At 38.0% G+C, this 57,671-nt stretch carries 59 protein-coding genes and 1 other annotated feature (1 of these 60 running past the window's edge); of the genes, 44 read left to right on the forward strand and 15 right to left on the reverse strand.

Annotation, left to right across the window (positions count from 1 at the left end; translation table 11 throughout):
- Positions 1 to 374: 374 nt before the first annotated feature.
- The gene (locus TY15_RS11815; protein ID WP_040204509.1) at positions 375 to 1,511 is read left to right on the forward strand and encodes a TIGR04053 family radical SAM/SPASM domain-containing protein; all 1,137 of its coding nucleotides are present in this window, start codon (positions 375 to 377) and stop codon (positions 1,509 to 1,511) included.
- A 55-nt stretch (positions 1,512 to 1,566) separates the two neighbouring features.
- On the opposite strand, the gene TY15_RS11820 is transcribed toward TY15_RS11815, so the two are convergent.
- Positions 1,567 to 2,265: a Crp/Fnr family transcriptional regulator gene (locus tag TY15_RS11820; protein WP_040204511.1), complete on the reverse strand. Its 699-nt coding sequence runs from the start codon at positions 2,263 to 2,265 to the stop codon at positions 1,567 to 1,569.
- A 345-nt stretch (positions 2,266 to 2,610) separates the two neighbouring features.
- On the opposite strand from TY15_RS11820, the gene moaA reads away from it, so the two are divergent.
- The gene (gene moaA / locus TY15_RS11825) at positions 2,611 to 3,627 is read left to right on the forward strand and encodes a GTP 3',8-cyclase MoaA (protein ID WP_040204513.1); all 1,017 of its coding nucleotides are present in this window, start codon (positions 2,611 to 2,613) and stop codon (positions 3,625 to 3,627) included.
- 73 nt (positions 3,628 to 3,700) lie between these two features.
- Here moaA and ric read toward each other — a convergent pair whose 3' ends face one another.
- Positions 3,701 to 4,396, reverse strand: a complete 696-nt coding sequence (gene ric / locus TY15_RS11830; protein WP_040204515.1) for an iron-sulfur cluster repair di-iron protein — start codon at positions 4,394 to 4,396, stop codon at positions 3,701 to 3,703.
- 230 nt (positions 4,397 to 4,626) lie between these two features.
- Between ric and TY15_RS11835 the strand changes: the two genes are divergently transcribed.
- From TY15_RS11835 to TY15_RS11845, 3 genes are all read left to right on the forward strand, one after another.
- Positions 4,627 to 5,892: a molybdopterin molybdotransferase MoeA gene (locus TY15_RS11835; protein WP_040204581.1), complete on the forward strand. Its 1,266-nt coding sequence runs from the start codon at positions 4,627 to 4,629 to the stop codon at positions 5,890 to 5,892.
- The gene (mobB, locus tag TY15_RS11840; RefSeq protein WP_052353765.1) at positions 5,880 to 6,416 is read left to right on the forward strand and encodes a molybdopterin-guanine dinucleotide biosynthesis protein B; all 537 of its coding nucleotides are present in this window, start codon (positions 5,880 to 5,882) and stop codon (positions 6,414 to 6,416) included. Before TY15_RS11835 ends, mobB begins: the two co-directional genes overlap by 13 nt.
- A 119-nt stretch (positions 6,417 to 6,535) precedes the next feature.
- Positions 6,536 to 7,264: a YwiC-like family protein gene (locus tag TY15_RS11845; protein ID WP_040204517.1), complete on the forward strand. Its 729-nt coding sequence runs from the start codon at positions 6,536 to 6,538 to the stop codon at positions 7,262 to 7,264.
- A gap of 51 nt (positions 7,265 to 7,315) precedes the next feature.
- Here the strand turns inward: TY15_RS11845 and TY15_RS11850 are convergent, their stop codons facing one another.
- A complete protein-coding gene (locus TY15_RS11850) occupies positions 7,316 to 8,008 on the reverse strand; it encodes a Crp/Fnr family transcriptional regulator (protein WP_040204518.1) in 693 nt (230 codons plus the stop codon).
- Positions 8,009 to 8,279: 271 nt separating this feature from the next.
- Between TY15_RS11850 and TY15_RS11855 the strand changes: the two genes are divergently transcribed.
- Together TY15_RS11855 and clpB are read left to right on the forward strand one after the other, a co-directional pair.
- Positions 8,280 to 8,459, forward strand: a complete 180-nt coding sequence (locus TY15_RS11855) for a YjzC family protein (protein ID WP_040204520.1) — start codon at positions 8,280 to 8,282, stop codon at positions 8,457 to 8,459.
- Between the two features lie 124 nt (positions 8,460 to 8,583).
- Positions 8,584 to 11,178, forward strand: coding sequence for an ATP-dependent chaperone ClpB (clpB, locus tag TY15_RS11860; protein WP_040204522.1), 2,595 nt, complete (start codon positions 8,584 to 8,586; stop codon positions 11,176 to 11,178).
- A 117-nt stretch (positions 11,179 to 11,295) separates the two neighbouring features.
- Here the strand turns inward: clpB and TY15_RS11865 are convergent, their stop codons facing one another.
- The gene (locus tag TY15_RS11865; RefSeq protein ID WP_040204523.1) at positions 11,296 to 11,481 is read right to left on the reverse strand and encodes a YjzD family protein; all 186 of its coding nucleotides are present in this window, start codon (positions 11,479 to 11,481) and stop codon (positions 11,296 to 11,298) included.
- Between the two features lie 184 nt (positions 11,482 to 11,665).
- Here TY15_RS11865 and TY15_RS11870 point away from each other — a divergent pair, with 184 nt between their 5' ends.
- The 4 genes from TY15_RS11870 (at position 11,666) to TY15_RS11885 (ending at position 14,664) form a co-directional block, all read left to right on the forward strand.
- On the forward strand, positions 11,666 to 12,388 hold the full coding sequence (locus TY15_RS11870; RefSeq protein WP_040204524.1) for an alpha/beta fold hydrolase: 723 nt from the start codon (positions 11,666 to 11,668) through the stop codon (positions 12,386 to 12,388).
- Positions 12,389 to 12,469: 81 nt separating this feature from the next.
- On the forward strand, positions 12,470 to 13,321 hold the full coding sequence (locus tag TY15_RS11875) for a hypothetical protein (RefSeq protein ID WP_040204525.1): 852 nt from the start codon (positions 12,470 to 12,472) through the stop codon (positions 13,319 to 13,321).
- Between the two features lie 185 nt (positions 13,322 to 13,506).
- On the forward strand, positions 13,507 to 14,454 hold the full coding sequence (locus TY15_RS11880) for a BMP family ABC transporter substrate-binding protein (RefSeq protein WP_040204526.1): 948 nt from the start codon (positions 13,507 to 13,509) through the stop codon (positions 14,452 to 14,454).
- A gap of 18 nt (positions 14,455 to 14,472) precedes the next feature.
- The gene (locus tag TY15_RS11885) at positions 14,473 to 14,664 is read left to right on the forward strand and encodes a ComZ family protein (protein ID WP_040204527.1); all 192 of its coding nucleotides are present in this window, start codon (positions 14,473 to 14,475) and stop codon (positions 14,662 to 14,664) included.
- Between the two features lie 28 nt (positions 14,665 to 14,692).
- Here the strand turns inward: TY15_RS11885 and TY15_RS11890 are convergent, their stop codons facing one another.
- Positions 14,693 to 14,968, reverse strand: a complete 276-nt coding sequence (locus TY15_RS11890; protein ID WP_040204528.1) for a hypothetical protein — start codon at positions 14,966 to 14,968, stop codon at positions 14,693 to 14,695.
- A 202-nt stretch (positions 14,969 to 15,170) separates the two neighbouring features.
- Here TY15_RS11890 and TY15_RS11895 point away from each other — a divergent pair, with 202 nt between their 5' ends.
- From TY15_RS11895 to TY15_RS11905, 3 genes are all read left to right on the forward strand, one after another.
- Positions 15,171 to 16,103 carry a beta-ketoacyl-ACP synthase III gene (locus tag TY15_RS11895; protein ID WP_040204529.1) on the forward strand — a complete coding sequence of 311 codons (933 nt, stop codon included), beginning with the start codon at positions 15,171 to 15,173 and terminating at the stop codon, positions 16,101 to 16,103.
- A gap of 45 nt (positions 16,104 to 16,148) precedes the next feature.
- Positions 16,149 to 17,387 carry a beta-ketoacyl-ACP synthase II gene (gene fabF, locus TY15_RS11900; protein WP_040204530.1) on the forward strand — a complete coding sequence of 413 codons (1,239 nt, stop codon included), beginning with the start codon at positions 16,149 to 16,151 and terminating at the stop codon, positions 17,385 to 17,387.
- A 131-nt stretch (positions 17,388 to 17,518) separates the two neighbouring features.
- On the forward strand, positions 17,519 to 18,289 hold the full coding sequence (locus tag TY15_RS11905; protein ID WP_040204531.1) for a DUF2268 domain-containing putative Zn-dependent protease: 771 nt from the start codon (positions 17,519 to 17,521) through the stop codon (positions 18,287 to 18,289).
- Positions 18,290 to 18,446: 157 nt separating this feature from the next.
- Here the strand turns inward: TY15_RS11905 and TY15_RS11910 are convergent, their stop codons facing one another.
- On the reverse strand, positions 18,447 to 19,904 hold the full coding sequence (locus TY15_RS11910; protein ID WP_040204532.1) for an IS1182 family transposase: 1,458 nt from the start codon (positions 19,902 to 19,904) through the stop codon (positions 18,447 to 18,449).
- A gap of 443 nt (positions 19,905 to 20,347) precedes the next feature.
- Here TY15_RS11910 and TY15_RS11920 point away from each other — a divergent pair, with 443 nt between their 5' ends.
- The 6 genes from TY15_RS11920 (at position 20,348) to TY15_RS11945 (ending at position 27,155) form a co-directional block, all read left to right on the forward strand.
- Positions 20,348 to 21,370, forward strand: a complete 1,023-nt coding sequence (locus tag TY15_RS11920; protein ID WP_040204534.1) for an ABC transporter ATP-binding protein — start codon at positions 20,348 to 20,350, stop codon at positions 21,368 to 21,370.
- Positions 21,370 to 22,380 (forward strand): ABC transporter ATP-binding protein, encoded by a 1,011-nt coding sequence (locus TY15_RS11925; RefSeq protein WP_042374502.1) that lies wholly within the window; start codon positions 21,370 to 21,372, stop codon positions 22,378 to 22,380. The genes TY15_RS11920 and TY15_RS11925 overlap by 1 nt, the downstream gene beginning before the upstream one ends.
- 73 nt (positions 22,381 to 22,453) lie before the next feature.
- Positions 22,454 to 24,166, forward strand: a complete 1,713-nt coding sequence (gene opp4A / locus TY15_RS11930) for an oligopeptide ABC transporter substrate-binding protein (RefSeq protein ID WP_040204535.1) — start codon at positions 22,454 to 22,456, stop codon at positions 24,164 to 24,166.
- A gap of 174 nt (positions 24,167 to 24,340) precedes the next feature.
- Positions 24,341 to 25,306, forward strand: coding sequence for an oligopeptide ABC transporter permease (gene opp4B, locus TY15_RS11935; protein WP_040204536.1), 966 nt, complete (start codon positions 24,341 to 24,343; stop codon positions 25,304 to 25,306).
- An 11-nt stretch (positions 25,307 to 25,317) separates the two neighbouring features.
- Positions 25,318 to 26,229 (forward strand): oligopeptide ABC transporter permease, encoded by a 912-nt coding sequence (opp4C, locus tag TY15_RS11940; RefSeq protein WP_040204537.1) that lies wholly within the window; start codon positions 25,318 to 25,320, stop codon positions 26,227 to 26,229.
- A 179-nt stretch (positions 26,230 to 26,408) separates the two neighbouring features.
- Positions 26,409 to 27,155, forward strand: coding sequence for a YjbA family protein (locus TY15_RS11945; protein ID WP_040204538.1), 747 nt, complete (start codon positions 26,409 to 26,411; stop codon positions 27,153 to 27,155).
- 63 nt (positions 27,156 to 27,218) lie between these two features.
- Here the strand turns inward: TY15_RS11945 and trpS are convergent, their stop codons facing one another.
- Positions 27,219 to 28,211, reverse strand: a complete 993-nt coding sequence (trpS, locus tag TY15_RS11950) for a tryptophan--tRNA ligase (RefSeq protein WP_096911844.1) — start codon at positions 28,209 to 28,211, stop codon at positions 27,219 to 27,221.
- 46 nt (positions 28,212 to 28,257) lie between these two features.
- Positions 28,258 to 28,509 (reverse strand) — a binding site (T-box leader).
- 52 nt (positions 28,510 to 28,561) lie between these two features.
- Positions 28,562 to 28,924: a DUF3899 domain-containing protein gene (locus TY15_RS11955; protein WP_052353766.1), complete on the reverse strand. Its 363-nt coding sequence runs from the start codon at positions 28,922 to 28,924 to the stop codon at positions 28,562 to 28,564.
- 222 nt (positions 28,925 to 29,146) lie between these two features.
- Here TY15_RS11955 and TY15_RS11960 point away from each other — a divergent pair, with 222 nt between their 5' ends.
- From TY15_RS11960 to TY15_RS11980, 5 genes are all read left to right on the forward strand, one after another.
- Positions 29,147 to 30,838 (forward strand): peptide ABC transporter substrate-binding protein, encoded by a 1,692-nt coding sequence (locus tag TY15_RS11960; RefSeq protein ID WP_040204541.1) that lies wholly within the window; start codon positions 29,147 to 29,149, stop codon positions 30,836 to 30,838.
- Between the two features lie 113 nt (positions 30,839 to 30,951).
- Positions 30,952 to 31,884, forward strand: coding sequence for an oligopeptide ABC transporter permease (opp3b, locus tag TY15_RS11965; protein WP_040204542.1), 933 nt, complete (start codon positions 30,952 to 30,954; stop codon positions 31,882 to 31,884).
- Entirely contained in the window at positions 31,881 to 32,909 is a 1,029-nt protein-coding gene (gene opp3C / locus TY15_RS11970) for an oligopeptide ABC transporter permease (protein ID WP_042374505.1), read from the forward strand. The genes opp3b and opp3C overlap by 4 nt, the downstream gene beginning before the upstream one ends.
- A gap of 17 nt (positions 32,910 to 32,926) precedes the next feature.
- A complete protein-coding gene (locus tag TY15_RS11975) occupies positions 32,927 to 34,021 on the forward strand; it encodes an ABC transporter ATP-binding protein (protein ID WP_081799400.1) in 1,095 nt (364 codons plus the stop codon).
- A complete protein-coding gene (locus TY15_RS11980) occupies positions 34,022 to 34,963 on the forward strand; it encodes an ABC transporter ATP-binding protein (protein WP_040204543.1) in 942 nt (313 codons plus the stop codon).
- Positions 34,964 to 35,024: 61 nt separating this feature from the next.
- On the opposite strand, the gene TY15_RS11985 is transcribed toward TY15_RS11980, so the two are convergent.
- Entirely contained in the window at positions 35,025 to 35,210 is a 186-nt protein-coding gene (locus tag TY15_RS11985; protein WP_040204544.1) for a hypothetical protein, read from the reverse strand.
- A 530-nt stretch (positions 35,211 to 35,740) separates the two neighbouring features.
- Between TY15_RS11985 and spxA the strand changes: the two genes are divergently transcribed.
- From spxA to pepF, 5 genes are all read left to right on the forward strand, one after another.
- Positions 35,741 to 36,136, forward strand: coding sequence for a transcriptional regulator SpxA (gene spxA, locus TY15_RS11990; protein WP_040204545.1), 396 nt, complete (start codon positions 35,741 to 35,743; stop codon positions 36,134 to 36,136).
- 316 nt (positions 36,137 to 36,452) lie between these two features.
- A complete protein-coding gene (mecA, locus tag TY15_RS11995; protein ID WP_040204546.1) occupies positions 36,453 to 37,124 on the forward strand; it encodes an adaptor protein MecA in 672 nt (223 codons plus the stop codon).
- A gap of 75 nt (positions 37,125 to 37,199) precedes the next feature.
- Complete coding sequence (gene cls / locus TY15_RS12000) at positions 37,200 to 38,711, forward strand: cardiolipin synthase (protein WP_040204548.1); 1,512 nt, start codon at positions 37,200 to 37,202, stop codon at positions 38,709 to 38,711.
- 102 nt (positions 38,712 to 38,813) lie between these two features.
- A complete protein-coding gene (locus tag TY15_RS23185) occupies positions 38,814 to 40,010 on the forward strand; it encodes a competence protein CoiA (protein WP_052353767.1) in 1,197 nt (398 codons plus the stop codon).
- A gap of 133 nt (positions 40,011 to 40,143) precedes the next feature.
- Positions 40,144 to 41,964: an oligoendopeptidase F gene (pepF, locus tag TY15_RS12010; RefSeq protein ID WP_040204550.1), complete on the forward strand. Its 1,821-nt coding sequence runs from the start codon at positions 40,144 to 40,146 to the stop codon at positions 41,962 to 41,964.
- 536 nt (positions 41,965 to 42,500) lie between these two features.
- On the opposite strand, the gene TY15_RS12020 is transcribed toward pepF, so the two are convergent.
- From TY15_RS12020 to TY15_RS12030, 3 genes are all read right to left on the reverse strand, one after another.
- The gene (locus TY15_RS12020; RefSeq protein ID WP_042374512.1) at positions 42,501 to 43,343 is read right to left on the reverse strand and encodes a ClpXP adapter SpxH family protein; all 843 of its coding nucleotides are present in this window, start codon (positions 43,341 to 43,343) and stop codon (positions 42,501 to 42,503) included.
- Between the two features lie 19 nt (positions 43,344 to 43,362).
- Positions 43,363 to 43,773 (reverse strand): globin domain-containing protein, encoded by a 411-nt coding sequence (locus tag TY15_RS12025; RefSeq protein WP_040204551.1) that lies wholly within the window; start codon positions 43,771 to 43,773, stop codon positions 43,363 to 43,365.
- A gap of 158 nt (positions 43,774 to 43,931) precedes the next feature.
- Positions 43,932 to 44,522: a CYTH domain-containing protein gene (locus tag TY15_RS12030; protein WP_040204552.1), complete on the reverse strand. Its 591-nt coding sequence runs from the start codon at positions 44,520 to 44,522 to the stop codon at positions 43,932 to 43,934.
- Between the two features lie 157 nt (positions 44,523 to 44,679).
- Between TY15_RS12030 and TY15_RS12035 the strand changes: the two genes are divergently transcribed.
- The 4 genes from TY15_RS12035 to TY15_RS12050 are packed head-to-tail and all read left to right on the forward strand — an operon-like array spanning position 44,680 to position 47,489.
- Positions 44,680 to 45,042, forward strand: a complete 363-nt coding sequence (locus tag TY15_RS12035) for a UPF0738 family protein (RefSeq protein ID WP_040204553.1) — start codon at positions 44,680 to 44,682, stop codon at positions 45,040 to 45,042.
- A 45-nt stretch (positions 45,043 to 45,087) separates the two neighbouring features.
- A complete protein-coding gene (gene yjbM / locus TY15_RS12040; protein WP_040204554.1) occupies positions 45,088 to 45,726 on the forward strand; it encodes a GTP diphosphokinase in 639 nt (212 codons plus the stop codon).
- A gap of 48 nt (positions 45,727 to 45,774) precedes the next feature.
- Positions 45,775 to 46,569: an NAD kinase gene (locus TY15_RS12045; protein ID WP_040204555.1), complete on the forward strand. Its 795-nt coding sequence runs from the start codon at positions 45,775 to 45,777 to the stop codon at positions 46,567 to 46,569.
- Positions 46,570 to 46,583: 14 nt separating this feature from the next.
- Positions 46,584 to 47,489, forward strand: coding sequence for an RluA family pseudouridine synthase (locus tag TY15_RS12050; protein ID WP_040204556.1), 906 nt, complete (start codon positions 46,584 to 46,586; stop codon positions 47,487 to 47,489).
- Between the two features lie 46 nt (positions 47,490 to 47,535).
- On the opposite strand, the gene prpE is transcribed toward TY15_RS12050, so the two are convergent.
- Complete coding sequence (gene prpE, locus TY15_RS12055) at positions 47,536 to 48,276, reverse strand: bis(5'-nucleosyl)-tetraphosphatase PrpE (RefSeq protein ID WP_040204557.1); 741 nt, start codon at positions 48,274 to 48,276, stop codon at positions 47,536 to 47,538.
- Between the two features lie 87 nt (positions 48,277 to 48,363).
- Between prpE and TY15_RS12060 the strand changes: the two genes are divergently transcribed.
- The 3 genes from TY15_RS12060 to TY15_RS12070 all read left to right on the forward strand — a co-directional run bounded on the left by TY15_RS12060 (position 48,364) and on the right by TY15_RS12070 (position 51,783).
- On the forward strand, positions 48,364 to 50,223 hold the full coding sequence (locus TY15_RS12060) for a monovalent cation:proton antiporter family protein (protein ID WP_040204558.1): 1,860 nt from the start codon (positions 48,364 to 48,366) through the stop codon (positions 50,221 to 50,223).
- A gap of 110 nt (positions 50,224 to 50,333) precedes the next feature.
- Positions 50,334 to 51,104, forward strand: a complete 771-nt coding sequence (fabI, locus tag TY15_RS12065; protein ID WP_040204559.1) for an enoyl-ACP reductase FabI — start codon at positions 50,334 to 50,336, stop codon at positions 51,102 to 51,104.
- A 178-nt stretch (positions 51,105 to 51,282) separates the two neighbouring features.
- Positions 51,283 to 51,783 carry a CotO family spore coat protein gene (locus tag TY15_RS12070; RefSeq protein WP_040204560.1) on the forward strand — a complete coding sequence of 167 codons (501 nt, stop codon included), beginning with the start codon at positions 51,283 to 51,285 and terminating at the stop codon, positions 51,781 to 51,783.
- Positions 51,784 to 51,855: 72 nt separating this feature from the next.
- Here the strand turns inward: TY15_RS12070 and TY15_RS12075 are convergent, their stop codons facing one another.
- Positions 51,856 to 52,368: a CotY/CotZ family spore coat protein gene (locus tag TY15_RS12075; protein WP_040204561.1), complete on the reverse strand. Its 513-nt coding sequence runs from the start codon at positions 52,366 to 52,368 to the stop codon at positions 51,856 to 51,858.
- Between the two features lie 137 nt (positions 52,369 to 52,505).
- Here TY15_RS12075 and TY15_RS12080 point away from each other — a divergent pair, with 137 nt between their 5' ends.
- The 7 genes from TY15_RS12080 to spoVIF all read left to right on the forward strand — a co-directional run bounded on the left by TY15_RS12080 (position 52,506) and on the right by spoVIF (position 56,227).
- The gene (locus TY15_RS12080; RefSeq protein ID WP_040204562.1) at positions 52,506 to 52,862 is read left to right on the forward strand and encodes a DUF1360 domain-containing protein; all 357 of its coding nucleotides are present in this window, start codon (positions 52,506 to 52,508) and stop codon (positions 52,860 to 52,862) included.
- Positions 52,863 to 53,271: 409 nt separating this feature from the next.
- Positions 53,272 to 53,739: a YhcN/YlaJ family sporulation lipoprotein gene (locus TY15_RS12085; RefSeq protein ID WP_040204564.1), complete on the forward strand. Its 468-nt coding sequence runs from the start codon at positions 53,272 to 53,274 to the stop codon at positions 53,737 to 53,739.
- A 15-nt stretch (positions 53,740 to 53,754) separates the two neighbouring features.
- Positions 53,755 to 54,231: a stage V sporulation protein AC gene (gene spoVAC / locus TY15_RS12090; protein WP_040204565.1), complete on the forward strand. Its 477-nt coding sequence runs from the start codon at positions 53,755 to 53,757 to the stop codon at positions 54,229 to 54,231.
- A complete protein-coding gene (spoVAD, locus tag TY15_RS12095; protein WP_040204567.1) occupies positions 54,232 to 55,257 on the forward strand; it encodes a stage V sporulation protein AD in 1,026 nt (341 codons plus the stop codon).
- A gap of 4 nt (positions 55,258 to 55,261) precedes the next feature.
- On the forward strand, positions 55,262 to 55,618 hold the full coding sequence (gene spoVAE, locus TY15_RS12100) for a stage V sporulation protein AE (protein ID WP_040204568.1): 357 nt from the start codon (positions 55,262 to 55,264) through the stop codon (positions 55,616 to 55,618).
- 107 nt (positions 55,619 to 55,725) lie between these two features.
- Positions 55,726 to 55,842 (forward strand): YjcZ family sporulation protein, encoded by a 117-nt coding sequence (locus tag TY15_RS23655; protein WP_074432806.1) that lies wholly within the window; start codon positions 55,726 to 55,728, stop codon positions 55,840 to 55,842.
- Between the two features lie 130 nt (positions 55,843 to 55,972).
- On the forward strand, positions 55,973 to 56,227 hold the full coding sequence (gene spoVIF, locus TY15_RS12105) for a sporulation-specific transcription regulator SpoVIF (protein ID WP_040204595.1): 255 nt from the start codon (positions 55,973 to 55,975) through the stop codon (positions 56,225 to 56,227).
- Positions 56,228 to 56,315: 88 nt separating this feature from the next.
- Here spoVIF and TY15_RS12110 read toward each other — a convergent pair whose 3' ends face one another.
- Positions 56,316 to 57,671: the 3' portion of a UvrD-helicase domain-containing protein gene (locus TY15_RS12110; RefSeq protein ID WP_040204569.1), read on the reverse strand. It continues 948 nt past the right edge of the window; the window shows 1,356 of its 2,304 coding nt (coding positions 949–2,304); the start codon falls outside the window, past its right edge; its stop codon occupies positions 56,316 to 56,318.

Genomic DNA, 57,671 nt, shown 5'->3' on the forward strand with positions numbered 1-57,671 from the left:
TTATCGGATATTCACATAACATTAAAGCTCAAGATTGATTTTTAACACTCTGTTGATTGGAGCGGAAGGTGCTTGACTCCTGGGGGATTAGCGTTACAGGCGAGACCCCGCAGGAGCTTGCGACGAGGAGGCTCGGCGAACGCCCCCCCGGAAAGCAAGCACCTGGAGCGGAAATCAACAGACTAGTTGACAGAGCCAAACCAAAAAGGACCGGGCGGTTTTTGCCCGGTTTTTCTTAATCTGAGTGTAATAATTTCGACATATTTCCCTTTTGATATGTGAGCAAGTTCACTTTTTTCAAACATAAACACCTTTATAATACAGATTAATAAGGCTGTTGAAGGATGGAATGGCCGTTTGGGGAGGCGTTTCAATTGTCTTTTAATCGAGATTTTAATAAAGATCCGTTTATTGTTATTTGGGAGCTTACACGTGCGTGCCAATTAAAATGTCTGCATTGCCGTGCAGATGCACAATACGCAAGAGATCCACGCGAATTATCGTTTGAAGAAGGTAAACATTTAATTGATCAAATATTTGATATGAATAATCCAATCCTCGTTTTTACTGGTGGGGACCCACTAATGAGGGAAGATATTTTTGATATTGCTAAATATGCAGTGGAAAAGGGCGTTCGCGTTTCAATGACCCCAAGTGCTACGCCAAATGTAACGAAAGAGGCGATGCAAAAAGCAAAAGAGGTAGGTCTATCTCGCTGGGCGTTTAGTATTGACGGACCTTCTGCAGAAATTCATGACCATTTCCGTGGAACAGCAGGATCCTTCGATTTGACCATGGAACGGATTAAATATTTGCATGAGTTGGAAATTCCTGTGCAGATTAATACGGTTATTTCTAGATATAATGTCGAATATCTGGAAGAGATGGCTAAGATGGTGGAGGATTTACAGTGTGTGCTGTGGAGCGTATTTTTCTTAGTTCCAACGGGAAGAGGACAGGTTTCGGATATGATCTCACCTGTTGAACATGAAAAGGTTTTACGATGGCTCTATGACCTTAGTAAGCGGGTTCCCTTTGATATTAAAACGACTGAGGCGATGCATTATCGACGCGTAGTGATCCAGCAAAAAATGCGTGAAGCAAAGGCACAGACTGATGAAATCGATTATTTAAGTGCCTTAACAGAAAAAGGTCTAACGGGTTCCATTGATGGACTTGGTCGTGCTCCAAAGGGCGTAAATGATGGGAATGGTTTTGTGTTCATTTCACATATAGGCGATGTCTATCCAAGCGGACTTTTACCCGTTAAGGCAGGGAATGTTCGGGAAACCCCATTGGCGGAAATTTATCGTGAATCCCATATCTTTAAAGCGTTAAGAACCCCTGATGAATTTAAAGGGAAATGTGGTGTCTGTGAATTCCGTTATGTATGTGGTGGTTCAAGGTCAAGAGCCTATGCCATGACGGGAGATTACCTTGAGAGTGAACCATTCTGTGTGTATATTCCTAAAGCATTAAGAGAAAGCAAGCCTAACAATATAAGATGGTAATAGCATCTAGGCTGCCTCAAAATGTAAGGCAGCCTTGTTAGTAAGAATTCCGATTCTATTCGATATTACAGTAGACGGCAGAGCAATTTTCACAGCCAATTTCATCTTTTAAGTATTGCAGATCCAAAATGGAAATCTTTCCTTTTTTCATTGTGATAATCTTATCACGTTTTAGGTCACTAAGGATGCGATTGGTACTTTCACGAGAAGTGCCACAGAAGTTTGCAAGTTCTTGATTGGTTAAGGGCAGGTCAATCAATATTTCATGATTTTTTTGAATTCCATAGCTATTTGACATTCGAATAAGTGTAGAAAATAGGGCACCGCGTTTTCCATTTAAGACAAGATCGCGGAATTTTGTTTGGGTTTTCCGAAAATGATCACTCATCCACTTCATGAATTCAAATGCTAACTTACTGTTTTGAAAAATCTCACTCTCAAGAATATCTTTTTTAATCGCGACTATTTCTCCTTCTTCGAGGACCTTGGCACTTAATAAATATCTGGGATTGTCGGTGAAAAGAGTTAGTTCTCCACAAATATCATTTGCTCCGCATATTCTTAAAGACAGTTCACGACCGTCTGAGGTAATTTTACTGATTTGAATTTTACCAGAAATGATAATGTAAAGTTCCTCTGCCACCATTCCTTCTTGAAATAAATAGGTTCCTCTTTCACTTCTGAATTTCCGATCTGCAAATTTAAGTAATTCTTTTATTTCAATGGAATGAGTTGATTTCATGGTTGCTGTCATCCGATTCACCTCTAAGTCTTTTTATAAACGATCCAACTTACCCTTTTGTCAGGTGTTAACACCATTTTAGCGCAAGAAAAGCCGAATGAACGAAGTAAACAATGACAATATAGTGAAAACATAAAAGGATTTTTTTACGTTACGAATATTCCCTTAATTATACTAGTCCTGATGGTAACTGGAAAATAATTTCCAAAATAAAGCGTTTATTCAAATGAAAACATCTGTTAAGATTGAAATGACACTAAAAAGTATATTAATAGTGAATAAAGTAACAGTTTTTTTTGCGAAATCCTGATACACTTATGAAAAATAGCTTCTTTTAAAATAATGGAGTTGATATTAATGGAAAAAACCATTATTAAAGATAAATTAAATAGACCATTGCATGACTTAAGAATTTCCGTTATAGATCGCTGTAATTTTCGGTGTCAGTACTGTATGCCAGCTGATCAATTTGGACCAGACTTTGAATTTCTTCCGAGAAGTGCTTTGCTCACCTACGAAGAAATTGAGCGTCTTGGGAAAATATTTGTTAGTTTAGGTGTGGAAAAAATTCGTTTAACGGGTGGAGAGCCTCTCCTGCGTAAAGATATGCCGCTGTTAGTAAAAAAACTGTCAGCTATTGAGGGATTAGCCGATATAGGGTTAACCACTAATGGTGTTCTCCTTCCCAAATTAGCGAAAGACTTAAAAGCCGCTGGTCTCAAGAGAGTGAATGTCAGTCTGGATACTCTAAACGATGAATTGTTTGGAAAAATTAATGGACGTGGTGTCGGTACTGGACCTGTGCTAGACGGGATTGAGGCAGCCAAGCAGGCCGGTCTCGGAGTGAAAATTAATATGGTGGTTAAAAAGGGCCTGAATGATTCAGAAATCATTCCAATGGCGGAATACTGTAAAAATAATGACTTAGAATTGCGCTATATTGAATTCATGGATGTTGGTTCCACAAATGGTTGGAAAATGGATGATGTTGTGACAAAGAAACAGATCTATCATATGTTAAAAGAACATTTTGAGCTTGAACCGGTCGATCCTGCCTATTATGGAGAAGTGGCGAAGCTTTATCGTTATAAAGATAAGGATGTTAATGTAGGGTTTATTACTTCCGTTTCTGAATCCTTCTGTTCTAGCTGTACTCGGTCACGCCTGTCAGCTAATGGTCAAATCTTTACCTGTTTATTCAATGGAAATGGTCATGATATCCGGAACTTCATGAGAAATGGGGCAACCGATGAGCAAATTGCTGAACGGATCACCACCATTTGGAATGGGCGGGATGACCGTTATTCGGACGAAAGAACCGCTGAAACCACTAAAAATCGTAAAAAAATTGAAATGTCTTATATTGGTGGTTAAAACTCTCTTATTGCAAGAGAGTTTTTTTCTGCAATAAAATAACCCACTTTTGTAAGTGGGCTATTTTAGATGATTACATATATCTTGGGAATAAAATATTATTTTCAAGATGAACATGCATAAAGGTTAATCCTTCTAAGGCTTCTAAACGAGCATAAACTAATCGATACGTACCGCAAGCATCAAGCGGAAGTTGGAAGTCAGAGGTTACCTCGCGGATTTGTCGTAAAATATCACCTGCATGATCATGTTCCTTTTCAAGCTCAACGATCATCGCAATGGCTTCTTCACGGTTAGCGACAGTTCCATCAGCAAGTTGCTTAATTAATGGGAATACAACTGCTTCTTCTTTTGCCATATGCTCAAGTAGTTCTTTTTTGAATTCATAGAAGAGCTCATTCATTTTTACAAGCTCTGGATGGTTGTCACCATGAACTCGTGATACTTTTGTAACATACGGGCTAAGCATCGTTAATTCTTCTTCAGATGCACGATGGTAATTGGTAATCACATGATCAATGATGGTAGTGGAATCAGATTCAGTCCAAACTTCAACATCTTTTTCCGTATTTTCATATCGATCAAATACCTCTTTTAATTCTGCTAATAATGAATCAAGGTTTAGTCCGTTTTGATCAACTGCTTGTGATAATGGGATGTTTCCACCACAGCAGAAATCAATCCGATTTTTTTTGAATACGTCACTTGTTTTAGGTAATTCGTTTACGATATCTTTAACTAATGAATTTGCTGTTATATGAAATGTCATGAATATGTCCTCCTTAAAGTGAGTAGAGTAATTAATTTCTGACCTAAGCATACTAGATAACTAAAAAAAATTTGGTGACCTGCATCACACCATCACTATGATTTTAAATTTTATCTAAATTTGTGACATTTGATATGTAAGTAAGGTTTCATTATGCTTATAATGAATATTAGCTTTTTAATTTACTACATAGGTGAAAAACTTACCGTATTTGGCAGGAGCTGATGATGTTGTTAGAAAGAAGAAAACCGATTCCGATTGGGGAAGCAGTCAAAAGAATAATGGAACATCAAATACAAGGTGTAACTGAACATGTATCGATAAATGAAAGCTACGGTCGTTTTTTATCAGAGGACTTAGTTGCAACGAGCAATGTGCCCCATTTTGATCGGGCACCGTATGATGGCTTTGCGATAAGATCGATCGATAGTCAAGGGGCCTCTCAAGCTAATCCTGTGGAATTTCAAGTAATTGATCACATTGGAGCAGGAATGGTTTCAACGAAAATGGTTGGTCCATATCAAACTGTAAGAATTATGACAGGTGCCATGATGCCTGAAGGAACAGATGCTGTGGTAATGTTTGAAGTCGCGCAAGACTTTGAAAAGGATGGCTTCCCTTATATGTCGATTAAGCGACGCTTTAACAAAGGTGAAAATGTCTCTTTTGCAGGTGAGGATGCTAAAAAGGGTGAAGTCTTAGTTGGAAAAGGAACTTTAATTAATCCAGGGATCCAAGCAATGCTTGCAACATTTGGTTATGAATATGTTCCAGTCGCCGAAAAACCAATTGTTGGCTTGTTTGCAACCGGAACAGAGCTTTTAGAAGTGGGGGAAGAATTAGTTCCTGGAAAAATTCGCAATAGTAATTCCCATATGATTGCGTCCCAAATTGTGAGAGCGGGGGGGACTGTTCAATACTTTGGAAAACTTCCAGACGAGTTTGATACCTGCTTTGAAGCTGTTAAGCAGGCATTAAATAAAGTAGATTTGTTAATTACAACGGGCGGTGTTTCTGTTGGGGACTTTGATTACCTTCCGGCTATTTATGAGAAACTTGGCGCAGAGGTTTTATTTAATAAGGTTGCGATGAGACCTGGTAGCGTGACAACAGTGGCACAGCACAATGGGAAGATCTTATTTGGACTTTCGGGCAATCCGTCAGCTTGTTATGTCGGTTTTGAATTGTTTGCCCGTCCGATTATCCGTACGATGCTGTTTTCCAAACAGCCACATTTAAGGAAAGAAACGGCTCTGCTTGAAGTTGACTTCCCAAAAGCCAATCCCTTCACAAGGTTCGTCCGCAGTTCCACGTTCATTCATCAGGGGAGGCTGAGGGCAACACCGAGCGGTTTGGATAAGTCCAATATTATTATGAGCCTTGCAGGGGCTAATTCCTTAGTAATTCTTCCTGGAGGGACTAGAGGCTTTGAAGCAGGAAATGAAGTGGAAGTCCTGTTATTGGAGGATCAATCGGGTAGTGAGTGGCCTTGGTAAAACCGTTTATTTTTCAGATAGTTGGATATCAAAATAGTGGGAAAACAACATTCACTACCAAGTTAATTGAAACTCTTACTGCAAGGGAATTGAAAATAGTCACCATCAAACATCATGGACATGGAGGAAAGCCGGATAGCTTATTGCAAAAGGATTCAGTTAAACATCTAGCATCTGGTGCTACTGCTTCCATTGTGGAAGGAGAGGGCAGGTTAATCCTTCAGGCCGACAATGGTCATTATAGTCTTGAGCATCAAATGGAATTATTGGAATTTTTCAATCCTGATGTTATTTTGATTGAAGGCTACAAGCAGGGAGCTTATCCTAAACTGCTCTTATTAAGAGAGGGTAAAGATGTTTCGTTACTTGATAAGGTTAGCCATCTGGCTGTCGTTGGCTACTGGAATGAAGAGATAAAGGATCTTGTTACGGCAAAGCTTACTGTGCCAATTTTTCCTATAAGTGATGAAAGATTGCTTAGTTGGATATCTGAATACATTCAAGAGCAAATTCATTCAAATTGAATCATATTTGACAATTTTAAGAAGGTGTAAACCTTCTTTTTCTAAATGTGATGTGTCTCACTTATTTTTCCGAAATGCTAGCTTATATTAGGGATAAGCAGGAAAAAGGAGTGAGAGAGATGAAGTTATTTTTACCGAAACAACATGGTGCTTGGGCAATGCTAATCATCCCATTTTTGCTCGGAATGATCGATGGAGGCCTTTTATGGCAGCATTTCCCGTTTTTTATCGGCTGGCTTTTCTTATATTTAGCTACTTATCCCATGCTCCTATTATTTAAAAGGAAAAAAATAAGCTTTTATACAAAGTGGACCATTATTTATATGGTTCCTGCTTTATTGTTGTTACTATTCCCACTCTTGGTAAGGCCAGCTATCGTTCTTTACGGACTGTTAATGCTTCCGTTTTTTATGATAAATGCATTTTATACAGCCAAAAATCAAGACAGGGCATTTATAAATGATATGAGCGCAATTATCGCGTTTTCCCTGGCAGGGTTGGCGAGTAGTTATCTAGGCCAGGGGTTTCTCACATTAGAGACGATTATTTTCATATTCGTTCCATCAGTCCTCTATTTTACCGGCTGTACGTTTTATGTGAAATCGATGATTAGGGAAAGGAAGAATTCAAAATTCAAGTGGATTTCTTGGGCTTATCATCTATTATTAGTTGCGGCTTGGTTTTTTAGTGGTTTTTGGATTGTTGCACTTGCCTATATTCCGAGTTTACTGCGAGCAATTTTATTTTATGGAAAAAAGTTAACTCCAAAACAAATTGGGATTTATGAAATTATCAATTCAGCTATATTCTTTATCATCACCACCATACAGATCATCTTCTTAAGATAAAAAAATCGGTCGTCATGACCGATTTTTTTATTAATGATCAGGTTGCCGCCTTTAATCCACCTTACATATTTCGATGGGACATTCCTCACAATCAATTTCTCTTTTTAGATACTCTAAATCATGAATGGTAATTGTACTTTTTTCGATTGAAATAATTCCTGACCTTCTTAGTTCACTTAGTAAACGATTGACGACCTCTCGTGATGTACCGCAAAAATTTGCTAATTCTTGATTCGTTAAGGGCAATTCAACTAAAACACCTTGATTTGTTTTAATCCCATAACTATTACTTATGCGGATTAAAGTGGAATACAAGGCCCCTTTTTTTCCATGAAGGACTAAGTCACGAAACTTAGTCTGTGTTTTTCGGAATTGTTGGCTCATCCATTTAATGAATTCAAATGAAAGCGCGAGATTTTGAGAAAGTTTTTCCTCTAATACATCCTTCATAATGACGGCAACTTCACCGCTTTCAACAACACGTGCGGTTAATAAATATCGAGAGGAAGGAGAAAATAAATTTAATTCACCAACAAAATCACCTTGGGAACACATTCTCAGTGTAAGTTCCCGTCCATCCGGAATGATTTTACTAATTTGAAGAATTCCGCTTTGAACGATATACATTTCATCTGCTTGCGAACCTTCCTGAAAAAGAAAAGTTCCTTTTTTGATTTTCTTTATATGGTGAACAGTATCAAAGAGATGGGACAATGTCACTGGCATTTCTTTTACTGACTGCATACTACTAACCACCTTTAAAGGTACGAATTGATATTAAAAAAATCACATGCAAGTCAAGGCTGGATATTCTAGATAATACTATAATTATATTGTTAACGAAGAATAATTAGCAATAATTGTGTAATAAGTTCATACAATCGTCAAAATTCCAAGCATGATTCGATTATTTCTTTGGAAATAATGTCGACTCATGGTGAATTTGAAAGATATTCCTATAATGACCAACTCAGAAAAGGAAATAATAAAAGTGAAGAAAAAAGGAGGGATAAGAATGGGGCAAAATCATCAATTTAAATCAGGTAAAAAAGCACCTAACAATGGTATCTATGTTGAGGTAGGTGACACAGGAAGTCCGGTCAACAACCCGAAAAAGATTCGGCTTAAAGCAGGGGATCCATTCCCTGAGACATCAAATGATGAACGCGTTTGGACATATCAACGAAAACCATAATAATGGATAAAAAAAGTCATCTTTTGATGGCTTTTCTTCTGTTCTAAATTTTACTTAAGTGTTCAGATTGATTTATAATAATAGTAAATAGGTCAAAGAAGGTCAAAGGAGGAGTGAAGAAAAAATGGACTTAAATCGAATGACCGAACGTTTACAAAAAGCGATAATGGATGCTCAGACCTTGGCGATAAAAGAAAATCATCAAGAGATAGATGAACCCCATTTATTCCTAGCATTAATCGAGCAAGAGGACAGTTTGATTGCAGCTATTTTAGAAAAAGCAGGCATGTCAGCTGAGAGCGTGAAGAAAAACCTTTATGGTATATTGACTAAAAAACCCCAGGTTACAGGAAGTGGTGCGGAACAAGGAAAACTTTATATTACCGCTAAGCTGCAAAAGTTATTAGTAAGTGCGGAGGAGTTTGCAGCTAAATTTTCCGATGAGTACATTTCAGTTGAACATGTGTTATTAGCTGCAGTGTATGCACGTGATGCAGAAATGAAAAAAATTATCCAATCATATGGGCGAACTCCGGAAAATATTTTGAATGCCATAAAAGAAATAAGGGGGAATCAAAGAGTGACATCACAAAATCCAGAAGCTGGGTATGATGCTCTTAAAAAATATGGGAGAGACCTGGTGGCGGAAGTGAAAGCAGGTAAAGTGGATCCGGTCATTGGACGGGATACAGAAATCCGCAATGTGATCCGGATATTATCGAGAAAGACAAAGAATAATCCCGTCCTAATTGGTGAACCTGGCGTTGGGAAAACGGCCATTGTCGAAGGACTGGCACAAAGGATTGTCAGGAAGGATGTCCCTGAAGGATTAAAGGACAAAACAGTGTTCTCGCTAGATATGAGTGCTTTAATTGCTGGGGCAAAATTTAGAGGCGAATTTGAAGAAAGACTTAAGGCTGTATTAAATGAAATAAAAAAAAGCAACGGGCAAATATTATTGTTCATTGATGAAATTCATACTATTGTTGGGGCAGGCAAAACTGAAGGTGCGATGGATGCGGGCAATATGTTAAAGCCAATGCTTGCACGTGGGGAACTACATTGTATTGGGGCGACAACACTTGATGAACATCGCAAATATATCGAAAAGGACCCTGCGCTTGAACGGAGATTTCAGCAGGTACTTGTCCAAGAGCCAACAGTTACTGATACGATTTCAATATTAAGGGGGCTAAAAGAACGATTTGAAGTATTTCATGGGGTGAAGATTCATGATCACGCATTAGTCGCAGCTGCTACTTTATCGGATCGGTATATTACAGATCGATTTTTACCCGATAAAGCGATTGATCTTGTGGATGAAGCATGTGCCATGATACGAACTGAGATTGATTCCATGCCTACTGAACTAGATGAAGTGACCAGAAGAGTCATGCAACTTGAAATTGAAGAAGCTGCCTTGAGAAAAGAAAGCGACGAAGGCAGTAAATTGCGTCTTCACGCACTTTTAAAAGAACTCGCAGATTTAAAAGAACAGGCGAATATAATGAAAGCTAAATGGCTTCAAGAGAAACAAAGCATACAGAAATTGCAGGAGAAAAGAGAACAGCTTGAAAAGCTTCGCCGCGAGCTTCAACAGGCGGAAGATCAATATGACTTAAACCGAGCTGCCGAACTACGACATGGACGAATTCCCATTGAGGAAAAGGAATTAAAAGAATTAGAAGAGCGTGCAGAAAAGGATGAGCGCCTGCTTCGCGAAGAGGTCACAGGAGAAGAAATTTCGAATATCGTTTCTAGATGGACTGGTATTCCACTCTCAAAACTAGTTGAGGGGGAAAGAGAGAAGCTATTAAGATTGGAATCCATTTTACACGAAAGAGTCATCGGACAAAATGAAGCAGTCAACTTGGTGGCAGATGCTGTACTTCGTGCACGGGCAGGTATAAAAGATCCTAACCGGCCGATTGGTTCCTTTCTATTTTTAGGACCAACAGGTGTAGGGAAGACAGAGCTGGCAAAAGCATTGGCGGAGTCATTGTTTGACAGTGAGGAACAGATTATTCGAATTGATATGTCTGAATATATGGAAAAACACGCCGTTTCCCGTTTAATTGGCGCACCCCCAGGCTATGTTGGCTATGAGGAAGGCGGGCAGCTTACGGAAGCAGTCAGAAGGAGACCTTATTCTGTTATTCTAATGGATGAAATCGAAAAGGCGCATCCAGAAGTGTTTAATATTCTTTTACAAGCTCTTGATGATGGGAGAATAACTGATTCACAAGGTCGAGTCGTCGACTTTAAAAACACAGTCATCATCATGACCTCTAACATTGGCTCCCAATTCTTATTAGAACGAAATGAGAATGAAATAGAGATATCTGAAGGAACAAGAGAAAAAGTCTTGAGCCAATTAAGAGCCCATTTCCGTCCGGAATTTTTAAATCGTATTGATGAAACGATCCTTTTTAAGTCGTTATCATTAGAGGAAATTAAAAATATCGTTGTTAAGATGATGCAAGAATTGCAACATCGACTTCAGCAGCAGCAAATTGCTATTACCATTAGCGAGGAGGCAAAGGAATTTATTTCAGTAAATGGATTTGATCCAATCTATGGGGCTAGACCGTTAAAACGGTATATTCAACGAAATATTGAAACGAAACTGGCTCGTGAGATCATTGCAGGTCGGGTCCATGATCAGTCGAGGGTCGATATAATCATAAAAGATGGTGAAGTGTCATTACAAGTACAGTAAACGATAAGAAATGCACAAGAAGGCTGCCTGGTGCTGTGCCATTCTCGAAGTCGAAACCTATAAATTCTGTATTATAAAAAAGGTCATCCATGTCTGGACGACCTTTTTTAGATAATATTAGTGTTTGCTAACTGGTTCATTAGGAATGACTGCCGAAGCAATGAAAATCAAAATGGTTACGCCCACAGAAACAATAGCACCAGGGATAAATTCAAATTCTGCGCCAGGAGTCATTGAACTAACAACATATGTAAGCATTTGCACTAAAAGAAATGACCAGAAAAAAGTCCAAAAGAATCGCACTATTTTTCACCTCTTAACTATTTTACATTAATTTTAATACTACCATACGGAGAAAAAAAAATATAGATAAAATCAATTTCTGATTTAAGTTTTCCTAGTTTAGCATAAAATGGGCAAACTCCCTTTCATCTATTGTGAAGTCGCATACAATAATTTGAGGAAATATGTAAAAGGAGATTTACCGATGGAAAATCGCAATTTTCAAATGGATACCCAATGGAATATCATTCATTACCCCGAAAAGCCTACAGGATTTGGAATCTTAATTATTGGCGATGAACGACATTTTGTCGATGAAAGTAAATGCTTTTGGACACAAAATGAAGGAAAGCTTGCCATTATCAACCAACTTAAAGCGGCAGGGTACACCATTTTTTCCTCAAATCTCTATGGGCGAAACTGGGGTAGTGAAAGTGCTATTGAGCTTGCTCAAAGGTTATATCATCATGTGATCCGTAGTGAAATCCTTAATAATAAAATTCATATCTTAGCTGAGGGAATGGGTGCACTAGTGGCATTAAGGTTAATGGATAAAATGAAGGATCGGATTAGGTCAGTCATTCTCTTAAATCCAATCCTTTCCATAAAACATCATCTTGAACAGGAAAAGGAACACAAATTCTTTTATAAAAAATTAATAAAGGAATTGTCATTAGCACATAAAATGGACCAAAAAACCATTGAAAGCACTATTTTTAGCATGAATGATTTTGTTCATCTTGAGTTCGACTGTCCAGTTAAAATCATTCAAGTCTTGTCCGGTGGAAAATCGTATACTCAATCAAAATTATACCAGCAAATCATCAAGCCCTCTGAAATTAATCCAACCTATATACTTCCAGAAAAAAAACCACAGCTTGGAAAAATATTTATTAAGTTTTTTAACAATCATGAAACACTCTTGTAAGGCTAGCTCCTCCCCATTAAGAAATAAATTCCTTGCAAACTGCATAGGATGCAATAAGTCTAGTTTGGGGAGGAATAAGCAATGGACAAGGCTATAATACTTGGAATATATGATTTTGTGAGTTTTCATCTCTGCAAAACGCTGCTAAATAAGGGGATAGAGGTCATTGGGGTTCATATAGATGGTCCCGATAACATTCCTTTTCTTGACGAAAAAAGACTGGAGATTGGCAGAAATGCCAACTTTAGCGAAAAATCTTTATCAGAATGGAGGGAATGTCAACTAGAGGAAAATACACATGAAAAGACAATCCTGTTTATTTCTATTTATGATTTATATGTGCAGTCGAAAGAAACTATATTATTACATGAAGCAGTTCCAAGTACAATTAATCAATATATGAAGGAGAATCATCATTCGAAAATCGTGCACATGCTTCCAATCCAAATGGTTAGATCCAACGACAACGAGAAGATTGATGCCTTTCTTGAACGTGCTAAAGAATGGGCCAAAAACAGTCAGTATTTTTATTTACCGGCTGTATATGGTCCTTGGCAACCCCCAACTTTTGCGTTCCAACAAGCTATACTGGCAAAATTTCAAAAGGGAGTCATCACTCAAACCGAGCGGGAATGGACGGGAGATGTACTTTTTGTTGAGGATGCTATTGAGACAGTGCTGGATACAATTGAAGCAAGGAATCCTGTGAATTCGAGCTCTTATCTACTAGAAAGTGGTGAAAATGATTATTGGAGGCAATGTGCGAATTATCTCCAAATTGAAGAAAATGTTGGTAGTGGTAATCATTATGCTGACTTGATGCCAAGTAGTCAGCAATTTCACAAGGTTTTAGTGAAAAGGCGAACGTCAATTGCGGAGTCAATCACAAAGCAGCTAGAGTTGGTGGAATGGTTGGAACAAAATAATAAGTAGTGAGGGTCCGCGTGCTAATTAATCATATACAAGTAAACGAGAAAGTAGTAATTCAAGATATTTGTCTTCCCAATTAATGGCCAAAAGGTTAGAATAATAGGGAAATAGAGGGGTTCTAGACGTTATAGGGATTATGATTAATGATCTATGGATAAAAATGCCTGCCGTACAAAGGAGTTGCAAAAATGCTTGGCCGATTCGGAATCATTCTACTATGTATTCTTTTACTTGGGGCTTGTGCGCAAACAAAATCTTCAGAGAAGCTACAGAAAGTTGGTTTGTTAGTTCCTGAAACAGTTAATGATCAAGTATGGGGAACAATGGGCTTTAAAGGTTTGTTAACAATACAGTCCCAAATGAAGGTTGATGTATTTTATAAAGAAGGAATGAATTCACAGGCAGTAGTAGAAAGTGCAGTGAAAGAATTTGCCCAAAAAGGAGTTAATTTAATTTTTGGTCATGGCTCAGAGTACGCAGAATATTTTAATACTATTTCTAAGGACTATCCTAAGATTCATTTTGTCAGTTTTAATGGTGATGCGAAGAACTCTAACACTACGAGCTTAAATTTTAAAGCGCATGCGATGGGATATTTCGGTGGAATGGTTGCTGCCCATATGTCAAAGACTAAGAAAGTCGGTGTTCTTGCGGCGTATGAATGGCAGCCGGAGATAGAAGGATTTTATCAAGGGGCGAAGCTGGAAAATAAAGATACTCAAGTCAGCATCGAATATGTTGGAAATTGGGATGATAAGACAAAGGCTATGCAGTTAGCAGATCAGATGATGGATAATGGGGTTGATGTAGTTTATCCAGCGGGCGATGGATTTAATGTGCCTGTTATTGAACGGGTTAAGGAGCGGGGTCTATTTGTGATTGGCTATGTGTCGGATCAATCGGACTTGGGTGAGTCAATGGTATTGACTAGTACGGTTCAACAAGTTGATAAACTGTATGAAAAGGTTGCAGATGAATACAATAGAGGAAAGCTTAACGGAGGAAATCTTTCTTTTGATTTTCAGGACAATGTGATCTCACTTGGTAAGTTTAGCCCATTAGTTCCGAAAGATTTTATTGGACAAATGAACCGCCAAATTGATATATATAAAGAATCGGGAAAATTACCTAAATAATTTTTAAAAGGAGTACATATGAACAGTCAAGATAAGTCATTACAATTTATGCAGATCGCAATGAAATATTTACCAGAGGCAAAAGAGCAATTAGATCAAGTAGGGGTAGAATTATCGATGGAGTTAATTGAACCCTTTATGAACTTATTTACAAAAGTTATGCAAGAGGCATATGAGTTAGGCAGAGAAGATGGACTTAATGAAAAGTAAAAAGAAATGAGCTGCCAGTAACGGCAGCTTATTTCTTTTTCAAAACTTGCTTAAGATATGGCTGGAATTTCTGTAATAAAGGTTTTAACCCTCGGACAGACTCCATGAGGATATCAATATTCATCATGAGTGCTTCATAATCAATTGTGGAGGGGGATTGAGTTTGAGTTTGTTCTTGATGGTCATGTAGGTTGCGGTGATCTCTCCTAGTGCCAAACATTAAACTTGTGAACGGATCGTGCTCTCGCTCTCCTTTCAACTCCACGTGAGTATCAGAGCTTTTCCACTCTTCTTGGTCTTCCATTTTATTTGTCGACTCCTTTTTGAAAATTCCTCTTAAAATAGAATATGACTAAACGAATAAAAGGAATGTATATTAGCGGAGTATAAACAGGAAGAAACAGTTGCTTAAATTGGGGTTGATTTGATAAAATTAGTACCAAGTCATAATAATTGATATTAAACCTTAGATATATAGGGTCCCAAAAGTTAAAGGAGATGGAACAATGAGAGCTGGTATTGTTGGAATGGGTAGGTTTTTACCAGAAAAGATTCTCACCAATCATGATTTAGAAAAAATGATGGATACCTCTGATGAATGGATTCGTACCATGACGGGAATTGAAGAAAGGAGAATTGCCTCAGACGATGTTAACACATCCGATATGGCATTTGCTGCTGCACAAAAGGCTATCGAAGATGCGGGTATTACCCCAGAACAAATTGATCTCATTTTAGTTGCCACGGTCACTCCTGATTCTCCTTTTCCCTCTGTTTCGTGTAGAATACAAGAGAGATTAGGGGCAACCAAAGCCGCCGCGATGGATATAAGTGCAGCCTGTGCCGGGTTCATGTATGGGATCGTAACAGCTAAACAATTTATTGAATCTCAGGTCTACAAATATGTTTTAGTCGTTGGGGTTGAAAAACTCTCTAAGATTACTGATTGGAATGATCGGAATACTGCCGTTTTATTTGGAGACGGTGCAGGAGCTGCGATTATTGGACCTGTGTCTGAAGATAGAGGGATTTTAGCATTCGAACTAGGTGCAGATGGTACGGGAGCAAAGCACCTTTACCAAGACGAATTTATCATTATGAATGGACGTGAAGTTTTTAAATTTGCAGTGCGGCAGATGGGTGAAAGCTGTATAAACGTCCTGAATAAAGCAGGATTATCTAAGGATGATGTTGATTTCTTAATCCCACATCAGGCCAATATTCGGATTATGGAAGCATCCAGACAAAGACTGGAGTTACCAATCGAAAAGATGTCCAAAACAGTGGATAAATACGGTAATACTTCAGCCGCATCGATTCCAATTTCTATCGTTGAGGAAGTGGAAAAAGGGAAAATTAAGGATGACGATCTCATTGTAATGGTTGGTTTTGGGGGCGGTTTAACCTGGGGCGCTATTGCTATTCGATGGGGAAAATAATGATTTATATAAAGAGGAAAAGTGTATTGAAAAGGAGCTGTCTAGATGGAAAAGCGTAGGGTTGTAGTAACAGGCGTTGGTGCAGTTACACCGCTTGGTAATGACGTAGAAACTACTTGGAAAGGAATTCTAGAAGGCAAATCTGGCGTTGGGCCAATGACAAGAGTAAATGCCGATGAATATCCCGCAAAAGTAGCAGCGGAAGTAAAAGACTTTAATCCAGAAGTCTTTATGGATAGAAAAGATGCACGGAAAATGGATCGGTTTACCCAATTTGCCGTTGCCTCTGCAATAATGGCAGTGAAAGATGCAAATTTAACGATTAATGAAGAAAACTCCCATCGTGTTGGTGTTTGGATAGGATCTGGAATAGGTGGAATGGAAACCTTTGAACAACAGTTTGAAATTTTCCAAAAAAGAGGCTACAAACGAGTTAGTCCATTTTTTGTTCCGATGTTAATTCCTGATATGGCTACTGGTCAAGTTTCCATCACGCTTGGTGCACGAGGATTTAACTCATGTACGGTGACTGCTTGTGCAACTGGAACAAATTCAATTGGAGATGCTTTTAAGGTTATCCAACGTGGGGATGCGGATGTTATGGTCAGTGGTGGTGCAGAAGCGCCTATTACCAAAATGTCAGTTGCTGGTTTCTGTGCCAACACGGCATTATCAACCAATCCAGATCCGCAAACAGCAAGCAGACCATTTGATAAAAACCGCGATGGTTTTGTCATTGGTGAAGGTGCAGGGATTGTTGTCTTGGAAGAATTAGAACATGCTCTTGCTCGAGGTGCAACGATCTATGCGGAAATCATTGGTTATGGCGCCACTGGTGATGCCTACCATATTACAGCACCTGCACCGGGGGGTGAAGGCGGCGCACGGGCAATGAAAATGGCTATTAATGATGGTGGCTTAAACCCTGAGGATATTGATTATGTAAATGCTCATGGAACCAGTACAGAATATAATGATAAATTTGAAACACTAGCTGTCAAAGAAGTTTTTGGAGAACATGCCTATAAATTAGCTATTAGTTCTACAAAGTCTATGACAGGCCATCTTTTAGGGGCAGCTGGTGGAGTGGAAGCCATCTTTACTGTTTTAGCAATGAAAGATAGCATGGTTCCACCAACGATCAATTATGAAACACCAGATCCAGAATGCGATTTGGATTATGTGGTAAATGGGGCACGTTCAAAAGAAATCAAAGCTGCAATGAGCAACTCACTTGGCTTTGGTGGTCATAATGCCACGATTGTCTTTAAAAAATATCAATAAAAAAATGGTCAGGCATATGTCATATGTCTGACCATTTTTTTTGAAGAAAAACAATTCTAGTCATGAAATCACTCCTTTGTATAAATTTCATACTATGTCAAGTAGATCACTTGATTTAGGAGGGGATTGTTTTGGGGGTCATTCGGACAGATCGATGGTTAGATGAAGAGTTTGACAAACCAATCAAAATCTGTGAAAAGCTTCGTCCCTATTTTAAGGGTCAAAGTGCAAATGAAATTTATCATGAGCTATTGAATTTTGGAATGTATCGACCATCTCGGTCCTCAAGAAAAAACGTACAGATGATGTTGGAGAAAAAGGTTTGGGAACAAGTGGATCGGCTATATTCTAAATATAAAAGTAAATGGAACGGACCGGATATTCCAATCTTTCTTTTTCCAGTCGCACAGACGGGGGACTTTTTTATGAGAGAGAAAAAAAGTAAAGCGGGTGTGTCTTACCCAGATAAGATGTTTCTTTTTCTCTCGTATTATGAAGACCCAAAAGAAATGGAAGCACTGTTAGTCCATGAGTATCACCATGTTTGCAGAATGAATAGGTTAGCTAAGAAAATAGATGACTATACACTACTTGATTCTATTATTATAGAAGGACTTGCAGAATATGCTGTATTAAAAAATTGTGGTCGGACTTATTTGGCAAATTGGTGCACACTCTATTCAGAAGACGAGATTTCAACATTCTGGACTAGATTTTTAAAAACACAGTTAGATACTAAAAAGAGTGAGAGAGAGCATGACGAGCTTTTATTTGGTGGAGGGAGTGTTCCTAAATTATTAGGTTATGCAGTAGGGTATCATCTCATTCGAAAATTTTATGAAAATCATCAATATTCTACAAGACTATCATTTACAAAACCTGCTTCTAGTTATATTGAGTAAAGAGGTGAAAAGACGCAAAAAAGCCTATTTAAACGAGGGCACTGAAAAACCTTCGGTTTTTCAAGAGCTTCTAAAGCACGACTAAAAAAGACGACTTTAAAATTCGCATATGTGAATTTTTAGTCGCCTTTTTTTATTCATTGGGGGTATTTTCCCCCTATATTTGATCTATTAGTTTTAATATTCTTTTTAAATTCACCGTAAATATAGCCATTGCACCTTGCAATTGCATGCCAACTAGACCCGAGGATTTTGCAACATTGTACCCGTGTCTGTGTTTTAATTCGCTATTTTTAGCTTCTATCTTATATCGTTCTTTCGATTTTCCCTTAAAATAGTCGCTTTCTTGAAATGTTTCCTGTTCTGTATGTATATTTGATTTGATAGTCACAGAATAAGTTTTACTTTTAGCTCCTTCTTTATAACAGCCATCCTTAAATGGGCAATTTTTACACTTTTCTACATCAAAATAATAAGTGTCAACTTGATTAGCAGCTACTCCTTTTTTACCTTGCCGAGCTTTCCTTATAGCCATATGACCAGCTTTACAAACGTACATTCCAGCATCTTTATTAAACTCAAATTCGTCTTCTTTTTTACGAAAACCTTGCGTTACAGAAGGGTTTAATTTGGCTACTAATTTTATTTCATTCTCTTTTGTATATTCGATATTCCCTTTTTCAGAATAGGCTGCATCACCAATAACAGTTTCAACTTCCATCCCGGCTTGAATACTTTTTTCAATCAGTGTTTCTAATTGCTTTCCATCATTTTTTTCTCCTGTCGTAACGGTTGCGGCTGTAATAATTCTTTCTTCGCTCATGGCGATGTGTGTCTTATATCCAAAAAATGATGAATCAGCAGTTTTATGACCTACTTTTGCGTCTTTATCCTCAGAGCTCTGCAATTGTTCTATATCGTCGGAAACTGTTTCTTTCAGAAGGTTTAACTGTTCCTTTACTTTAGGATACTGGATAAGTGTTTCATCTTTTTCAATCACATCAATGAGTTTCTGGCAATAACCGATTTCATCTTCCAAAACATCAGTTGTATTTTTGGCTGGGAACTTACTTTTCATAGATTCATCTATCTGATAAATAGCTTTTCTTAGCTTTTTAGATCGGTTTAATAGTATTTCTCTTGGTAACATCTGATTGTAACGGGATTTGGTATGGGTTGCATCTACGATAATGGATTTACTTTTAATGATTTCCTTTTCGATGGCAATCTCAACAGTCTTATTGATAAGCATGTCCAAAAGGTTTACATCTTTTAAACGAAGTTTTCGAAACTTGGTTAATGAGCTTGGCTCGATTACTGGCTCCTCCGGAGCCATAGTAAGAAAATACTTGAAAGACATATCGTATATTGAACGATCAACAATATCGACATCAGACAAGTCATAAATAGTCTTTAACAATAAATATTTGAACATGCGAATAGGATCGATAGCGTTTCGACCATTATCATGACAATATTTATCCTTGAGTTCATCATAAACAAAAGAGAAATCAACCAGATCGTTAAGTTTGCGTAAAAGATTATCCTTCAGAACAACTAAATCATAAATACCCATATAAGGACTGAAAATCATTGATTGTTGATTTGGAATCATAGTACCCACCCGTTTAAAATTGATACTATAATTATACAGCAAAAAAGGTATAATCCCCTTAAAAATGAGGAATTATACCTTATTAAAATTATACAGTGTTAGAGGAATCTGTTGATTGGAGCGGAAGGCACGAAGACTCCTGCGGGAGGACGGGGCTGGGGAGACCCCACAGGCGCTTGCGCCGAGGAGGCTCCCCGTGCCGCCCGCGGACGCGAAGTGCCTGGAGCGGAAATCAACCCCCCATTTCAATACAACCTAAATTCAAAGGACTTTTTCAGTGCCCTCATTTAAACAGGCTTTTTTTTTGGTACTATTTAACTGGAAATTACGAATTAGACAAAATAATCTTGCAATTACCATAATTCCGTAATAGAATTCTATTGAAATATATGGAATAAACAGAATAATTTAAAAATAATTCAAAGCGTGTAAGAAGGTGTACAATGAATCCCGAAAAAACACGAATCAAAGAGGTTCCACTGCTCGATGTAAGAAATTTAGAGACAGCCTTTGATATTGATGGGACAGACTATAATGCAGTAGATGATGTTTCCTTTCAGGTTAAACCACGGCAAATTGTCGGAATTGTAGGAGAATCTGGCTGTGGTAAATCGGTAATGAGTCTCTCGATCATGCAGCTGCTTCCAAAAGGAATTGGTAAAGTCAAATCAGGCCAAATTGTTTTTGATGGGATTAATCTTGAAAAAATGTCCGAATCGCAAATTAATAAACTTCGCGGAAATGATGTTTCAATGATCTTCCAGGAGCCAATGACCTCACTTAATCCAGTATTCACAATTGGCTATCAGCTCCAAGAAGTTTTTTTTAATCATACAATAATTTCGAGAAGAAATGCACGACTGAGGTCCATCGCTTTATTGAAGAGTGTGGGAATTTCCCGTCCTGAAAAAATTGTAGATGAATACCCACATCAATTATCAGGTGGGATGAGGCAGAGAGTGATGATTGCTATTGCTATTGCCTGTCAGCCGAAGTTATTAATTGCAGACGAGCCAACCACTGCCCTAGATGTAACGGTTCAAGCACAAATCTTAGAACTTTTAAAAGGAATTCAAGAAGTAAACGACATGTCCATTATTCTCATCACACATGATTTAGGTGTTGTAGCGGAAATGTGTGATGAAGTGATCGTGATGTATGCAGGAAAAATTGTTGAACGGACAGATGTTGATAGATTATTTCATAACCCTAAACATCCATATACCACATTACTTCTGGGGGCAATCCCAAAAATGGATGAACAGGAAGACCGCTTAAACTCCATACAAGGAATTGTTCCTTCCCTTATTAATATGCCGCAAGTTGGCTGCCGCTTTGCAAACCGTTGCCCAAAAGCAATGCCTGAATGTACAACCATTACCCCCTTACTTGAAAATGTCGAACAAGGTCACGAGGTTGCTTGTTTGTTGTTTGATACTAGTAAACCAAAAGAAGAGATGAGGTAATGAGTACTGTTTCCCTACATGAAAATGAGAGAAAATCCTCGTCGCAAGCTGAAAATCTATTGGAAATTCAAAATCTTAAAACCTATTATCCCGTAAAGGGAGGATTTTTCAAACGAACGATTGGAAATGTAAAGGCAGTGGATAATCTTTCTTTTGAGATAAGGAGAGGTGAAACACTAGGATTAGTTGGGGAATCGGGGTGTGGGAAATCTACAGCAGGTCGCACCATTTTGCGATTATTAAAACCAACAGACGGTAAGATCCTCTTTGATGGAAAAGATATAACGAAAATTTCTGGTAAATCACTTCGTGACATTCGCAAAGATATGCAAATGGTATTCCAGGACCCCTATGCTTCCCTAAATCCGATGCAAATGGTGGGGGATATTATTGCCGAGCCAATCTATAATTTTTCCAAAAAAGCGAATGCTGAATTAAAGAAAGAAGTCATGGATTTATTAGATAAAGTAGGCCTATCACAGGATGCTTATTATCAATATGCTCACGAGTTTTCTGGTGGACAACGCCAAAGAATTGGAATTGCCCGTTCACTGGCCCTAAGGCCAAAATTAATTATTGCTGATGAACCAGTCTCTGCGCTGGATGTCTCTGTTCAATCCCAAGTGTTAAATCTATTAAAAGATTTACAACAGGAATTTGAATTAACATTTTTATTTATTGCACATGATTTAAGTGTGGTTAAACACATGAGTGATCGAATTGGGGTCATGTACTTAGGAAATATGGTTGAGATGGCCGACAAGAACCTTCTTTATGTAAAACCTCTCCACCCTTATACGCAGGCTTTGATTTCGGCGATTCCATCACCAGATCCAAGGTTAAAGAAGGAAAGAATGATCTTAAGAGGAGATGTTCCGAGTCCGATTAATCCGCCAGCGGGCTGTCCGTTCCATCCGCGCTGTCCAATGGCAAGGGAGGAATGTACTAAGACGAAGCCTCTATTAAAGGAGGTGAAGCCTTCTCATCGAGTTGCTTGCCACCTTTACTAAAAAGCGGGTACTTCCTGCGGAGAGGTTGACAGTCCTCTCCGAACATTACAACCAAATGAATAGGGGGAAATAAATGAAGATACGAAGTATATTTATGCTAGTTGCATTAATACTTGTGTTATCAGCCTTTTTAGCTGCATGCAGTGGTGGGGAGAAAACAGGGAGTAAAGAGGAGAATGGTGAGAAGTCTAGTGAATCAGCTGGTCAACCACAGGATGGCGGGACATTAGTCTATGCCCTCGATTCCGCACCAGAAGGGAAGTTTAACTATTCATTTTACGGCAATGCTACGGATGCTTATGTCATAAATTTCTTTGATGAAAATTTAATTGATTACGATGAAAACCTAAAAGCGAAGCCACATATTGCTTCTTGGAAAACAGAAGACAATAAAGTATTTGATTTTGAAATTAAACAAGGTGTGAAATGGCAAAACGATGATGAACTATCAGTGAAAGACTGGGAATTCGCACTAATGGTTGTTGCGGACAAAGATTATGAAGGGCCACGTTTTGATAACGTTAGAAATATTGAAGGTGCACAAGACTATCATGATGGAAAAGCAACGGAGATCTCTGGTATCAAAGTTGTCGATGATTATCACATCCAAATTACATTCGATAAAGCACGTGTAAACAACTTGGAAAATCTTTGGACCTATCCACTGAACCGGACAGAATTTAAAGGTATGGCTGTTAAAGACATGATGAGTTCTAAACAAGTTCGTACGAAGCCAGTTGGTTTAGGACCGTTTAAAGTAACAAAAATTGTTCCAGGCGAATCAGTTGAAATGGAGCGTTTTGACGATTATTTTGGCGGCAAGCCACATATTGAAAAAGTGGTGATAAAAGTAATTGATCCATCACTTTCTGTCGGTGAACTGAAAAACGGCACACTTGATATGACTTCATTTCATCCAAGTATAATTGATCAGGTGAAGGCACTTGATAATGTAAACACGATCACATATCCTGGCGTCAGCTACTATTATGTTGGATTTAAATTAGGAAATTGGGATGGCAAGAAAAACGTCATGGATGAACCAAAATATCAAGAGAAGAAATTACGTGAAGCGATGTACTATGCCATTAATCGTGAAGAATGGGTGAAAGCTTTCTTCAATGGCGTTGGAAAACCAGTTAACCGACCAATCCCTTCAAATCACTGGATTGCTGCCGATAATAAAGACCTTGAACAATACGAATATGATCCTGAAAAAGCCAAAAAATTATTAGATGAAGCGGGTTATAAAGATGTTAATGGCGATGGTTTCCGTGAAGATCCAAAAGGTAAAAAATTCGTGATAAACTTCAGTCATTATTCTACTTCAAATCCAACATTTGAATCACGCGCGAAAGCATTAACCCAATATTGGGAAGAAGTAGGTTTGAGATCAAAATTAACGATGACTGATGTAAATCTATATTATGAAATGCTTGAAAAAGCTGATAAATCAATAGAGGTATTCTTCGCTGGTTGGGAAACTGGTGCTGATCCGGATCCAACTCCACTTTGGGGCTCTGAAGCACTTTGGAACTACCCTCGCTGGGTAAATGCTGACAGCGATAAATTACTTGACGAAGCACTTGATATCAGCATAGTTGGAACGGATAGCGAAAAGCGTAAAGATCTTTATGTAAAGTGGCAAAAGTTATTTATGAAAGAACTTCCTGTTTTGCCAATCGCAGAACTTGAAGAAACCATGGCAGTAAGTAAGCGAGTTCACGAAGTTACATTCGATGTTTCAGGTATGAATCGCCCAAATGAATGGTGGATTCAACAATAAACACAATTAATAAATATGAAATAGACTATGTTCAGTTCCGAATAAAGATCAATAAACTCAAGGTGTTCATATGGTGTGGTTGGGCACTTGATTTCATTAATGCCTCCCATTTGAACAAATTGAGGTACATACAGGGACCGTGTTTATCAAAGTTTATTGAAAAGGAGAATGCACATGCTTAAGTATGCTTTTCGAAGAATTTTGGGCATGATTCCGATGCTGTTTCTTACCTCTATTGTTGTTTTTTCCTTAGCAAAATTGATGCCAGGTGACTCTCTTAGCGGGGAAATCGATCCAAGGAATACAGATCCCAAATATATTGCTGATATGAGAGAAAAATTAGGTTACAACGATCCATTACCACAGCAGTATTTCCACTGGATTGGAAACTTTGTGCAAGGGGATTTTGGAAAATCAACTCGTTTTAAAATTCCGGCAGCAGAGGTTATTGGAGAACGTATTCCCAACACATTATTACTAGGTTTATCTTCCATCTTAATCACCTATATCTTAGCATTTCTAATGGGGTCTTATTCTGGACGAAAGCCATACACGCTCGGGGATAATATAATAGGTGGATTAAATTATTTAGGATTGTCGATCCCGTCCTTTGTTGCTGGGGTGTTTGCTATCTTCCTTTTTTCCTTTACTCTAGGATGGTTTCCATCAAATGGATCAATTGATATTGGGGTTACAGAGGGTACACTTGACTATTGGCTAAGCAGGCTGCACCATGTATTTTTACCCGCTGTTGTCCTTGGGTTATTAAGTACCGCAAGTTATACTCAATTCTTACGGAATGATATTATTGAAAATAGCCGCAAGGACTTTGTTCGGACTGCACGAGCAAAAGGGACACCTGAAAGAAAGATTTACAATGTTCATATTTTAAGGAACTCGATGATCCCTCTTATTACTTTTTTAGGTTTTGATTTAGTGGCAATCATCAGTGGAGCTATCATAACAGAAACAATTTTCACCTACCCAGGCCTGGGACAACTATTTCTAGATTCTGTTGGCACAAGGGATTATCCAGTTTTAATGACATTAACGATGTTATTTTCATTCTTAACATTAATTGGCAATCTTGTAGCAGATGTATTTTATGGTATTGTTGATCCCAGAATTAGGCTAGAGTAGGGGGCGAAAAGATGGAAATAGTTACGGAAAAGGATCCGAAAATTTTTCGAGCACTCCCCAAAAAAAGTTTATCTCCATGGGCGATGGCACGTAAAAAGTTTAAAAAGAATAAACTCGCTATGGCTAGTTTATTCTTTTTAATAGCCGTTGCGATTCTTTCATTCTTAGCCCCCTATATTACAACTGCAGATGTTTCAAGAATTAATATCGGTGAAATGTCTCTAGAACCATCGAGTAAGCATTGGCTGGGGACCGACAGGGCGGGGCGTGATGTGTTTACAAGATTGCTTTATGGGGGACGAATCTCCTTGTTAGTTGGAATCAGCTGTACGGTATTTGTAATTTTACTTGGGACGTTGATTGGCTCAATATCGGGTTACTTTGGTGGAGCTGTTGATAGTTTATTGATGAGATTTACTGACTTTATTCTAAATTTCCCTTTCCTAGTGTTTGTAATCGTCTTAAACGCCATTCTTTTTGGGAAGATTAATGGATTATGGGTGTTAATTGGAACCATTAGCATACTGAGTTGGGGAGGAATCGCGCGGATTGTAAGGAGTAAAATCCTTGCTGAAAAAGAAAATGAATATATTACGGCAGCGATTTCGATTGGGTGTTCCCCTGCTAAAATCATAATGAAACATCTAATACCTAATATCTTATCAACGATTATTGTTCAAGCAACAATTACATTTGCGACGATGATTGTGGCGGAGACAGGCTTAAGCTTCCTAGGTTTCGGCGTCCCCCAAGAGATTCCGAGTTGGGGAAATATGTTAAATTCGGCAAATGAACCAGATGTACTCCAATTCAAACTATGGATCTGGGTACCACCGGCATTAATCATAACAATCACGATTTTATCGATTAACTTTATTGGAGAGGGCTTAAAGGACGCCTTCAATCCTAAATCAAGAAGATAAAAATCTACCATCAAGAGTTGGTAGATTTTTTTGTTTCATTTATTCAAATGATGGCTAGTATATCAATAAGCAAACAGCATGTTAAGTGTAATTGGAGCAAAATATATATAAAGGAATAATTTAACTAAGGTCTGCCCATACTGATTGACAAATAGTTTCTTGAAGTGAGGGGTTGTACAATGTTGTATCTTCATGATGTATGGGTAAATTGGTTTGAAGGTGAAGAAAACGGGTATAATGTATGCCACTTTCATGAATGGCGTAAAGATGACGGAGTGGAGCTGCTTGACCAGGCACCGCTCATAAAAGTCGAACCGATTTTATTTAATTATATTGAAAATGATCTGGCAGAGATGCCTCAACAGCTTCTAGATGATATTTATCAGAAGGCGTATTTAAGAAAGAACCATGAAAGAGTTCAGCTAGATTATTGCTTTGTGGTCACAGATGGAGTGGGCATATTAGCAGTCGATACGATTGGCTATAATATTCCAATCCGAAAAAGCAGATTAATCCCAAGGCAGGAACAGCTTGTTTATGAAATGATTAGTCAGCATGAGGCGCAGCCCTATCATTTCTACGCTCAACCGCAAACGAAGGACTTCCACATTCTTTCACCTGAACCCGAATTGATGAGAGGGTTAACGAGAAAGGAACGACAATTAAAACAGCTGCTATTTATGGCACTTGATCAATTACTTTCATCGAATAACGAAGCAGAAGTAAGATATTGGTATACTGAATGGTGTCCCGAGCAATATTCTACAATTCAAGAGATGAATTTTGAAGCTGCATGGGAACAATTATTTGAAGAAACAAAGTATGGTTGGTCTAAGCGTCATGAAACATTCTGTGAAAATTTAATTAAGGGACAGCCGTTCTTTGAGAAACTTTGGGAAATGGAGCATGGACCAAAAGTAAACTAAAAGCCTGACCCAAAAGGTGTGTGATCGATACCTTTTGGAGCAGGCTTTTTCATTTTATCTTCCTTATCTTCTTTTACGACCGAGACCCATAGCATTTTCCATTTTCTTCAATGTCTTACTGGCCACTTGATTGGCCTTCTCTGCCCCTTCATCCAATATTCGGTCAAGCTCACTGGATTCCAGTAAATTGTAATACTTTTCTTGGATCGGTTTAAGGAAGTTTACAACTACTTCAGCAAGGTCACCCTTAAAATCTCCATATCCCTTCCCATTATACATTTCTTCGATTTCAGGAATGGATTTTCCATCCAGGATAGAATAAATGGACAACAAATTGGAAACACCCGGTTTATTTGCTACATCAAATTTAACAATTCCATCAGAATCAGTCACAGCACTCTTGATTTTCTTCACAATTTGATTTGGCTCATCTAAAGGAGTGATAAACGCCTTTTTGTTTGGATCAGATTTGCTCATTTTTTTCGTTGGTTCCTGAAGGGACATAATTCTTGCCCCAACCTTTGGAATACTAATTTCCGGAATGGTGAGGATGTCGTTATATTTCTTATTAAATCTCTCGGCTAAATCTCTTGTTAATTCCAAATGTTGTTTTTGATCATCGCCGACTGGAACAAGGTCAGTATTATACAATAAAATATCTGCTGCCATCAATGGCGGGTAGGTTAAAAGACTTGCTGAAACAGCTTCTTTTCCAGTTGATTTATCTTTAAACTGAGTCATTCTTTCCAGTTCTCCAATATAGGAAATACATTGCATCAACCATCCAGCTTGAGCATGAGCAGGAACTTCTGACTGGATAAACAAGGTAGCCTTCTCTGGGTCAATTCCCACGGAAAGATATAATGCCGCAAGGCTGCGAATATTTTTCCTAAGTGTTTGTGGGTCCTGAGGAACCGTGATTGCATGCTGGTCAACGATACAAAAGAAGCAATTGTATTCGTTCTGCAATTCCACGAATTGTCTCAAAGCTCCAATATAATTCCCAAGCGTAATAGTTCCGCTTGGTTGAATTCCTGAAAAAATTGTCTTCATTATCATTTCCTCCTAAAAATATATAAAAAAACCATTCATCCCAAAAAATCATAGGGACGAATGGTTCGCGGTACCACCCTAAATTACTCAAAAGAGTCACTCAGTTCCAATTCCTCATTCAGAAGAATTAGGTGTCCTTTTAACGCAAGGCAAACGTCTACTCCTACTAGTTTAATCATAAGAAAAAAGGTTCAGAAAGAAGCTCCAAAGTCCATTCCGTATTTATTCGTGTTTGTTTCCACCAACCACAAACTCTCTTGAACGAAAGAAAATACGTACTACTCTTTATCATTGCATTACAGTTTTTCGTTTAATCACATTATATAGGAAGTGAATAATTAATTTCAAGTGAGTTAAACATAATAAACAAGAAGGGCAATCAGCATCAATAAACCATTCATCATTCCATGAAAAAGGAGCGGCTTTTCATTGATTGTCACCATTTCAGATAATCTTGGGATTTCATCGAATTTTTTCTTTTCTTTGTCTCTTGAGAAGGAAAAAAAGAGATTAAAGGATCTGGAAATCGCATCATAAAAACCACTGTGAATAGTATAAAGTAGTAATGCAGATAAAAGAAAAGCTGCCGTGAAGAAAAATGATATATCGATATAGCTTAATAATGAAATTTTTCGGTGGTAAATAAACGAAATGATAAAAATGACAATCTGTGTAAGAGTGAGAAAAATTAATTTTTTCTTTAACTGGTATTTCACCGAATAACCTCCAAAACCTTGATTTATAAGGGAATATCTGAAGTATAGTATACAGAAAAATCTTTATAAGTCTAAATTATACCATAGCTTTTTGTAATGATAACGTAAAGATTGTTGCGAATCTGTAAATTAATTTTCAAAAAATAATGTACAATTTGATGAAAATATGTATAATAGAGAATGTAGTAATTTTTCAGAATAATAGAAAAGGGAGGTCTACAAGTGAAGAAATCAAAACTTTCACTACTTTTAGTATTATCACTAGTGCTTAGCATGTTCCTAGCAGCATGTTCAGGCGGTGATAAGGAAGAAACAGGTAAAAATGAAGGCAAAAATAATGCTGGCTCGGAAGAACAATTAGCAGATAAACAAGAACTTAATGTCCTGGAATCTGCTGAGATCCCAACAATGGACAGCGTTATGGGACAAGACACATTAAGCTTCACAACTTTAAATGCAGTAAACGAAGGCTTATATCGTTTGGATGCAGACCAAAAAGTAATCCCTGGTGTTGCAGACGGTATGCCAACATATAACGATGATAAATCCGTTCTAACAATCAAGTTAAAACAAGATTTAAAATGGTCTAATGGCGAACCTATCACTGCTAAAGATTTCGTCTTTGCTTGGCAACGTGCTATTGATCCAAAAGTTGCAGCTCCATATGGTGCTTACTTCATGGAAGGCAAAATCAAAAATGCTTCTGAAATCGTAGCAGGTACAGCGAAATTAGAAGATTTAGGAATTGTTGCTAAAGATGATTACACATTAGAAATTACATTAGTGCGTGCACTACCATATATTGAATCTTACCTTACATTCCCATTGTTCTACCCACAAAACCAAAAGTATTTTGAAGAACAAGGTGCTGACTATGCAAAAGATGCTGCTCATCTTTTATACAATGGTCCGTTTAAAATGACTAAATGGGATGGCCCAACAGGAACTGAATGGGTATTAGAAAAAAATGCAGACTATTGGAATGCAAAAGAAACAACTCTAGAAAAAATCAACTTTAACGTTTCTAAAGATCCACAAGCTTCAGCAAATGCCTATACTGCTGGCGAAGCTGATATTACACCAAAACTTGCACAAGCTGCGATCCTTTCACAATTTGAAGGTGCAGACGATTTACTTCGTTACCAAGAGCCATCTATCTGGTGGTTAAAAATGAACGAAAAGAACCCAGCATTGAAAAATGTTAATATCCGTAAAGCTATTGCACTGTCTGTAGACAAAAAAGCTTTAGTTGATGACGTATTAGCAAATGGTTCAATTGCTGCTGATTTCCTTGTACCAAAAGGATTCTCTTTTGATACAAACAATAAAGATTTCCGTGATACTGCGGGAACATACCTAAGCACTGATAAAGAAGAAGCTAAAAAGCTTTGGGAGCAAGGACTTAAAGAAACAGGACTTAAAGAAGTATCATTTACTTATGTAGGTCAAGATACTGAAACATCAAAAGTAACTGATGCCTTCATTAAAGACCAATTAGAGAAAAATCTTCCTGGCTTAAAGATTACGATCGAAGCTGTACCTTTCAAAATCCGTATCGCTCGTGAAGATGCAGAAGATTACGATTTGTTAATGGGTGGTTGGGGACCTGACTATGCTGACCCAATGACTTACATGGATCTATGGGTAACTGGCGGTGGACAAAACCATATGAGTTATGGTAATCCAGAATTTGATAAATTAATCAAATCTGCAAACGAAGAACTTGTTGCAACTCCAGATGACCGTTGGAAAGCCCTTCAAGATGCAGAAAAAATCTTGTTAGAAGATGATGCAGCAATTGCACCACTTTACCAACGTTCTGTTAACATCTTGATCAATCCAAAGGTTAAAGGTTTTGCACACCATGCATTCGGTCCTGACTATAGTTACCAGTGGATTAAAATCACTAAATAGTAACTATATCTAATCAAATAGAAAGAGAGTATATTTTAAAGATATACTCTCTTTTTACCTGTATCTGAATTGTCGAAAAAAGTCGAATATTTAATAAAATAGGAGGTGTAGGCATGGTAAAATATATATTACAACGCGTTGGCTATATGATTATTACTCTTTTTATAGTGACAACACTTACTTTTTTCCTCATGAAGCTAATTCCAGGTAGCCCTTTCAATAACTTTGAAAAGCTGACAGAAGTTCAGCGTGAGATCTTGCTGGATAAGTATGGCTTAAACGAACCATTGCCTGTTCAATATTATCAGTATATGGTGAATATGGTTAAAGGTGACCTAGGAATCTCCTTTCAATTTGATAATACCCCAGTAACGAAACTTATCGCTAATCGAATTGGTCCATCTGCTCAATTAGGTTTGCAGGCGATGATTGTTGGTGCTGTTTTAGGCATATTCTTGGGTGTAATTGCAGCCTTAAAGCAAAATACCTGGATTGACTATGGCTCAACCTTCATTGCGGTAGTAGGTAAATCGGTGCCGTCATTTATTTTTGCAGGCTTACTTCAGTATTACGTTTCTGTAAAATTGGGATGGCTGCCAGTTATGCTTTGGAAAGGTCCAGAGTATACAATTCTTCCTACGATTGCTTTAGCAATGTTTCCTATCTCGATTGCAGCCCGGTTTATGCGGACTGAAATGATTGAGGTTTTAGGATCAGATTATATTACATTGGCAAGAGCTAAAGGTGCGAGCCGCTGGCAAATAAGTGTTAAACATGCATTAAGAAATGCCCTAATTCCTGTTGTAACGGTTATGGGACCATTAGCGGTTAGCTTAATGACTGGTTCACTAGTTATCGAGCAAATTTTTGGAATTCCAGGATTAGGGGAACAGTTCGTTAAATCCATTAATATGAATGACTATCCTGTTATCATGGGAACGAACATTTTATTTGCTGTTTTATTTGTCGTAGTTATTTTGATTGTTGATATTCTTTATGGAATCATCGACCCACGTATTCGGATATCGGGGGGGAAAGCTAAATGAGCAACAAAGATATTTCAATTTCAAAAGATATGTTTGCGCCTGCCCATATTGACCCATCTAAGAGTGAAAAAATTGCCAAGCCTAGCTTAAACTTTTGGCAAGATTCATGGCTAAGAGTTCGAAAGAACAAGGGTGCAGTTGTAAGTATGGTAATATTGGGAATTTTGATTATTATGGCCTTTGTTGGCCCAATGATTACGCCTTACACATACGATAATCAAAACACTAAACATAATAACCTACCTCCTCGGATTCAGGGGATTGAAAATGTACATTGGCTTCCATTTGATGGAACTTTAGCAAGAAGAGACGGAACAGTGTACAACGCCTATGAGGTACGAAAAGTTGACGCCTATTATTGGTTTGGAACAGACAATTTAGGCCGCGACCAATTCGCGCGGATTTGGAAAGGTACTCAAGTATCGCTATTTATTGCCTTCATGGCTGCCTTAGTAGATATGGCGATTGGGGTTGCATATGGTGCGATTTCAGGTTATTTGGGTGGTAAAACCGATAGTATCATGCAACGTATAATAGAAGTAATTGTAGGTATCCCAAACTTGATTGTGGTTGTTTTGATGATTCTCGTCTTGAAACCGGGGATTATCCCGATAATTATTGCCTTAACGATTACAGGTTGGACAAGTATGGCACGGGTTGTTCGTGCACAAGTGCTGAAGTTTAAAGGTCAAGAATTTGTTTTGGCAGCTAAAACTTTAGGCGCATCTAATTCTTCGATTATTTTTAAACATATGATCCCGAACATGTTTGGTGTCATTATTATTAATACGATGTTTTCAATCCCAAATGCTATTTTCTTTGAAGCATTCTTAAGTTTCATTGGATTGGGATTACAAGAACCACATGCTTCATTAGGGACGTTGGTAAATAGTGGATTTAAATCAATGATCGCTTTTCCGTATCAAATGATTATTCCTTCAATTATTATTGCATTAATAATGGTCTGCTTTAACCTTGTTGCAGATGGATTACGAGATGCATTGGATCCAAAAATGCGTGATTAGAGGGCAGGTGAATGTAAATGGAGAAAATTTTAGAGGTAAAAGATTTAAGAATATCGTTTCACACTTTTTCTGGTGAAGTACAAGCTATTCGTGGCGTAAACTTTGACTTATATTATGGGGAAACATTAGCGATCGTTGGTGAATCTGGTTCTGGAAAGTCAGTAACCACTAAATCAATTATGCGCTTACTACCAGAAAACAATTCCGAAATTAAAAGTGGACAAATCCTTTTTGATGGAAAGGATTTGACGAAACTTAAAGATAAAGACATGCAAAAAATTCGTGGAAAAGATATTTCAATGATCTTCCAAGATCCGATGACTTCCTTAAACCCAACCATGAAAATTGGTAATCAGATTATGGAGCCGCTCATTAAGCATCAAAACATGAGTAGACATGCGGCAAAAGAAAGGGCTATCGATTTACTAAAACTTGTCGGAATTCCGAAACCGGAAATTCGAGTGGATCAATATCCGCATCAATTTTCTGGTGGGATGAGGCAAAGGGTAGTAATTGCCATTGCCTTGGCGTGTAACCCAAAGGTGTTAATAGCTGATGAACCAACAACAGCACTTGACGTGACCATCCAAGCGCAAATTCTTGAATTAATGAAGGATCTGCAAAAGAAAATTGATACATCGATTATTTTTATTACACATGACCTTGGTGTTGTGGCAAATGTGGCTGATCGAGTCGCAGTTATGTATGGTGGGAAAATTGTTGAAATAGGAACAGCAGATGAAATTTTCTATAATCCCCAACATCCATATACATGGGGCTTAATCAGTTCTATGCCTGATATGGACACGGATGATGAAGAGTTATTCTCGATCCCTGGTACACCACCCGATTTATTAGAACCACCTAAAGGAGATGCATTTGCTCCACGGAACCCGTACGTCATGAAAATTGACTTGGAGCAGGAGCCACCTTTCTTTAAGGTATCTGATACACATTATGCTGCTACTTGGTTATTACATCCGGATGCTCCTAAGGTTGAACCTCCTGAAGCAGTGAAAAGACGACAAAGTCAATATCAAGGCACTGTAGGAGTGGGTAATGGTGTGGCATTAGAAAAAGATAAATTCCCTGGTAAAAAGGAGGGGAAATAGATGGCTCAAAAAGAGAAATTACTTGAAATAAAGAATTTAAAGCAGTACTTTAATACTGGAAAACCGAATGAGGTCAAGGCTGTTGATAATGTTTCCTTTGAAATTTATAAAGGGGAGGTCATGGGTCTTGTAGGTGAGTCAGGCTGCGGTAAATCTACAACTGGTAGAACCATCATTCGTTTATATGATGCCACTGGCGGAGAAGTTTTGTATAATGGCGTTAATGTTCATGGGAAAAAGTCTAAAAAGCAATTAAAAGAGTTTAATCGAAAAATGCAAATGATTTTCCAAGATCCATATGCATCCTTAAATCCGAGGTTGAAAATTGCCGATGTAATTGCTGAAGGAATCGATATTCATGGGTTGGCTAAATCTAAAGAAGATCGAATGAATCAAGTATATGAATTGCTTGAAACAGTTGGATTAAATAGAGAGCATGCGAATCGGTACCCCCATGAGTTTTCCGGTGGGCAGCGCCAACGGATTGGAATTGCACGTGCATTAGCAGTTCAGCCAGAATTTATTATTGCCGATGAACCGATTTCTGCATTGGATGTTTCCATTCAAGCGCAGGTGGTAAACTTGATGAAACAGCTACAAAAAGAAAAAGGGTTAACGTATTTATTTATAGCACATGATTTGTCAATGGTTAAATATATAAGTGATCGAATTGGTGTTATGTACTTTGGTAAGATGGTTGAACTTGCACCGGCAGACGTGCTTTATAAAAACCCACTTCATCCATATACACAATCACTTTTATCTGCGATTCCGGCTCCGGATCCAATTAGTGAGCGGACACGAAAGCGTAAATCCTATGACCCTGCCAGCCATAATTATGGTGACAATGAATCAATTGAATTTAGGGAAGTTGCTCCTGGTCATTTTGTTCTTTGTTCTGAAAAGGAATTTAAACAATATCAGGCACATTATAAGCATTAAAAAAAAACGATCTCGCTGGAGATCGTTTTTTTATTTTATAGAATGAGAATCGACTGTTCCGTTATTTTCTTTTACCACCGACAGCTTTCCAACCAGTTTGGTATTTGGCCCCTTCATCGACAAATTCAGTGCGCTTTTTACCACCAAATATTTTTTCACCTATACCGTTTGAGATAACACCCATTAATGCTGTAAAACCAACAATGAGCAAGGCAACAATTGTTAAATCAGATATGTAAGCAACCATGATTTTACCCCCTTCATTTTAGGTAAATTCCGAAAACGAATTAATTTATATCCCATATCCCTTATTTTAAAAGAACTTGCACATTATTGAAAGAGGAAAATAGGGAAACAGACGAAAGTTTTTAAAAATATGTATGCGTTTTCAATTGTGGTATTCTATTGAGAATGAGAATTAATAATAAATTAAGTAATTTCAAGTATAATGAAAATTGTAAGAAGAATAATCAGCTATAGACCAAGAGACCTATGAAAAGAAATAAAAAGAATCGACAAAAAAAGTAGTAAATAATGAAACTTTTTGCTAAATCATTCGTCTATTATAATGTAAGAAATTTTTTTTACGATGTTTGAGTAACTTTAGAAATTTTTAAAAAAGGATACCTTTTTTAGAAACAGTGGTGTATAATTGATGATATAAATTACTTATTTATAATAATTTTAATTATGAATGATCCAACCACTATAAAATGCTTATTTAACTATATAGTTATGGAAAATTGTTTGTAAATAAAAGAGGAGTGTGAAGAACGGATGGTAACACTATACACTTCACCAAGTTGTACATCATGTAGAAAAGCTAAATCATGGTTAGAAGAGCATGAAATTCCATACACTGAAAGAAATATTTTCTCTGAGCCATTGTCGATGGAGGAAATTAAAGAAATTCTTCGTATGACTGAAGATGGGACAGATGAAATCATTTCGACAAGATCGAAAACATTTCAAAAATTAGACGTTAATTTAGATGCAATGCCGTTACAAGATTTATTCAAATTGATCAAAGATAATCCTGGCTTGTTACGTCGTCCAATTATTATTGATGAAAAGCGGCTTCAAGTTGGTTATAATGAAGACGAAATTAGACGTTTCTTACCTAGAAGGGTAAGAACATTCCAATTGCGTGAAGCACAAAAAATGGTAAATTAAAATTAAAAGGCCTCTATCTTAGAGGTCTTTTTTTCCTCTGAAAGTATGTTTAGCTCAATATTTCGTCCTCTTTTTCTAAATGCAGTTTATTTGTGGTTTAGGATTCATTTTGCTACAATAAAAAGAATATCTTATATAAACCATAGGCATATATTGGTTTTTTAGATATTCACCTTTTTTCATTTCCCTTATTAGTCCTTTTGACATAAAATGAAAGTACAGGAGTATTTACTTTTTTTGTGGTAAATGATGAATGGCAATATCTGCTGGGGGTATTTAGTCCCTTCAATATGGAAAACGGAAGGGAGAGGTTATGATGGAGATTGAGCGCATTAATGAGTATACTGTGAAGTTCTATATTTCTTATGGCGATATTGAGGAAAGAGGCTTCGATCGCGAAGAAATTTGGTACAATCGGGAACGAAGTGAAGAACTTTTTTGGGAAATGATGGATGAAGTCCATGGTGAAGAAGATTTTGTCGTCGAAGGCCCGCTGTGGATCCAAGTTCAAGCACTCGATAAAGGGTTAGAGGTTCTTGTAACAAAAGCTCAGCTATCAAAGGATGGACAAAAGTTTGAGCTCCCGATTCCTAATGATAAAATAAAGGACATTCCTGTTGATGGAAAGATTGAAGAACTCTTGGATCAACATTTTAATCCGAATTTTACTGATGAAGAAGAAATGCTGCCGGAAGAGGACTCTTTGGAATTCTTGCTTGTTTTTAGGGATTTTGAGGATGTTATTGGTTTATCAAATCGCGCAGGATTAGACGAGTTAGTAACGAAACTCTATCATTTTGAAGGTAAATATTATTTATATACAGAATTTCCAGAGGACTTATATGAGGAAGATGAAATTGACGATATTCTCAGTGTTTTACTTGAATACGGTTATGAAACACAGGTAACGATTCATCGAATTCAAGAATATGGGAAAGAGATTATTTCTAAAGATGTCTTTGAAGAAATCCGAAAATATTTCAGCTAAATAAAATACCGATTTCACATTTGAAATCGGTATTTTTAGCTTTTATTAAATTGAATGTTTTGGTGGGTGAGTGCATTGAAAAACACGGTAAGGGTTATCTTGTTTTTGGCCGTTTTATCCGTACTATTGTTTTTCTTTAAGGAGAAATTGGAAAGTGGTGTCTTTGGATTCTTAAGTGTTTTAATTTCGCTTTCTGTTATTTTTATCGGGTTTGTCATCTTCCTTGAGAATCGTCATCCTACACAAACCATTACATGGCTAGTAGTATTAGGTAGTTTTCCTCTGATTGGCTTTATCTTTTACTTACTTTTTGGGAGAAATTATCGGAAAGAGAAAATGTTTAGAAAGAAGTATTTTCTTGATAAACAAGCCTTTTTAACGGTTGAAGGGGAGGATGATCCCAGAAATACAGAAAAAATTAACTTAATGAGGCAGCATCAAGGGAAGTTGTTTAATTTGGCCCAAAAGCTTGGGAATAGTCCAATCTCTTTTGATACTTCAACAAAAGTATTAACAAATGGAGAGGAAACCTTTCAATATATTATTGAACAATTGAAAAGAGCTAGGCACCATATCCATCTCGAGTATTACATAGTTCGGCATGATCGTATTGGTCAGGAAATCAAGGATATCTTAATTGAAAAGGCATGCGAAGGTGTTAAGGTCCGTTTCTTGTTTGATGCCGTCGGGTCATGGCAATTATCAAAGAAGTATATTCATGAATTAAGAAAAGCTGGGGTAGAAACGGTACCATTTGGTCCTGTAAAACTCCCTTTTTTAAATAATAAGTTTAACTTCCGAAATCACCGCAAGATTGTAGTGATTGATGGAACAATTGGTTTTGTAGGCGGATTAAATATTGGGGATGAATATCTAGGTAGGAATAAAGATATTGGATTTTGGCGTGATACGCATCTAATGCTTAGAGGCGAAGCGGTCAGGACGCTCCAACTTATTTTTTTGCAAGATTGGTATTATATGACAAATCACAGTTTTTTAACAGCAGAATACCTATCACCACAAATTGATCATCTGTCTCATGGCGGCGTCCAGCTTATTGCAGGCGGGCCTGATAATGAATGGAGTGTCATAAAAAATATCTTTTTCTCGATGATTGCCTCTGCAGAAAAGTCAGTATGGATTGCTTCACCATATTTTATTCCAGATGAGGATATTTTTTCTGCTCTTAAAGTCGCGGCACTAAGTGGAATTGATGTCCGTTTACTTGTACCAAACCGACCTGATAAGCGAATTGTCTTCCATGCATCACGATCCTATTTCCCAGAACTGCTGGAAGCAGGGGTTAAGGTGTATGAATATGAACGAGGATTTATGCATAGTAAAATCATCATTGTCGATGAGGAGTTGGCCTCGATTGGGACTTCCAATATGGATATGCGAAGTTTTCACTTGAATTTTGAGGTGAATGCATTCTTATTCCGAACCAACAGTACTCAAAAACTAGTGGATGAGTATACAAACGACCTCAAATATGCCAAGCAGTTAGAGCTAAAGACCTTTCAAGAAAGGCATATTGGATTTAGACTGCTAGAATCAACAGCACGATTACTTTCACCATTATTATAAAAAGTCCGAAAACTCGTCAAATTTGACGAGTTTTTTGAAGTTTTTAAAAGGGATTTTGGCAGAATTTGACGAATTAATGTGGTAGAAAGGAGGAGAGTTATTTTGTTAACAGCTCGAACAATAACAGGTAAAAAAATTTGCCTTGGGTTTGATTATACCAAGGAGTCGCTTTTGTCTCTGCGCAATAAGGAGGAATTCATTTGTCCGATATGTGGTGAAGGCGTGGTGTTGAAATTAGGTGATCGGCGGATCTTTCATTTTGCGCATAAGCAGGGAAGCAGCTGCCGCGATGTTTATGAAAATGAATCTTTCTATCACATGGAAGGGAAGCGTCAACTTTTTCAATGGCTAGTTAGGCAAAAAATCCCCGCCGCCTTAGAGTATTATATTAGCGACATCCAACAGCGACCAGACATTTTGTTCAAATTTAATGATAAGACCTATGCCTTAGAATACCAGTGCTCAACGATACCAGAGAATGTCTTTTTCAAGAGGACTAAATCATACCTTGACCATCATTACATTCCACTTTGGATTCTCTCAAGTGATCAAATTCACCAAAAGAGAAAAACGTTAATCGGATTATCGAACTTTCAATATTTGTTCGTGCGAAGTACATCCACTGGAAATCTTTATATTCCTAGCTATTGCCCCGAACAACGTCAATTTCGATTTGTAGAATCTATCACATCCTTCTCGATTAAAAATGCCTTCTTCCATTCTTCCATTTATCCAAAGAAATACACGACCGTCGAAGATGTGTTGGAACCAAATATGTCTAAAACGATTAATTTATCTAGCTGGAATTCTGAAATGGAAAAGCTAATTCTGAATTGGTCAGTTCATCCACAACCAGGACAACTACATTTTTTTCAGGAAATCTATAACCGAGGTCTGAATCTTTTCTTAATGCCCCCAGAAATTGGACTTCCCGTTGCTCATTCTTTATTACTTCAAACTCCGTTGATCATTTGGCAAACATATTTCTATCTTGACGTCCTTGCCGACAAGGATCCTAACGATACCATTTCCTTTCATGAAATTAAAGACCATTTTAATAAAAGAAAATACCGTAATGACATCATGCGACGAAATCTACCCCAGATCGAACAGCTTAATCCCATTCTCCCCATCATCGAATATATGATGCTCTTAGAGAGGCTCGGCATTGTGCGAAGAAAAAGTGACAGTCTATTTGAAGTGCAACGGAAAATCACCATTCCTATATCAAATCGAGAAAGGGAGGAGGCGAGGGGGGATTTTTATAAAAAAAACAGGAGGATCCTTTTAATCCAATAAATGAAAGTATGCAAATGGGCATAATATAGTGGTATGTCAGTTTAAGACTTTTTAAAGGAAAATAGAAGAATGAGGAGAATATATTTAGAAGTGATTTATTTCGCATATTGAAAAGTTGAATGGAGGATGAATGATGGCAAATGAAACTGCTGTAAAGCCGCTGCCCGTAAGAAGTGAAATTAGTGTGGAAGACACATGGAAATTAGAAGACATTTTTGCAAGTGATAAAGATTGGGAAAAAGAGTTTCAAGAAGTAAAGAACGAAATTCCGGGAATCAAAGAATTTACAGGAAAATTAGGAGAAAATGCCGATATTCTGTATAAAGCACTTCAATTTCAAGATAAATTGCTGGAACGACTTGGGAAGCTTTATACATATGCACACATGCGCTATGACCAGGATACGACAAATTCCTTTTACCAAGGTTTAGATGATAGAATGAAAAATTTATACTCTCAGGCAGCTAGTCAATTAGCTTTTATTGTGCCGGAAATTCTATCAATCGACGAAGGCAAAGTGAAGAGTTTTCTTAATGAGAAACAAGAATTAAAGCTTTATGAACATGCCATTGAAGAAATTAATTTGCAAAGACCACATGTCTTAAGTGCAGAGCAGGAGGCCTTATTAGCTGAAGCGAGTGAAATCATGGATGCGTCTAGCAATACGTTCGGCATGCTGAACAATGCTGACATTGAATTCCCGACCATTAAAGATGAAAATGGAGAAGAGGTTGAAGTTACTCATGGGCGCTATAGTCGTTTCTTAGAGAGCGCTGATCAACGCGTTAGGCATGATGCCTTTAAGGCAGTTTACAAAACATACGGTTCCTTTAAAAATACCTTTGCGAGCACGTTAAGTGGGAATGTGAAAAAGGACAATTTCAATGCACGTGTTAGGAACTACGATTCTGCGAGACATGCGGCACTCTCAGGGAACAATATACCGGAAAGTGTATATGATAATTTAGTTAGTACCGTTTCTGACAATTTACATCTACTACACCGCTATATAAAGTTACGAAAAAAAGTGCTAGGTCTAGATGAGCTTCATATGTATGACTTGTATACACCGCTTGTTAAAGATGTCAAAATGGAAATTAGGTATGATGAGGCAAAGGATCTAGTGATTAAAGGGCTTGCACCATTAGGCGAGGACTATTCAAATATTTTAAAAGAGGGTTTCGAGAATCGTTGGGTGGATGTTCATGAGAATAAAGGAAAACGCAGCGGTGCCTATTCATCAGGAGCATATGGAACACATCCATATATCTTGATGAACTGGCAGAATAATGTCAATAATTTATTTACACTTGCTCACGAGTTTGGGCACTCTGTTCATAGCTATTATACTCGGAAATCTCAGCCATATCCGTATGGGAACTATTCCATTTTTGTGGCGGAAGTCGCTTCCACTTGCAATGAAGCGTTGCTGAATGATTATTTATTAAAAACGATCGATGATGAACAAAAACGTATTTATCTTCTCAATCATTATTTAGAAGGCTTCAGAGGGACTGTATTTCGACAAACAATGTTTGCCGAGTTTGAACACCTTATTCATCAAAAGGCGCAAAATAATGAGGCCTTAACAGCTGATTCATTAACAGAAGCCTATTATGAATTGAACAAGAAGTATTTTGGTGAAGAAGATATTATTATTGATGAGGAAATCGGATTAGAATGGGCACGAATTCCGCATTTCTATTACAATTACTATGTATACCAGTATGCAACAGGCTTTAGTGCGGCTACTGCTTTAAGTAAACAAATATTAGATGAAGGCGAGCCAGCTGTAAAACGGTATATAGGAGAATTCCTCAGCGCTGGAAGCTCAGATTATCCTATTGAAGTGCTCAAAAAAGCGGGCGTTGATATGACCAGTGCAGACCCAATTAAAAATGCATGTAAGGTATTTGAAGAAAAACTAAATGAACTAGAAAAGCTTTTATCGTAAAAATAAAAGGGATGGTGCCATTTATGGCTGCCATCCTTTTAAAATCCTCTAAATCGTTTTCGATCATTTAGATAAAAAATGAAGATAAAAATAGAAATAAATAAAATCGGTGTACTGAGAAGAAGTGGAAAGATCTTTATCAGCGCTAACACATGCAGAAAAAAGGCGATTACGATAAAAAGAATCATCATGAAAAAAGGAAAATTGCCCACAGTAATATTCACCTCTTGAGATACTGACTATACTAATATGTCTATTGTCCATTTCGTGAACTTATGACTTTTTGACAATAATGTGAAATAAAGCACATACTTATTGTCATCAGCTTGAAACGCATGGTATATTTAATGCGTGAAGTTGATCACAACAAACATATACCCCTTTGTTTGACCGTGAAAAATTTCTCCCATCCCCTTTGTTCGTATTAATAGAGAAATGCCTTGCAGCATAAACTGCAAGGCATTTTATTTTGCTTAAAAACAATACAGTTTTCTGTTTCATCAAAAAAATGCCCATCCAGTTGGACAAGCATTTGTCTAGTCTTCGATATATCTCCAAAAGGTCCCATATTTTGCCGGGATTTGCTCGACCACTTGTTTTAATAACAACTTTTTCATTTCCCGTTCAATTTGTGAAATCGACATATTGTAAACAACAGCAATTTCCTTTGAAGCGACAAATTTAAAAAATTGCATAAACGTCTCTAAAGGTGGTGGAGGAGATTTTTCGGGCCTTTCTGCAAGCATCTCTTCTAGTATTTGGACATACACTTCATATGGATAGGATCCAGTAATCTTGATCCCTTCGTCCTCGATATTTTCATTAAAAAAAACGAGCGTTGGGATTTCATTAACATCCATTTCGGAAGTTATCTTTAAATCGCATTGGAATGCTTTTGCAGCACTTTCAGAATGAATATCAGTCATGAACTCTTCTACATCCAAACCTGCACTATCGGCACATTCCTTTAACACTTCAAGGTCCGAGGTGTTTTGTTTTTCTAAAAATAACATTTCTTGAATCCGGCGAAGAAACCGTAGTCCCGCTCGTCTGCCTTGTAACTCAGCAGCCTTTAAGGCAATCGAAACGGCATATGGCTTGTCGATCGGATTCTCTAACCAAAGGCTGCCATCGCACGACATTCCCGATCTACTTGCTGTTTTTTCCCAAACTTGAGCAATATTTTCATAACTCTTTTTTCTACTCAAATGTAAATCAGCTAATCGTCCACTCAATACATGCTTAATTGAAAAATAGGGTCCATATTCAATTTGTAGCTTCTTAAGAATTGGCTCAAGTGCCCAACATTCGGGGCATAGCGGATCAATAAATAAATAAATCTCTAAAGGCTTTCTGTCACTGCCGCTACACCTTTTCATGAAACTGGGCAATTTAGGATTAGTCACGATTTTCACCTGTTATCTCGCCGTCATCAGGCGTGTTGATCATATGTTGGGCAGTAAGATTTAGTCGGGCGAATAATTCCTCTCGTAGTGGACCATGGAAATCAATGATGTCCATCGCACGTGTCATACAAGATAACCATGCTTTTGCACGAGTAGGTGTAACGGGAAATGGTAAATGACGAGCACGCATCATCGGATGCCCATGCTCCTCTGTATAAATAGATGGCCCGCCTAAATATTGAGTTAGAAATTGTTTTTGTTTCCGGGCAATTTCTGTGAATTGATTTGGGAATATTGGAGCAAGGTCAGGATGTTGTGCAACAAGGTCATAAAAAGTGTCGACCAGTCGATGCAGCGTACTTTCACCAATCGCCTCAAATGGTGTAAGCTTTTTCTCAATCATGTTGACAACCCCTTTAATATCTTTTGTATTCATATTTTAACAATGCCTATTTCATATCTCAAATGAATTGCCTTGAAATGACCTATTTTTTAAGCTATCCACCTCATTAATGTATACAATGGAGTGATTTTTTACTAAAGAGGGAGAATGGTGTGCCTCTAATTTGAAGTTTGCTGTTTGTTTTTTTTGTTGTAAAAACGGCGAATTTTATTGTCGGTCTTCCGTACCGGAATTTCCATTTGTTTAAGTAATTCTTGGAATGTTTTTTGTCCTTCTTGAAAGTTTTCTACTTCATATTCTAGTTCATAATCTTCAAAGTTTAGATAGGAACTATGATCTAGAACTAGTAAACCATTTTTGTATTTCCATTCCATTCTATTTGTAGTGAGTGAGCCGAAATATTCGATTTCTGAAAAGGGAATACTCATTTCCCCGATTAACTGTTGAATTTGACCGCTCGGTAGTTGACCAAAGCGAAGGGCAACGGTAGCATCCTCGGTACTTAATCGTTGATTTGTTTCAAGTAGCCCAACAGTTGCCGGTTGTTTTAGTGTCATCTCATATGCACCGCCCTTTTTACGGATGCGTAAAGCAGCCCCTAAATTCTTCAATGCAAAATCTTTTGTATCAAAGTAGTGGTTTTCCTGGGAGAAAATTTGCTGCTTATCAAGGTTAAACTCCACGAGGAATTTTTCATATTCTGCTTTTGTAAGTAGGTTTTTAAACTCTATTTCAATATTTTGTGACATTGTCCGTCATCCTTTCACGAAGGGGGTTTCTTTCATCATACCTTTACATTTTTATTTGTGTCCAGAATTGGACATTTTCCTTTTCAATAAACCTGATTCTTTGGGAGAAATAGATGAATTATGCTAAAATAGGAGGGTGAAAGATGGAGGTATGAAGATGAAGAAAAGAATAACAATCTTAGAGGCAATAATCACTGATAATAAACTAATTTTAGAAACAAATGAATCAATTAATGGGTTGATCCCTGCAGAACAGATTCTGGTGGACTCGACTCAATGTTCATTTATTTACTTAATGGAAGATCAAGAGGAGTATACATATATCGTCTTACCTGAAACTATTTGGCCATCATTAAAGGCCGCACAAGAACAAGAACTGCCAGTTAAGCTGTCTACTAATGACGACCAAATCGAACTAGTTAATTTTCAAGAGGAATTAGAATATATTATTAGCAATATTAAGGGTAATAGTAACTATGGTCATGAAATGGTCACAAAGGTAGAAGGGGTATTCTTGTAAAAACGGTACTTTTTTATCGTAATTTGTTTTTAATGAGGTGGTATCATGAAGCATTGGGAGTCATTTTTAGCCCCATACAAACAGGCTATTTCAGAATTAAAGGTTAAATTAAAGGGAATGAGGGGACAATTTGAACTAAATTCTTCCCATTCACCAATAGAATTTGTTACAGGTCGAGTAAAGCCAATCGCGAGTATTTTGGATAAGGCCAATCAAAAGGGCATTCCACTAGATCGATTAGAAGAGGAAATGCAAGATATTGCTGGTATGCGAATCATGTGTCAGTTTGTTGATGATATACATACAGTTGTGAACTTATTAAGAAATCGTAATGATCTAGAAATTGTTGAGGAAAGGGACTATATTTCACATAAAAAAACGAGTGGGTACCGCTCTTATCATGTGGTGATCAGTTACCCTGTTCAAACAATTCACGGAGAAAAGAAGATACTTGCTGAAATTCAGATTAGGACGTTAGCCATGAATTTCTGGGCAACGATTGAACATTCGCTGAACTATAAATACAAAGGTGCTTTTCCAACAGATATCCAAATGAGGCTGCAACGAGCTGCCGAAGCGGCTTTTCGTCTAGACGAGGAAATGTCGTTAATCCGGGGTGAAATCCAGGAAGCCCAAGCTTTTTTTTCAAGAAAAAAAGAGTTGAAGCAAGAAGAAAAAAATTGATGAGCAAACCGCCTTTTGAAAGCCATTTTGTACAAGGAGCATAAAGAGATGAAATTTGCGATAACGTCAAAGGGAGATCAAAAATCAAATATATTGATGCACAAAATGAGGACGTATTTACTTGATTTTGATCTTGTATATGATGAAGATCAACCGGATATTGTTGTTTCAATCGGCGGAGATGGGACGCTTCTTTATGCCTTTCACCGTTACAGCAGCCGGCTAAGTAAAACGGCTTTCGTTGGTATTCATACGGGACATCTCGGTTTTTACGCTGACTGGATCCCTGATGAAATTGAAAAGCTTGTCATTGCCATTGCAAAAACACCCTTTCAAGTCGTTGAGTACCCATTGCTTGAGGTCATCATCCGTTATACGCATGCTGGGAAGGAATCACGATATTTGGCACTAAATGAATCTACCGTTAAAAGTGTTGAGGGTACACTTGTCATGGATGTTGAAATTCGTGGTCAGCACTTTGAACGGTTCCGTGGGGATGGACTTTGCGTTTCCACGCCTTCAGGTAGTACGGCCTATAATAAAGCTCTTGGAGGGGCCATTATCCATCCGTCAATTTCAGCTATTCAGGTAGCGGAAATGGCATCTATCAATAACAAGGTGTTTAGAACTGTTGGCTCGCCACTGATCCTTCCGTCGCACCATACGTGTATGCTAAAACCTGTTAACCGCTCTGATTTTCAAGTGACGATCGATCATCTGACGCTTCTTCATAAGGATGTTAAATCCATTCAATTTAGGGTCCCAGAAGAAAAAATTCGATTTGCCCGCTTCAGACCATTTCCTTTCTGGAAAAGAGTTCATGATTCATTTATTTCTGATTGAACTGGAGGGGTATAATGGCATCTCGATTTAAAATGAATTGGTTGATTGATGAAAGAAAGGCTGGCATGCTGTTAAAGGATTTTTTAAAAATTGAAGACATTTCACGGACCGCATTAACGGATATAAAATTTAAAGGCGGAAATATTTTTGTTAATGATGTGGAAGTAAATGTTAGATATAAGTTAATGGTGGGTGATAAGTTAACGGTAATCTTTCCGCCTGAGATTCCCAGTGAAGGAATGAAGGGGGAAGATATCCCGTTAACGATTGTATATGAAGATGAATTTTTACTTGTTGTCAACAAACCTGCAGGTATGAACACGATTCCGTCTCGTGAACACCCTTTTGGGAGTCTAGCCAATGCACTCATAGGGTATTATCAGCGGAGGCTTCTTCAGGCAACCACTCACATTGTTACCCGACTTGATCGTGATACTTCAGGGCTTGTGTTAATTGCTAAACATCGCCATGTCCATCATTTGTTTAGTAAAATGCAACAAAATGGTCAGGTTAAGAGGACCTATGCTGCATTGACTAGTGGGTCTGTTGAAGCAAATAGCGGGACAATCGTTGCACCAATAGGTCGGAAAGTTACCAGTATCATTGAGAGAGAGGTTCGTGAGGATGGTCAATATGCCTGTACCCATTATCAAGTAATCAGGAGGCACCGTCATTTTTCCCAGATTGAACTGCGGCTTGAGACGGGGAGAACGCATCAAATTAGAGTCCATATGTCATATATTGGCCATTCCCTCTTAGGTGATGATTTATATGGGGGAGATACTGCTTACATAAAAAGGCAGGCACTTCATTGTAAAAAGATCACATTCACACATCCCCTCTTGGGAAAGGAAATGACCTTTACGGCACCATTTCCTCAGGATATACAAGATACGATCGAGGCTGATCCTTATTTATAGGGTCAACCTCCTTTTTTTACGGCCGTTAAGACTCCTTCTTCCGAAGTCAGTCAAATTGTTTAAATTTCTCTGCAAAATATGGCATAGTAGAAGGAACTGAAACGATTTCCATTTCAGGGTACCTTAATGCTGTAAGCTTTCCTCCAAAAACTGCACCGGTATCGATGTTATAGGTATTGTTCAGGATTCTAGGCTCTTTAACAGGAGTATGCCCGTAAACAATCCAGGCATCACCATTATATGTTTTCGCCCAATCAAGTCTCACGGGTGTCCCGTCCGGATTCTTTTTTCCAGTGATATCACCGTACAGAACAAATTCTTTAACCTTTCCATGTGACTTGCCAATGAATTCTTGTTTAATCCCTGCATGGGCTATAATAAGCTTCTCACTATCTAATACTAAGTAGAGTGGTGCCTTTTCATAAAGCTCGATAAATTTTTTGCGAATGGAATCCTGCTCTTTATTATATAATGATTCATATTCTGCGACAGTCGTTTCCAGGCCGTGTGTAACTTGAACTTTGTTTCCTAGAAAGTACCGATATAACTTATTACAATGGTTTCCGGGAGTGTAATATGCCTGTTTATGATTGATTACAAGCTGCCATACCGTCTCTATTACTTGTAATGAGGCTGGCCCCCGATCGGTTAAGTCACCTACGAAACCAAGAGCTCTGTGATCCGGATGAGATGGAAATCCGCTCTCCCAACTATAGCCAAGCCTTAACGTGAGATCTTTGAATTCGGTAAAACATCCATGGATATCACCGATAATATCTATTTTCATAGAAGTGCACCTCCTGATTGTCTGGTTATTTTCTGTGGAATCCCTTGTTTTTATCAAAAAATCCTTATTATGAGAGGTGGTACAAAAATGGAACAGCATGTATCCGTTATTTCTTTGCTGGTTGTGGTTACAATGGCATTTCTAACTCCGATTATTCTTCATCGGTTTAAATTGAATGTTATCCCTGTTGTCGTTGCGGAAATTATTATGGGATTAATCATAGGGAAAAGTGGCTTTGATGTCGTTCATCAAGATGTTTGGCTCTCTACATTGTCGACACTTGGATTTATTTTTTTAATGTTTTTAAGTGGACTTGAAATAGATTTTACTGCGTTTGCAGGAAGTAAAAAGCGAGAAATTCTCCCAAATGGAAAGAAAGAGCCACATACTTTTGCAGTAGCTTCACTCATCTTTGCCGGAATATTTATTTTTTCTTTGATCCTATCGTATTTCTTTGTCTTAGCGGGTTTTATTGATAATGCCTTTTTAATGACATTGATTATATCGACCATATCACTAGGTGTAGTAGTGCCAACCCTAAAGGAAGCTCATTTGATGAAAACGGTCATTGGCCAAATCATCCTACTAGTTGCTGTAATCGCTGATTTAGTGACGATGATTTTATTAGCCGTTTTTGTGTCTTTATATGAAGTGGGGCATGGCAATACATGGTTACTTTTGATTCTGTTCGCGGCGGGTATTCTTCTTTATTTTATTGGTAAAAGATTTAAGAATCGATCCTTTATTGAAAGCTTGTCGACGGGAACAGTACAAATCGGAACAAGAGCTGTTTTCACACTTATTATTGTATTAGTGGGGCTGTCTGAAACAGTCGGTGCTGAAAATATCCTTGGTGCATTTCTTGCGGGGGTGCTTGTTTCGTTATTATCACCAAATCAGGAGCTTGTACATAAGCTTGATTCCTTTGGTTATGGCTTTTTAATCCCGATTTTTTTCGTGATGATTGGTGTTAATCTTGATGTGTGGTCGCTTTTTAGCGATAGGAAGCTTCTCCTATTAATCCCACTCTTATTGTTGGGACTACTGCTATCTAAACTAATTCCGGTCTACCTTTTGAAAGTTTGGTATGATGCAAAAACGGTTATTTCGTCAGGCTTTTTACTAACGTCAACTTTGTCTTTAGTGATTGCTGCAGCAACGATTGGCGAACGAATGGAAGTCATAACTCCACAGATGAGTGGTACTTTAATATTGGTTGCTGTGATTACGTCCATTTTTACACCAGTCGTTTTTAAGAAGCTGTTTCCGAAAGAAGTGGCAGCTGGCAAAAAGATTCGTGTGGCTTTTATTGGTGCCAATCAGGTCACACTCTCGCTATCCATGGAGTTAAAGTCAAGTCTTTATGAATCGATTCTTTATCATACCAAAATGGATAAATCCGAAAAACAAATTGCTAATTCGTTATTCGATATTGTTGAAATTCCCGATTATTCCGCTGAAACGATTGCAGATATTAACGTTTATCAAGCGGATATTGTGGTACTCTCGACAGGTGATGAAAATGTAAATGCCACCTTGTCTTTAGCAGCTAAAGACAATAAAGTTCAAAGGGTGATTGCCCGAATTGAGAATCCTGATTTAGAACAAAAATTGCGAGAGCATGATATTGAAGTTTTTTCTTCATTGATGTCTACAAAGGCGTTGCTTCGGGCATTAATTGAATCACCAGCCGTGATCAACATTTTAACAAATCAAGATGCAGGGCTTTATCAAATAGTCATGGAGAACATGCAGTTTGACGGGATGTCCTTACGACGCTTTCCGTTTACCGGTGATATCATTTTTGTGCGAATCTTTAGGGGGAAGGATTCCATCGTTCCGCACGGAGACACAGAATTACAAATGCATGACCGACTAATTGTAACTGGCTCGAAGGAATATGTAGACGAACTAAAAAGAGAATTAGAATTTTGTGAAACATGTTAACAGCTATAAATGTTTGCATTAGAAATACTATCTTTTCATTTATGGCGATTTAGTGTAAACTTAGTACCAAGTACTAATAACTTGTATTTATAGTAGGAGGACCAATCAAAATGAATCTTTCTTTATCGGGAAAAACATATGTGGTAATGGGTGTAGCAAATAAACGTAGTATTGCATGGGGGATTGCTCGTTCATTGCATCAGGCAGGAGCGAGATTAATTTTTACGTACGCTGGCGAGAGAATTGAAAGCAGTGTTCGAGATTTAGCCAATTCTTTAGAGGCTGAAGGCACTTTAGTACTTCCATGTGATGTAACGAGTGATGAGGCAATTGAAAAGTGCTTCGGTGAAATTAAAGAGGCCGTTGGCACGATTCATGGGTTGGCACATTGTATCGCATTTGCAAAAACAGAAGATTTAAAAGGTGATTATTCGAATACAACTAGGGATGGTTTTTTGCTAGCACATAATATTAGCTCGTTTTCATTAACAGCAGTTGCAAAGGCAGCTCGAGACTTAATGACTGAGGGTGGCAGCATTGTGACATTAACGTATTTGGGCGGCGAGCGTGCGATTCAAAACTATAATGTGATGGGAGTTGCGAAAGCATCTTTAGATGCAAGCGTTCGTTATTTAGCAGCAGATCTTGGAAAACACGGTATTCGTGTGAATTCCATTTCTGCTGGTCCGATCCGTACCTTATCAGCGAAAGCAATTGGTGAATTTAACTCTATTCTAAGTGAGATTGAAGAGAAGGCACCATTACGTCGAACAACGACTCCTGAGGAAGTTGGCGACACGGCTATATTCCTGTTCAGTGATCTCTCCAGAGGAATTACCGGTGAAAACATTCATGTTGATTCTGGATACCATATTCTTTAATAAGAATAACCTCAGATAAACCGTATATGTATTTTAAAATTGTTCTCAAAGTGAATATCTAATATTAAAAAAGTCTGCTGAGCAGGCTTTTTTAATTGTGTTCCAGATATTAGGGGAACGAGTATAGGCATTTTGCATACATATAAAGTGTATGAATACCTATCTAGGAGGTGCAGTATTGTCGACAAAGAAGAGTCAAGGACCCCTTCTCTATATCCACCAGCCTTTTTCCAAGAATCCAACAAATAACAACATGCAGGAAGTATTTACAAATAAACAAAATCAGGAATTTGTTAAGGAGGAAATACCGGTAGAGAAGGAGGCAAGGAAGAAGCTCTCTCTGGTAAAAAAAGACATCGAACAAGGGACGGAAGTCAAATCAGAGGATGCTTCCATTCAATCAGTTGCCAATAACAAGGAAAAATTACATCGGGCCTCATTTAATCGAGTGAAGTCTTTTAAAGAAATGGACTTACTGGAGCGACTAGACTATCTAATTAACTTTCCAAAAGTACTTCCCCCTGTTCCATGCGTCTTTTATACTACTGAAAATAATTATCAAGGATACCTAACAGAGTACACTCCCCAACAAGTCACCATTCAATCGAAAGACAATACTACGAGAACCATTCCATTTGAGGAATTAAAGAATATCATTATGATCGGGATAAAGAAATAACTGCATAAAAAAGCCAGCCGATTGACGACTGGCTCATTTCATCCAATAAAGGAAGCAAAAGCTTTCACATTTTTAGTTGCAAATTCCTAGGTTTACATCGGCGATACATTGGACTGCACAGAAGCAGCTTAAGTCAACTGTAATGCAATCTCTGCTGGCGCGGAATCTGTCGACCTTGCAAACCTTTTTAAGATCGATGCAGCATTTGTCTCCGCTTGATACGAGGTTAGTTGGTGAAAAGTGACCATCGCTATCACGATGTCCTGGTACTAACACACGAAGCGTTGCACAGCAATTGTCAAATACTTCTTCGACGCGGAAGAAGATCGAAACACAAGCATCGCATTCGTCTGTTAAGAATGCATGAAATGGTGTTCCATCAGCCGTACTAAGAACAAATACACGAGTATCGACAGGTTCCCTTCTAGCTGGTGATACCATTGTCCCAAGTGGCTCGCTAAAACAACTAGTACACTCTGCACATTCTTCTTCTACTGCATTATCTTGGATATCTTTTATAGCTCGAACTACTTCACACACGCAGTTTTCACTGCTTAAATTGTTTTGATTGTTACCACAACCCATTTTTTTTCCTCCTTATTCCGTGATATATCTTACATTACTAACATATTTCACAGAGCGCTTTTGGGTTACGGACAATGGCCTTGTTTGTCAAAATTAGGCGTGTGACGGCTCAAATTGTATAGAAAGGATCTACATCCATGGAAATTACTTTTTTAAACCTGCTCATTTTATCACTTGCGAGTTTTAGGCTGACAAGATTATTGGTCTTTGATAAAATTTTTGAGTTTATTCGCTTTCCTTTCTATGATGAGGTAAATGAGGAAAATGAGGAGGGGGAAATAGAGACTTATTATCTACCAAAGAAAACAGGGTTTAAAAAATTTATGGGTGAACTCCTTAGCTGTTATTGGTGTACAGGTATATGGGCTACAATCCTTATTGTAGTAATCTCTTATATATACCCAGCTTTTTCCACGCCTATCATCCTAATCCTAGCGATTGCAGGTCTAGCCGCCATCATCGAATTAATTGTGCAATTTTTTCTCGGCCGATAAGAAAGCATAACTTTCCTATCAGGCATAAGTGCAACTACGCCTCTGTCTTCGCCCTTTTGAGCTCGCCAATCGGCGATTTTTCTTTAAAAAATAATTAACTTGCTGAGACAAGACTCGATGTTGACACATATTCTAACTACTAGATACAGATTATCCAAAAGGAGAGAGACGATGAATACCAAAAAGAAAAGCAAGGCATCAACACAAGCCTATCAAACGTCAACCAAAAAAAAGAAAAAAGGCTGTGGATGCGGTAAAAGGACATCCAAATAATGGGGAAAACTGCTGGGAGCTCTGGCAGTTTTTTATATTTTACGGAAATTTACATTCTTAGTCATAATTTTTTACTTTAACGAAAAAACTAAGTAGTAGCTGAAACGTCAAAAATGAAACAAGGAAAGGGAAGCAAATGATTAATATATATCGATGGTTAATAGGGACATGTTTACTATTACTGGCAGCTTGTAATCATAATCAACCGGTCAAGGATAGCTCCTTGGCCCTAATGAAAACAACGAATCCTTCCCCCATCATGACGAATCAAAAAAAAGACAGTGATGGGGTAGAGGAAATTAGAAAGGAAGTTAGCTCGCTACCAGAAATTTATGATGTGGCCGTCGTAAAAGGGAAACAGGATACCCTAGTTGTCTATAAAGTGAAGCATTTACATCGTTTTAAAATGAAAAAAATTGAAAAACAAGTAAATAAGATGTTGGAAGCGAAACATCCTAAAGAAAACTTCACAGTTTCTAGTGATTATAAAATTTTTCTAGAATCGGTAAGATTAAATGAGCATATAAAGTCATCAAAGTTTTCGCAACAAAAGGCGGAAAACCGCTTCAAGGAAATAGTTAAAATGACGGAAGATTTGAAGTAAGAAAGGGCGATCAAGATGGCGAGCAAGCAAAAAAATATGACCCCTCAGCAGCAGAATTACCAAACACTTCAGCAAAAACATGAGTTAAAAAGGCCTGTGCTGAAAAACTGTATAAAAGCTTTTTTTGTTGGTGGGCTTATATGTATGATTGGCCAAGCCGTCAGTTATTTTTACATATACTTTTTTAATTTTACGGAACAGAGTGTGGGAAATCCTACTGTGGCAACAATGGTGTTTTTTTCAATGATATTAACAGGATTTGGCGTATATGATCGACTTGGGCAATTTGCTGGAGCAGGAAGTGCTGTACCCGTTACTGGATTCGGAAATGCTGTCATTTCTGCAGCCATTGAACACCGTACCGAAGGGTTTGTACTTGGTGTTGGCGGGAATATGTTTAAGCTTGCCGGTTCAGTAATCTTATTCGGTGTTTTTTCTGCTTTTGTTGTGGCCTTAATTAAAACGTTACTCGTGATGTGGGGGGTTTTGTAATTGCTAAAGGGACATCAATCGTGGGTATTCGAAAATCGGCCAATGATTACAGCAACAGGGGTCACAGGTGGTCCATTTGAAGCTAATGGAAGATTAGCCAATGATTTTGATCTATTATATGAAGACCTCTGGATGGGAAAAGAATCATATGAAAAGGCTCACCGTTTGTTGCTTGAAGATGCGATTAAGGTGACGTTGCAAAAAGGGAACATTCAGAAAGAACAAGTGCAATTTTTATTCGCCGGTGACTTGATTAATCAAATAACTCCCACTAGCTTTGCAGCAAGGACCATGCAAATTCCTTACTTTGGGCTTTTTGGTGCTTGCTCTACCTCGATGGAAGGTTTGGCGCTATCCTCGTTTGTCGTTAATTACCAAGGGGCGAAATACGTGTTGACAGGTGCCTCCAGTCACAATGCTGCGGTAGAGAAGCAATTCCGCTATCCAACAGAATATGGTGGTCAGAAGCCGCCAACTGCACAATGGACCATTACAGGGGCAGGGATAGCCCTCGTAGAGCCAAATGATCCCGAAAAGGAAAACCCGGTGACCACCTCTGCTACTATCGGAAAAGTCATTGATATGGGCTTAACTGATCCGTTTAATATGGGGGGGGCGATGGCACCGGCAGCGGCTGACACCATTATTGCTCATTTTCGTGATATGCAATTGGAGCCTTCTTATTATGATTTAATTGTAACAGGTGATTTAGGAAGAGTGGGGCATGATACCGCATTCGAATTACTTAATAAAAGTGGATTAAACTTAGAACGAAAGCAATTTCAGGATTGTGGTTTGTTGATGTATAAAGAGGATCAACCGGTTCAAGCAGGGGGAAGTGGGGCCGGTTGTTCGGCTACTGTTTTATATGGTCATCTCTTAAATGAGATGAAAAAGGGTACCTACAAACGAATGCTAGTGGTGGCGACTGGGGCCTTACTGTCTCCGCTTAGCTTTCAGCAAAACGAATCGATTCCATGTATAGCCCATGCAGTTGCAATTGAGATGAATGGAGAAAAGGGGTGAGGCAATGCTGGCCATGTTTTTTTGGGCATTTGTGATCGGTGGATTAATCTGTGTGATTGGTCAGTTATTATTTGATGTAGCGAAACTTACACCAGGACATACACTAAGCTTGCTTGTCGTGATTGGAGCTGTAATGGATGGATTCGGCCTATATGAGCCATTGGTTGATTTTGCTGGAGCTGGAGCCACCATACCGATTACAAGCTTTGGAAACTCCCTCGTTCATGGGGCACTTCAGGATGCGAAGGCACATGGAATCATTGGTGTATTAACAGGCATGTTCCAAGTGACAAGTTCTGGTATTTCTGCTGCGATTGTTTTTGGATTTATTGGGGCCCTCATTTTCAAGCCTAAAGGATAAAATACACATTTTATTATTCAATGCTACGATTAGCTGTCATGCCCAGTACACTTGCTTAAGTAATATCATATGTTATTAATGAGATTACTTAAGTGAGGTGACAGTCTATGTGCTTTGGATACGGCGGCTACGGCTACGGTGGTGGATACGGCGGCGGTTCAACTTTTGTATTAATCGTTGTTCTATTCATTCTTTTAATCATTGTCGGTGCAAGCTTTTATTAATAAATAATAAGCTTGTTTCGATGGAAGGGTTGGCCCAAAAATGTGGCCAGCCCTTTCTTCACCTTTTTTTCACACTTTCACCCTCCCTTCATAGAATAAAGTAGTTTATGAAGGAGCGTGAATTTTGATTATGGATAATGGATTTTTTAAAAATATAGAAAAGAAAACGGGCGTCAATATGAAGGATATCTTTGATTTAGCCAATTCCCTACAAAATGCTAATTTTAAAGATGAGAAAACAGTTCGTAATGTAATTAGAAGGGTTTCACAAATTGCCAATAAACCAGTTAATAAAGAAATGGAAGATCAAATTGTTAAATCTATCGTTAACGATGGGAAGCAACTAGACTTCAATACGATTGCCCAAATGATGAATAAAAAATAACGCTGTTCGATAACTCAAGGTGGATTCATCCACTAAGTGTGATCGATACAACCTATACTTCAGGATAGAAGAGAAGACCCCTCCTACATTATGGAGTGGTCTTCTTCTTTTTCATTATAGGGGTTAAAAATCTTGAACGGTTGGCCTTTTTCCCTCTTCTATTCTTGAGAACGGAGATGAACAACTGTTCCTTGGCACGGGTCATTGCAACGTAAAATAATCTCCGTTCTTCCTCAATAGCGGCAAAGTCACCATTTCGATAAGCATCGAGCGCAAAGTCATGCGGCAAGCTGCCATCAACGGCGCTAATGATATAAACGGTTTTGTACTCAAGACCTTTAGATCTGTGGATGGTGCTAAGACTGATAACGTCAGTAAAATGCTTACTTAGATTCTTTATTTCTTTGTTCATTGCAGACATATGCTCAGCATGGGCCAACAGTGCCTCGATGGTATCAAAGCTCTTAGCTGCTACTTTAAGATCCTTTAGATCGTCTGAACCCTTTTCGAGCTTATTCGATTCATTACCGCGTTTTTTGAGAAAATCAAGGAAACCAATATCTTTTTCAATTTTCTCAATGGCTATCAATGGGGTCAAGTGCTTTAGACCACGTATGAGCGTAGCGGCTTTTTTAAGTTTTTTTTCTTGAAAGGCATGAGCTGTTTTCAAGTGGGAAAGGGCCTCAAGAAAACTGCAATCCTTCAGGATGCTTTGTGCCTTTAGTTCTTGAAGGACCGTTTGTTTTAAAAATAATAATGGTAAGATATCAGCTAGTGCTTGTGGATCATCCTCATTTAAGCTTACCTTTAAAAACGAGAGGGCACTTCTAACAATATAGCGATCATAAAAGGACTCTGCATCCATATCAATTTTGAATGGCAAGTTTGAACTGGCTAAACGCTCAAAGACGGCGCGGGAACCAGCATTAGTCCGATAAAGAATCGCAAAGTCGGCAGGGTTCGCCCCCTTGGAGATTCGCTCTTGTATATCCGTAACAATCATCGTTGCTTCTTCTTCTTCATCATAAGGGAAAAATAATTGCGGCATCGATCCTAACGAAAATTGTGCTTTCATCTTCTTGGCTCTTCTTACTTTGTTTGCTGCGATCAATTGATTGGCAGCTGTGACAATTTCATGGGAGGAACGATAATTTTGGTCAAGGGTAATTTGCTTTGCGTAAGGAAAATCCTTTTCAAAGTCTAGTAAATAACTAGGGTCACTTCCCCTGAACGAATAAATCGCCTGATCATCATCACCGACAGCACATACATTTTTATATTTTCCTGAAAGCAATTTAATGAGCTCATATTGGACCTTGTTAATATCCTGAAACTCATCAATTAAAAAATAATGGAATCGGTTTTGGTATTGTTCAAGCAGACTAGGAGCGGAACACAAAAGCTGATAGCAGCCAATCAGCATATCATCAAAATCAAACAGTCC

The sequence above is a fragment of the Neobacillus jeddahensis genome (assembly GCF_000612625.1).
GTDB lineage: Bacteria > Bacillota > Bacilli > Bacillales > Cytobacillaceae > Neobacillus > Neobacillus jeddahensis.

Coding starts and splice junctions, on each gene's coding strand:
- TY15_RS23655 (WP_074432806.1), top strand. CDS start 55,726: ATGTGCTTTGGATACGGCGGCTACGGCTACGGTGGTGGATACGGCGGC.
- ric (WP_040204515.1), bottom strand. CDS start 4,396: ATGACATTTCATATAACAGCAAATTCATTAGTTAAAGATATCGTAAAC.
- TY15_RS12060 (WP_040204558.1), top strand. CDS start 48,364: ATGGAACAGCATGTATCCGTTATTTCTTTGCTGGTTGTGGTTACAATG.
- opp4C (WP_040204537.1), top strand. CDS start 25,318: ATGGAAATAGTTACGGAAAAGGATCCGAAAATTTTTCGAGCACTCCCC.
- TY15_RS11885 (WP_040204527.1), top strand. CDS start 14,473: ATGAACAGTCAAGATAAGTCATTACAATTTATGCAGATCGCAATGAAA.
- opp4A (WP_040204535.1), top strand. CDS start 22,454: ATGAAGATACGAAGTATATTTATGCTAGTTGCATTAATACTTGTGTTA.
- TY15_RS11870 (WP_040204524.1), top strand. CDS start 11,666: ATGGAAAATCGCAATTTTCAAATGGATACCCAATGGAATATCATTCAT.
- spoVAC (WP_040204565.1), top strand. CDS start 53,755: ATGGCGAGCAAGCAAAAAAATATGACCCCTCAGCAGCAGAATTACCAA.
- TY15_RS11850 (WP_040204518.1), bottom strand. CDS start 8,008: ATGCAGTCAGTAAAAGAAATGCCAGTGACATTGTCCCATCTCTTTGAT.
- TY15_RS11895 (WP_040204529.1), top strand. CDS start 15,171: ATGAGAGCTGGTATTGTTGGAATGGGTAGGTTTTTACCAGAAAAGATT.
- TY15_RS12025 (WP_040204551.1), bottom strand. CDS start 43,773: ATGATTGAGAAAAAGCTTACACCATTTGAGGCGATTGGTGAAAGTACG.
- TY15_RS11880 (WP_040204526.1), top strand. CDS start 13,507: ATGCTTGGCCGATTCGGAATCATTCTACTATGTATTCTTTTACTTGGG.
- TY15_RS12035 (WP_040204553.1), top strand. CDS start 44,680: ATGAAGAAAAGAATAACAATCTTAGAGGCAATAATCACTGATAATAAA.
- pepF (WP_040204550.1), top strand. CDS start 40,144: ATGGCAAATGAAACTGCTGTAAAGCCGCTGCCCGTAAGAAGTGAAATT.
- fabF (WP_040204530.1), top strand. CDS start 16,149: ATGGAAAAGCGTAGGGTTGTAGTAACAGGCGTTGGTGCAGTTACACCG.
- fabI (WP_040204559.1), top strand. CDS start 50,334: ATGAATCTTTCTTTATCGGGAAAAACATATGTGGTAATGGGTGTAGCA.
- TY15_RS12020 (WP_042374512.1), bottom strand. CDS start 43,343: ATGAAAAGGTGTAGCGGCAGTGACAGAAAGCCTTTAGAGATTTATTTA.
- TY15_RS11980 (WP_040204543.1), top strand. CDS start 34,022: ATGGCTCAAAAAGAGAAATTACTTGAAATAAAGAATTTAAAGCAGTAC.
- spoVAE (WP_040204568.1), top strand. CDS start 55,262: ATGCTGGCCATGTTTTTTTGGGCATTTGTGATCGGTGGATTAATCTGT.
- TY15_RS12075 (WP_040204561.1), bottom strand. CDS start 52,368: ATGGGTTGTGGTAACAATCAAAACAATTTAAGCAGTGAAAACTGCGTG.
- TY15_RS11820 (WP_040204511.1), bottom strand. CDS start 2,265: ATGACAGCAACCATGAAATCAACTCATTCCATTGAAATAAAAGAATTA.
- TY15_RS12045 (WP_040204555.1), top strand. CDS start 45,775: ATGAAATTTGCGATAACGTCAAAGGGAGATCAAAAATCAAATATATTG.
- spxA (WP_040204545.1), top strand. CDS start 35,741: ATGGTAACACTATACACTTCACCAAGTTGTACATCATGTAGAAAAGCT.
- TY15_RS12030 (WP_040204552.1), bottom strand. CDS start 44,522: ATGTCACAAAATATTGAAATAGAGTTTAAAAACCTACTTACAAAAGCA.
- TY15_RS11855 (WP_040204520.1), top strand. CDS start 8,280: ATGGGGCAAAATCATCAATTTAAATCAGGTAAAAAAGCACCTAACAAT.
- clpB (WP_040204522.1), top strand. CDS start 8,584: ATGGACTTAAATCGAATGACCGAACGTTTACAAAAAGCGATAATGGAT.
- mecA (WP_040204546.1), top strand. CDS start 36,453: ATGGAGATTGAGCGCATTAATGAGTATACTGTGAAGTTCTATATTTCT.
- opp3C (WP_042374505.1), top strand. CDS start 31,881: ATGAGCAACAAAGATATTTCAATTTCAAAAGATATGTTTGCGCCTGCC.
- TY15_RS11985 (WP_040204544.1), bottom strand. CDS start 35,210: ATGGTTGCTTACATATCTGATTTAACAATTGTTGCCTTGCTCATTGTT.
- TY15_RS11910 (WP_040204532.1), bottom strand. CDS start 19,904: ATGATTCCAAATCAACAATCAATGATTTTCAGTCCTTATATGGGTATT.
- yjbM (WP_040204554.1), top strand. CDS start 45,088: ATGAAGCATTGGGAGTCATTTTTAGCCCCATACAAACAGGCTATTTCA.
- TY15_RS12080 (WP_040204562.1), top strand. CDS start 52,506: ATGGAAATTACTTTTTTAAACCTGCTCATTTTATCACTTGCGAGTTTT.
- opp4B (WP_040204536.1), top strand. CDS start 24,341: ATGCTTAAGTATGCTTTTCGAAGAATTTTGGGCATGATTCCGATGCTG.
- TY15_RS11925 (WP_042374502.1), top strand. CDS start 21,370: ATGAGTACTGTTTCCCTACATGAAAATGAGAGAAAATCCTCGTCGCAA.
- spoVIF (WP_040204595.1), top strand. CDS start 55,973: ATGGATAATGGATTTTTTAAAAATATAGAAAAGAAAACGGGCGTCAAT.
- moaA (WP_040204513.1), top strand. CDS start 2,611: ATGGAAAAAACCATTATTAAAGATAAATTAAATAGACCATTGCATGAC.
- TY15_RS11890 (WP_040204528.1), bottom strand. CDS start 14,968: ATGGAAGACCAAGAAGAGTGGAAAAGCTCTGATACTCACGTGGAGTTG.
- TY15_RS11945 (WP_040204538.1), top strand. CDS start 26,409: ATGTTGTATCTTCATGATGTATGGGTAAATTGGTTTGAAGGTGAAGAA.
- TY15_RS12050 (WP_040204556.1), top strand. CDS start 46,584: ATGGCATCTCGATTTAAAATGAATTGGTTGATTGATGAAAGAAAGGCT.
- TY15_RS11875 (WP_040204525.1), top strand. CDS start 12,470: ATGGACAAGGCTATAATACTTGGAATATATGATTTTGTGAGTTTTCAT.
- opp3b (WP_040204542.1), top strand. CDS start 30,952: ATGGTAAAATATATATTACAACGCGTTGGCTATATGATTATTACTCTT.
- TY15_RS11920 (WP_040204534.1), top strand. CDS start 20,348: ATGAATCCCGAAAAAACACGAATCAAAGAGGTTCCACTGCTCGATGTA.
- TY15_RS12085 (WP_040204564.1), top strand. CDS start 53,272: ATGATTAATATATATCGATGGTTAATAGGGACATGTTTACTATTACTG.
- prpE (WP_040204557.1), bottom strand. CDS start 48,276: ATGAAAATAGATATTATCGGTGATATCCATGGATGTTTTACCGAATTC.
- TY15_RS11845 (WP_040204517.1), top strand. CDS start 6,536: ATGAAGTTATTTTTACCGAAACAACATGGTGCTTGGGCAATGCTAATC.
- TY15_RS11975 (WP_081799400.1), top strand. CDS start 32,927: ATGGAGAAAATTTTAGAGGTAAAAGATTTAAGAATATCGTTTCACACT.